This window comes from Vibrio sp. 1751, assembly GCF_033339895.1.
Classification (GTDB): Bacteria; Pseudomonadota; Gammaproteobacteria; order Enterobacterales; family Vibrionaceae; genus Vibrio; species Vibrio alginolyticus.
In genome coordinates this window covers 57,672-115,342 of record NZ_JAWOVM010000001.1, presented here as the reverse complement: position 1 = coordinate 115,342, position 57,671 = coordinate 57,672, and the positions used below count along the sequence as shown (strand labels likewise).

52 protein-coding genes (2 of these 52 cut by a window edge) are annotated in these 57,671 nt (G+C 45.7%); 34 read left to right on the top strand and 18 right to left on the bottom strand.

All coding sequences use genetic code 11. The annotated features are described in order from the left end of the window. Window positions 1–707, top strand: the 3' portion of a protein-coding gene (locus R7041_RS00510) for an NADH:flavin oxidoreductase (protein WP_031781216.1). 400 nt of this gene lie to the left of the window's left edge; 707 of the gene's 1,107 nt are visible here — the last part of the coding sequence; its start codon lies beyond the left edge, outside the window; its stop codon occupies window positions 705–707. Window positions 708–787: 80 nt separating this feature from the next. Here the strand turns inward: R7041_RS00510 and R7041_RS00505 are convergent, their stop codons facing one another. Next, on the bottom strand, window positions 788–1,678 hold the full coding sequence (locus tag R7041_RS00505; RefSeq protein WP_005375788.1) for a LysR family transcriptional regulator: 891 nt from the start codon (window positions 1,676–1,678) through the stop codon (window positions 788–790). Between the two features lie 155 nt (window positions 1,679–1,833). On the opposite strand from R7041_RS00505, the gene R7041_RS00500 reads away from it, so the two are divergent. From R7041_RS00500 to R7041_RS00470, 7 genes are all read left to right on the top strand, one after another. Further along, a complete protein-coding gene (locus R7041_RS00500; RefSeq protein WP_064369194.1) occupies window positions 1,834–2,232 on the top strand; it encodes a RidA family protein in 399 nt (132 codons plus the stop codon). 73 nt (window positions 2,233–2,305) lie between these two features. Then, window positions 2,306–3,766, top strand: coding sequence for an aldehyde dehydrogenase family protein (locus R7041_RS00495; RefSeq protein WP_064369195.1), 1,461 nt, complete (start codon window positions 2,306–2,308; stop codon window positions 3,764–3,766). Window positions 3,767–3,835: 69 nt separating this feature from the next. Then, window positions 3,836–4,825: a dipeptidase gene (locus tag R7041_RS00490; RefSeq protein WP_258512594.1), complete on the top strand. Its 990-nt coding sequence runs from the start codon at window positions 3,836–3,838 to the stop codon at window positions 4,823–4,825. Window positions 4,826–4,933: 108 nt separating this feature from the next. Next, window positions 4,934–6,535, top strand: a complete 1,602-nt coding sequence (locus tag R7041_RS00485; RefSeq protein ID WP_064369197.1) for a BCCT family transporter — start codon at window positions 4,934–4,936, stop codon at window positions 6,533–6,535. 101 nt (window positions 6,536–6,636) lie between these two features. Continuing rightward, window positions 6,637–8,373 carry a hypothetical protein gene (locus R7041_RS00480; protein WP_053303709.1) on the top strand — a complete coding sequence of 579 codons (1,737 nt, stop codon included), beginning with the start codon at window positions 6,637–6,639 and terminating at the stop codon, window positions 8,371–8,373. After that, window positions 8,370–9,101: a DUF3726 domain-containing protein gene (locus R7041_RS00475; RefSeq protein WP_085568963.1), complete on the top strand. Its 732-nt coding sequence runs from the start codon at window positions 8,370–8,372 to the stop codon at window positions 9,099–9,101. The genes R7041_RS00480 and R7041_RS00475 overlap by 4 nt, the downstream gene beginning before the upstream one ends. A 142-nt stretch (window positions 9,102–9,243) precedes the next feature. Continuing rightward, window positions 9,244–9,621: a nuclear transport factor 2 family protein gene (locus tag R7041_RS00470; protein WP_031777276.1), complete on the top strand. Its 378-nt coding sequence runs from the start codon at window positions 9,244–9,246 to the stop codon at window positions 9,619–9,621. Window positions 9,622–9,703: 82 nt separating this feature from the next. Here R7041_RS00470 and R7041_RS00465 read toward each other — a convergent pair whose 3' ends face one another. Both R7041_RS00465 and R7041_RS00460 read right to left on the bottom strand, forming a co-directional pair. Beyond that, window positions 9,704–10,699, bottom strand: a complete 996-nt coding sequence (locus R7041_RS00465; protein WP_206949045.1) for an ABC transporter substrate-binding protein — start codon at window positions 10,697–10,699, stop codon at window positions 9,704–9,706. Between the two features lie 141 nt (window positions 10,700–10,840). Then, a complete protein-coding gene (locus R7041_RS00460; RefSeq protein WP_206949044.1) occupies window positions 10,841–13,075 on the bottom strand; it encodes a hypothetical protein in 2,235 nt (744 codons plus the stop codon). 422 nt (window positions 13,076–13,497) lie between these two features. On the opposite strand from R7041_RS00460, the gene artP reads away from it, so the two are divergent. From artP to R7041_RS00435, 5 genes are all read left to right on the top strand, one after another. Beyond that, window positions 13,498–14,226, top strand: a complete 729-nt coding sequence (gene artP, locus R7041_RS00455) for an arginine ABC transporter ATP-binding protein ArtP (RefSeq protein WP_086013014.1) — start codon at window positions 13,498–13,500, stop codon at window positions 14,224–14,226. Between the two features lie 96 nt (window positions 14,227–14,322). Next, window positions 14,323–15,054 carry a lysine/arginine/ornithine ABC transporter substrate-binding protein gene (locus R7041_RS00450; RefSeq protein ID WP_054576777.1) on the top strand — a complete coding sequence of 244 codons (732 nt, stop codon included), beginning with the start codon at window positions 14,323–14,325 and terminating at the stop codon, window positions 15,052–15,054. 1 nt (window position 15,055) lies between these two features. Beyond that, on the top strand, window positions 15,056–15,745 hold the full coding sequence (gene artQ, locus R7041_RS00445; RefSeq protein ID WP_206949043.1) for an arginine ABC transporter permease ArtQ: 690 nt from the start codon (window positions 15,056–15,058) through the stop codon (window positions 15,743–15,745). Beyond that, window positions 15,742–16,410, top strand: coding sequence for an arginine ABC transporter permease ArtM (gene artM, locus R7041_RS00440; protein WP_009696340.1), 669 nt, complete (start codon window positions 15,742–15,744; stop codon window positions 16,408–16,410). Before artQ ends, artM begins: the two co-directional genes overlap by 4 nt. A gap of 138 nt (window positions 16,411–16,548) precedes the next feature. Then, window positions 16,549–17,121 (top strand): protocatechuate 3,4-dioxygenase, encoded by a 573-nt coding sequence (locus tag R7041_RS00435; RefSeq protein WP_104976564.1) that lies wholly within the window; start codon window positions 16,549–16,551, stop codon window positions 17,119–17,121. Between the two features lie 9 nt (window positions 17,122–17,130). Here R7041_RS00435 and R7041_RS00430 read toward each other — a convergent pair whose 3' ends face one another. Then, the gene (locus R7041_RS00430) at window positions 17,131–17,961 is read right to left on the bottom strand and encodes a LysR family transcriptional regulator (protein ID WP_104976565.1); all 831 of its coding nucleotides are present in this window, start codon (window positions 17,959–17,961) and stop codon (window positions 17,131–17,133) included. A gap of 118 nt (window positions 17,962–18,079) precedes the next feature. Here R7041_RS00430 and R7041_RS00425 point away from each other — a divergent pair, with 118 nt between their 5' ends. After that, on the top strand, window positions 18,080–18,727 hold the full coding sequence (locus tag R7041_RS00425) for a glutathione S-transferase family protein (RefSeq protein WP_017634240.1): 648 nt from the start codon (window positions 18,080–18,082) through the stop codon (window positions 18,725–18,727). Between the two features lie 84 nt (window positions 18,728–18,811). Here the strand turns inward: R7041_RS00425 and R7041_RS00420 are convergent, their stop codons facing one another. After that, on the bottom strand, window positions 18,812–19,483 hold the full coding sequence (locus R7041_RS00420; RefSeq protein WP_206949042.1) for a type 1 glutamine amidotransferase domain-containing protein: 672 nt from the start codon (window positions 19,481–19,483) through the stop codon (window positions 18,812–18,814). Between the two features lie 117 nt (window positions 19,484–19,600). On the opposite strand from R7041_RS00420, the gene R7041_RS00415 reads away from it, so the two are divergent. Next, window positions 19,601–20,485 carry a LysR family transcriptional regulator gene (locus R7041_RS00415; RefSeq protein WP_005388553.1) on the top strand — a complete coding sequence of 295 codons (885 nt, stop codon included), beginning with the start codon at window positions 19,601–19,603 and terminating at the stop codon, window positions 20,483–20,485. Between the two features lie 59 nt (window positions 20,486–20,544). Here R7041_RS00415 and R7041_RS00410 read toward each other — a convergent pair whose 3' ends face one another. After that, the gene (locus R7041_RS00410) at window positions 20,545–22,206 is read right to left on the bottom strand and encodes an electron transfer flavoprotein-ubiquinone oxidoreductase (protein ID WP_206949041.1); all 1,662 of its coding nucleotides are present in this window, start codon (window positions 22,204–22,206) and stop codon (window positions 20,545–20,547) included. Between the two features lie 137 nt (window positions 22,207–22,343). Between R7041_RS00410 and R7041_RS00405 the strand changes: the two genes are divergently transcribed. Beyond that, a complete protein-coding gene (locus R7041_RS00405) occupies window positions 22,344–23,309 on the top strand; it encodes an electron transfer flavoprotein subunit alpha/FixB family protein (protein ID WP_005375829.1) in 966 nt (321 codons plus the stop codon). A gap of 67 nt (window positions 23,310–23,376) precedes the next feature. On the opposite strand, the gene R7041_RS00400 is transcribed toward R7041_RS00405, so the two are convergent. Genes R7041_RS00400 through pdhA form a run of 3 tightly spaced genes read right to left on the bottom strand, consistent with a single transcriptional unit; the run spans window position 23,377 to window position 26,592 of the window. Next, window positions 23,377–24,525, bottom strand: a complete 1,149-nt coding sequence (locus R7041_RS00400) for a dihydrolipoamide acetyltransferase family protein (protein WP_161440803.1) — start codon at window positions 24,523–24,525, stop codon at window positions 23,377–23,379. Continuing rightward, window positions 24,522–25,505, bottom strand: a complete 984-nt coding sequence (locus R7041_RS00395; protein ID WP_017634235.1) for an alpha-ketoacid dehydrogenase subunit beta — start codon at window positions 25,503–25,505, stop codon at window positions 24,522–24,524. The genes R7041_RS00400 and R7041_RS00395 overlap by 4 nt, the downstream gene beginning before the upstream one ends. After that, a complete protein-coding gene (gene pdhA, locus R7041_RS00390; protein ID WP_104980762.1) occupies window positions 25,498–26,592 on the bottom strand; it encodes a pyruvate dehydrogenase (acetyl-transferring) E1 component subunit alpha in 1,095 nt (364 codons plus the stop codon). Before pdhA ends, R7041_RS00395 begins: the two co-directional genes overlap by 8 nt. A gap of 65 nt (window positions 26,593–26,657) precedes the next feature. Between pdhA and R7041_RS00385 the strand changes: the two genes are divergently transcribed. From R7041_RS00385 to yegD, 4 genes are all read left to right on the top strand, one after another. Continuing rightward, window positions 26,658–26,852, top strand: a complete 195-nt coding sequence (locus tag R7041_RS00385) for a hypothetical protein (protein ID WP_127891143.1) — start codon at window positions 26,658–26,660, stop codon at window positions 26,850–26,852. Window positions 26,853–27,248: 396 nt separating this feature from the next. After that, complete coding sequence (locus R7041_RS00380; RefSeq protein ID WP_005375836.1) at window positions 27,249–27,569, top strand: DOPA 4,5-dioxygenase family protein; 321 nt, start codon at window positions 27,249–27,251, stop codon at window positions 27,567–27,569. A gap of 326 nt (window positions 27,570–27,895) precedes the next feature. Further along, window positions 27,896–28,519: a hypothetical protein gene (locus R7041_RS00375; protein ID WP_130545582.1), complete on the top strand. Its 624-nt coding sequence runs from the start codon at window positions 27,896–27,898 to the stop codon at window positions 28,517–28,519. A 122-nt stretch (window positions 28,520–28,641) separates the two neighbouring features. Then, complete coding sequence (gene yegD / locus R7041_RS00370; RefSeq protein WP_206949040.1) at window positions 28,642–29,991, top strand: molecular chaperone; 1,350 nt, start codon at window positions 28,642–28,644, stop codon at window positions 29,989–29,991. A gap of 342 nt (window positions 29,992–30,333) precedes the next feature. Here the strand turns inward: yegD and R7041_RS00365 are convergent, their stop codons facing one another. Beyond that, entirely contained in the window at window positions 30,334–30,807 is a 474-nt protein-coding gene (locus R7041_RS00365) for a copper chaperone PCu(A)C (RefSeq protein WP_005375841.1), read from the bottom strand. Window positions 30,808–30,900: 93 nt separating this feature from the next. After that, window positions 30,901–31,362 (bottom strand): hypothetical protein, encoded by a 462-nt coding sequence (locus R7041_RS00360; RefSeq protein WP_005388493.1) that lies wholly within the window; start codon window positions 31,360–31,362, stop codon window positions 30,901–30,903. A gap of 439 nt (window positions 31,363–31,801) precedes the next feature. Here R7041_RS00360 and R7041_RS00355 point away from each other — a divergent pair, with 439 nt between their 5' ends. Next, window positions 31,802–32,851: a Preprotein translocase subunit SecY gene (locus R7041_RS00355; protein WP_206949039.1), complete on the top strand. Its 1,050-nt coding sequence runs from the start codon at window positions 31,802–31,804 to the stop codon at window positions 32,849–32,851. A gap of 96 nt (window positions 32,852–32,947) precedes the next feature. Here the strand turns inward: R7041_RS00355 and R7041_RS00350 are convergent, their stop codons facing one another. Together R7041_RS00350 and R7041_RS00345 are read right to left on the bottom strand one after the other, a co-directional pair. Next, complete coding sequence (locus tag R7041_RS00350) at window positions 32,948–33,244, bottom strand: hypothetical protein (RefSeq protein WP_206949038.1); 297 nt, start codon at window positions 33,242–33,244, stop codon at window positions 32,948–32,950. A 149-nt stretch (window positions 33,245–33,393) separates the two neighbouring features. Further along, complete coding sequence (locus R7041_RS00345) at window positions 33,394–34,593, bottom strand: DUF5666 domain-containing protein (protein ID WP_064369210.1); 1,200 nt, start codon at window positions 34,591–34,593, stop codon at window positions 33,394–33,396. Between the two features lie 89 nt (window positions 34,594–34,682). On the opposite strand from R7041_RS00345, the gene R7041_RS00340 reads away from it, so the two are divergent. The 3 genes from R7041_RS00340 to R7041_RS00330 all read left to right on the top strand — a co-directional run bounded on the left by R7041_RS00340 (window position 34,683) and on the right by R7041_RS00330 (window position 37,631). Then, window positions 34,683–35,351, top strand: a complete 669-nt coding sequence (locus R7041_RS00340) for a response regulator transcription factor (RefSeq protein WP_064369211.1) — start codon at window positions 34,683–34,685, stop codon at window positions 35,349–35,351. Then, entirely contained in the window at window positions 35,323–36,564 is a 1,242-nt protein-coding gene (locus R7041_RS00335) for a sensor histidine kinase (protein ID WP_025767687.1), read from the top strand. The genes R7041_RS00340 and R7041_RS00335 overlap by 29 nt, the downstream gene beginning before the upstream one ends. A 137-nt stretch (window positions 36,565–36,701) precedes the next feature. Beyond that, a complete protein-coding gene (locus R7041_RS00330; RefSeq protein WP_064369212.1) occupies window positions 36,702–37,631 on the top strand; it encodes an SRPBCC family protein in 930 nt (309 codons plus the stop codon). 146 nt (window positions 37,632–37,777) lie between these two features. On the opposite strand, the gene R7041_RS00325 is transcribed toward R7041_RS00330, so the two are convergent. From R7041_RS00325 to R7041_RS00305, 5 genes are all read right to left on the bottom strand, one after another. Further along, entirely contained in the window at window positions 37,778–38,233 is a 456-nt protein-coding gene (locus R7041_RS00325) for a hypothetical protein (RefSeq protein ID WP_064369213.1), read from the bottom strand. A gap of 12 nt (window positions 38,234–38,245) precedes the next feature. Continuing rightward, window positions 38,246–40,024, bottom strand: a complete 1,779-nt coding sequence (locus R7041_RS00320) for a S8 family peptidase (protein WP_064369214.1) — start codon at window positions 40,022–40,024, stop codon at window positions 38,246–38,248. 291 nt (window positions 40,025–40,315) lie between these two features. Next, window positions 40,316–40,657: a hypothetical protein gene (locus tag R7041_RS00315; protein ID WP_025767691.1), complete on the bottom strand. Its 342-nt coding sequence runs from the start codon at window positions 40,655–40,657 to the stop codon at window positions 40,316–40,318. 10 nt (window positions 40,658–40,667) lie between these two features. Further along, window positions 40,668–42,581, bottom strand: a complete 1,914-nt coding sequence (locus R7041_RS00310) for a tetratricopeptide repeat-containing diguanylate cyclase (protein ID WP_025767692.1) — start codon at window positions 42,579–42,581, stop codon at window positions 40,668–40,670. Window positions 42,582–43,191: 610 nt separating this feature from the next. Next, window positions 43,192–44,448: an aromatic amino acid transport family protein gene (locus R7041_RS00305; RefSeq protein WP_017820237.1), complete on the bottom strand. Its 1,257-nt coding sequence runs from the start codon at window positions 44,446–44,448 to the stop codon at window positions 43,192–43,194. Window positions 44,449–44,827: 379 nt separating this feature from the next. On the opposite strand from R7041_RS00305, the gene R7041_RS00300 reads away from it, so the two are divergent. From R7041_RS00300 to nirB, 10 genes are all read left to right on the top strand, one after another. Then, window positions 44,828–45,262, top strand: a complete 435-nt coding sequence (locus R7041_RS00300) for a GNAT family N-acetyltransferase (protein ID WP_064369215.1) — start codon at window positions 44,828–44,830, stop codon at window positions 45,260–45,262. 292 nt (window positions 45,263–45,554) lie between these two features. Beyond that, a complete protein-coding gene (locus tag R7041_RS00295; RefSeq protein WP_206949037.1) occupies window positions 45,555–48,218 on the top strand; it encodes a nitrate reductase in 2,664 nt (887 codons plus the stop codon). A gap of 20 nt (window positions 48,219–48,238) precedes the next feature. After that, the gene (gene cobA / locus R7041_RS00290; RefSeq protein WP_206949036.1) at window positions 48,239–49,144 is read left to right on the top strand and encodes a uroporphyrinogen-III C-methyltransferase; all 906 of its coding nucleotides are present in this window, start codon (window positions 48,239–48,241) and stop codon (window positions 49,142–49,144) included. Beyond that, window positions 49,141–50,094, top strand: coding sequence for a glycosyl transferase family protein (locus R7041_RS00285; RefSeq protein ID WP_206949035.1), 954 nt, complete (start codon window positions 49,141–49,143; stop codon window positions 50,092–50,094). The genes cobA and R7041_RS00285 overlap by 4 nt, the downstream gene beginning before the upstream one ends. A 229-nt stretch (window positions 50,095–50,323) precedes the next feature. Further along, window positions 50,324–51,241, top strand: coding sequence for a dienelactone hydrolase family protein (locus tag R7041_RS00280; protein ID WP_005375880.1), 918 nt, complete (start codon window positions 50,324–50,326; stop codon window positions 51,239–51,241). 73 nt (window positions 51,242–51,314) lie between these two features. Next, window positions 51,315–51,896 (top strand): ANTAR domain-containing response regulator, encoded by a 582-nt coding sequence (locus tag R7041_RS00275; protein WP_025767697.1) that lies wholly within the window; start codon window positions 51,315–51,317, stop codon window positions 51,894–51,896. 265 nt (window positions 51,897–52,161) lie between these two features. After that, complete coding sequence (locus tag R7041_RS00270) at window positions 52,162–53,526, top strand: CmpA/NrtA family ABC transporter substrate-binding protein (protein WP_017818739.1); 1,365 nt, start codon at window positions 52,162–52,164, stop codon at window positions 53,524–53,526. A 72-nt stretch (window positions 53,527–53,598) separates the two neighbouring features. Next, window positions 53,599–54,564 (top strand): ABC transporter permease, encoded by a 966-nt coding sequence (locus tag R7041_RS00265; RefSeq protein WP_079401738.1) that lies wholly within the window; start codon window positions 53,599–53,601, stop codon window positions 54,562–54,564. Between the two features lie 11 nt (window positions 54,565–54,575). After that, window positions 54,576–55,412, top strand: a complete 837-nt coding sequence (locus tag R7041_RS00260; protein WP_206949034.1) for an ABC transporter ATP-binding protein — start codon at window positions 54,576–54,578, stop codon at window positions 55,410–55,412. 10 nt (window positions 55,413–55,422) lie between these two features. After that, window positions 55,423–57,671, top strand: the 5' portion of a protein-coding gene (gene nirB, locus R7041_RS00255; protein ID WP_206949033.1) for a nitrite reductase large subunit NirB. 271 nt of this gene lie beyond the right edge of the window; 2,249 of the gene's 2,520 nt are visible here — the first part of the coding sequence; its start codon is at window positions 55,423–55,425; its stop codon lies off the right edge, out of view.

The following is a 57,671-nucleotide window of genomic DNA, read 5'->3' as shown; positions in this document are numbered from 1 at the left end:
CGATGACAAAGGACGAAATCGACTACATCGTAAAGGCATTCGCATTGGCGAGCAAACGTGCTCAAGACGCTGGTTTTGACGGCGTAGAGATTCATGCGGCGCACACTTATTTAATTAACCAGTTTTTAAGCCCGTACTATAATCGTCGAGAAGACGAATATGGTGGTGACTTAGAAAATCGCATGCGCTTTCTTTTAGAAATTTATTCTGAAACCAGAAAGCTGGTTGGAAGCGAATTTCCCATCCTCGTTAAACTGACGGCAACAGAGTTCTTTGACGGCGGTTTAACGTTCGATGAAACTCGCGTCGTCTGTAAGAAACTTGAAGAAGTAGGCGTTGATGCGATCGTCGTGTCTGGCAATATTCACGGCAAAGCAAACGAACTTGTTGGTCAAACGTTCGATGGTTACACACTACAAGAAGAAGGTTACTTTCACGAATATGGTCACGTGATCAGTCAGGACGTTAGCATACCGGTGATTACTGTCGGCGGGCTGAGCGACATTGATGCGATTGAGAAAATTGCAGAAAACACAGATATCCAATTTTTTGCTGTGTCACGCCCTTTATTGGCTGAGCCGCAGTTGATCAAACGTTGGAAAGAAGGCAATCGCGCACCAGTAGATTGCGAACGTTGCTCAAAGTGTCGTACCAAGCGTGGTAACTTTTGCGTGGTGTATAAGAACCGAAATCGTCGCAAAAAATAAAACGAAGCGACTACACAAATACAAATTAGCCTCCACTCTGAATATGGAGGCTTTTAATTATCCGCATGTTAATCGAACCATTATTTATCTTCTTTTTGATAGTTTAAATAATGCACACAAAGATCGTGAAATGCTTTAGCTTGAGGCGAGATCGTGCGATCGGTTAACGTAAATATACCAATTTGCCTTTCAAGTGGTGGATCGATAAGCGGAATCCAAACCAAGCGTGTTTCATTGGTTGGGAAAGCAAGCTTCGGTAGGGTCGTGACACCAATCCCAAGTTCTAAGACAGAAAATAGCGAAGTAATATTTTCGACCGAATAGAGCGCTTGCTGACTCAGAGCTCTTGCTGGGGTTGGATCTAGAAGTGTACAAGTGCCGTTACGGATAAAGGGTTGTTCCAACAAAGTTTGCCACTCGATTCCTTCTGGATGACTCGCAATAGGGTTGTCCTTTAAACACACCACGCCTATTGGATCGGCTAACAGCGGCGTAAAGTCAATGCCGCCCTCATCGAGGTGAGAGGGGTTACCGAGCGCTAAGTCGACCTCGCCGGAGAGTAGGCGAGCCTCGACGCCAGCGGCATTATCGTCTATCAAGCTTACTTCTACATTTGGATACTGTTCGCAAAAGGCGCCCAACACGCTAGGAATGAGCTTCGCTGCAACAGAAGGAACGCTCGCAATTCGCACTCTCCCTTGCTGTCCGGCAGCGGCTGCTTTGAGATCGTTGTCTAGTGCACTGTAGATATTGAGAAACTGAACCACTTTGGGAAGACAAATTTCACCAAACGGGGTCAATTTGGTTTTGTTTCCGGGTTCAAACAGCGTTTGCCCTAGAATTTTTTCAAGCTCTTTTATCGATGTTGACAGTGCCGCCTGAGAACGATTTGCACGATGTGAAGCGGCTCGAAAGCCTCCTTCCTCGACTACCATCACAAAATGCATTAATTGTTGAAGCTTAATACTCATCCCTAATGCCTCTTAATCCCTTTATTTACGTTATTTTAAATAGAGTGATAAGTTTAATTTATCAAATGTCAAAAATTTACCGTTAGATTTATCGCCTGTCAATGTGCATCATTTAACCATATTGAAACAAAGCTGTTACAAAGGTTGAAAGGCACGTGAATACTCCTACTAAAAAACACCCAGTTAAAACCAGTCTATTTGCTTCTAAAGCGCCGCTTGAATGGGCGATAGTCAACAACGGAACCCTGTATACGGCTCAAATTCCTATTGATGACACAGGCGCGGTTGTGGAAGGCGGTATCGAATCACAAACACGTCAAACCTTTAACAATCTCATTCACACCCTGGAGTGTGCAGGGGAGTCTTTGGACTCGGTGTTGCAGGTCCTGATTTATGTGACCGACAGAGAATACTTAAAGACCGTTAACCAAGTGTACGCGGAATATTTTGAAGCGCCGTACCCAAATCGCGCCGCCATGGTGGTTGCAGGGTTAGCGCGAGAAGAGATGTTGGTGGAGTTTGTTGTCTACGCGTCGGCAAGCCAACCAGAATAAATCCAATAAGAACAATTAGAGATCAGTGAGTGAGTGGCTTGCCATCACAAATCGGAAGAACAAGGAAAGAACCATGACTTTTATTAACAATGTTCAAGCAGAAAAATCCCTCTATATAGCGGGTGAGTGGCAATCGGGCATGGACACCATCGCCAATATTAACCCTTCTGATATCAGCGAAAACATTGGTGATTTTGCACAAGCGAGCGTGTCGCAAGTAGAGCAAGCGATTCAAGCGGCTAAATCAGCGCAGCCAGAGTGGGAAAAAACACCAATCGAGCGCAAACAAGCAGTGTTACAAGCGATTGGTGATGAGCTCATTGCACGATGTGACGAATTGGGCACCTTGCTTTCGCGTGAAGAAGGTAAGCCATTTGCTGAAGGTCGAGGTGAGATTTACCGTTCTGGCCAATTCTTCCAATACTTTGCTGCTGAGGTTCTGCGTCAAATTGGCGATAACGCTGCTTCCGTCCGTCCAGGTGTCTCCGTTGAAGTTACTCGCGAAGCCGTCGGCGTTATCGCCATTATCTCTCCTTGGAACTTCCCAACAGCAACAGCGGCTTGGAAAATCGCGCCAGCACTTGCGTTTGGCAACAGCGTCGTCTGGAAGCCTGCCAACCTCACCCCAGCAAGTGCCGTTGCGCTGACAGAGATTATCCATCGCCAAGGTTTACCTGCTGGCACGTTTAACCTCGTTTTGGGTAGCGGTTCGCAAGTCGGTAATACCCTTATCAATTCGAAGGATGTGAACGGCGTTAGCTTCACTGGTTCTGTGGACACTGGCAGCAAAGTTGCAGCGGCAACAGCACCAAATTTTGTGCGTTGTCAGCTAGAGATGGGTAGCAAAAATGCGCTCGTAGTGGCAGATGATGCAGACATTCAGATTGCTGTCGAAGCAACAATCGCAGGCTCATTCTCGGGTGCAGGTCAAAAGTGCACCGCGTCTTCTCGTCTTGTGGTTATGGACGGAATTCACGACGCGTATGTTGAAGCGCTAATCAAACGCATGAGCGAACTTAAAGTGGGTCACGCACTGGAAGAGGGCGTGTTCATGGGCCCTGTGGTTGATGGTAACCAGCTGAATGCGAACTTTGAGTGGATCGAAAACGCACGCCAAGCAGGCGCGGAGCTGGCTTTCGGTGGTGAGCGTCTGAGCCTAGAGCATGACGGTTACTACATGTCACCAACTCTGTTTTTAAATACACAGAATGGCTGGGAAGTGAACCAAGAAGAAGTCTTTGCGCCAATGGCGAGCGTGATTCGCGTTTCTGATCTGGATGAGGCAATTGCAGTCGCGAACGATACGCGCTTTGGCCTGACAGGCGGCATTATCACGCAAAGCTTGCGCAATAGCGCGATCTTCAAACAGCAAGTCCAAACGGGCTGCGTCATGGTTAACTTGCCAACTGCGGGTACAGATTATCACGTTCCATTTGGTGGTCGTAAAGAATCTAGCTTTGGTCCTCGTGAGCAAGGTCAGTACGCCAAAGAGTTCTACACCGTAGTGAAAACCGCTTATCAGCGTCCTTACTAAGATCGGCAGGGTAACTGATGGTGTCAGTTGCCCGCACGAAAAGGCTAAGAAATTGTTTAAGGAGTGGTTATGTACCAACAACGGATTGTGATTGACGGATTGCAGTACTGCAATTGGGATCGAGAGTATTTCCAAACGCTTAAGGGGAGTGGCATTACCGCCGTTCATGCCACCATCGTCTACCACGAAACTGCGCGCGAAACCTTAACGCGTTTTGCTGAATGGAACTTGCGCTTCGAGCAAAATGCGGACCTCATCATGCCTATTTATTCAATGGCAGATGTAGAAAAAGCCAAAGCAGAAGGCAAAGTCGGCATCTTCTTCGGCGCGCAAAATTGCTCACCTATCGATGATGAAATTGGCCTGATTGAAGTGATGCGCCGTCAAGGTCTGCTGATCATGCAACTGACCTACAACAACCAAAGCTTACTGGCGACAGGTTGTTACGAACAAAACGATTCCGGCGTAACTCGCTTTGGTAAACAAGCGATTGAAGAGATGAACCGAGTCGGGATGATCATTGATATGTCCCACAGCGCGGAGCGTTCGACGTTGGAAGCTATCGAGCTCTCTTCGCGTCCAATTTGTATCAGCCATGCTAACCCGACGTTTGCGCATGACGCACTGCGCAACAAGTCCAACACCGTGATCAAAGCACTGACGGAGCGCGGTGGTTTGATTGGATTCAGTTTATATCCATTCCATTTGCCAAATGGCAGCCAGTGCACGCTGGATGATTTCTGCCAGATGGTAGCGAAAACCGCAGACATGTTTGGCGTCGACCATTTAGGCATCGGTAGTGATCTGTGCTTAAACCAACCGCAACAAGTATTGGAATGGATGCGCAACGGGCGTTGGTCAAAAGCGATGGATTACGGTGAAGGTTCAGCAAGTAACTCAGGATGGCCAGATGCGCTGCCATGGTTCTGCGGCAGCGCAGGGATGGAGAACATCTACAACGGATTAATGGGTCACGGATTCAGTGAATCTGAGGCAGGAAAAATATTGGGTGAAAACTGGTTTAACTTCCTCAAAGAAGGATTAGAACCTATTTCATAGTACACCCAAAATTAGGAACCGCCTGCCTACATAACAACAATACGGCAGGCGTAAAACTCACATTTGTAGCCAGTCTTGGCAGCTGCAAAGAACCTCTGGAGTCAGAGTATGTCTGATTTAACCAATAGCATGAAAGCTTCCACGATGAGCGTGTCATCGGGCAAGTCAAAAGCAATACACAACACATCAACAACAGAAAACACGACGGACAAATTAGGACTGAATAACCCGGCCTTTTGGTATAGCGGTGGTTTCATCGCGTTGTTCGTTGCTATTGCACTTTATGACGGCGAGCTGTTATCTACGATCGTTAACGCTGGCTTTGGCTGGGCAGTTCAGGTATTTGGTCCATACTGGCAGTTATTGCTGCTTCTCACTTTTCTTATTGGTCTTGGCTTGGCTGCAGGGCGAACAGGCAAGGTGATGTTGGGCGGGATTGCAAAACCAGAAATGGATTCTTTCCGCTGGATGGCGATTATTTTCTGTACCTTATTGGCTGGTGGTGGCGTTTTCTGGGCCGCGGCTGAGCCTATCGCACACTATGTTAGCCCACCCCCTTTATACGGCGCGCAAGATAACCCGCAGCAAGGTGCGGTGAATGCGCTGTCGCAATCCTTTATGCACTGGGGCTTTCTAGCTTGGGCGATTGTAGGTAGCTTAACTTCCATCGTGGTGATGCACCTACATTACGACAAAGGTTTACCACTAAAACCCCGTATTTTGCTTTACCCAGTCTTGGGCGAACGAGCACTTAAAGGCCAACTCGGTGCATTGATTGACGCGTGCTGCATTATCGCGGTAGCCGCGGGCACCATCGGGCCCATTGGGTTTTTAGGCTTGCAGGTTAGCTACGCGTTAAATGCGCTGTTTGATATTCCTGATGGCTTTACCACTCAGCTTATCATCATCTTGTTTGCGATTGCGCTTTACACCTTGTCAGCACTCAGTGGATTAAGCCGAGGCATGCAACTGCTTAGTCGTTACAACGTGATTCTGGCCATGGCATTGATGGTTTACATCCTGTTTTTTGGCCCTACGAATTTTATCTTTAACGGATATATTCAAGGTGTAGGGAGCATGCTGGATAACTTTATCCCAATGGCGACCTATCGCGGTGACGAAGGTTGGCTAAGTTGGTGGACAGTATTTTTCTGGGGCTGGTTCCTGGGTTATGGTCCGATGATGGCAATCTTTATTGCGCGTATTTCCCGTGGTCGAACTATTCGCCAAGTTATTTCCACCATCAGTATTGTGGCTCCGTTAACCACCTGTTTTTGGTTCACGATTGTGGGCGGCTCAGGCCTTGCGTTTGAAATTGCTGAACCGGGTAGCGTGAGTGCGGCGTTTGAGGGCTTTAACTTGCCAGGTGCTTTGCTTGCAGTGACTCAGCAACTACCAATGCCAATGCTGACTTCAATTCTATTTCTGATTTTAACCACGATCTTCATCGTCACGACGGGCGACTCAATGACCTACACAATCAGTGTCGTGATCAGTGGTGAAACGGAGCCGAATGCGATCATCCGTACCTTCTGGGGAGTAATGATGGGTGTGACGGCATTGATCCTAATTTCCCTTGGCTCTGGCGGCATCTCTGCTCTGCAATCTTTCATTGTTATTACCGCGGTTCCGGTTTCGTTGATTCTGTTACCGTCACTTTGGAATGCGCCACAAATTGCAATCAAAATGGCGAAAGAGCAAGGGCTATAACCATTATCTAATTCAAACAACGTGGAGCTTGTGCGGGTGTTTTCCTCCTGCATCCGCACAAACCCTAGTATTCTTACAATAACAAATAGGTGGTGAGCAAAATGGATGCACATCGTTCTACTTATACGGAAGCAACTATGCGCGATGCAGCGATTGTCATGGCAGCCGAAAGGCTTGGCGCAATGCACCAAAACCGAATCAGCTTTGTACGCAGTCTGATTCGTAATATGGCAAGCCAAAACTGGCAAGTAACCAAGCATGAGTGGCAGCTTTGTCCTCGTGGTTATGGTCATGTGATTTACAAATTGACCACGCCAGAGCACGTTTATCATTTGGTGGTATTCTGTGATGAAATTGCCGACGACGAGCGTAATGATCGCGTAATTGCTGAAAAGTGGGACGTCACATTTGCACTGGTTCAAGGCGATGTTGATGTTACTTTGTTGGAAAGATTGCGAGAAAATGTACCGCTGCAAGAAGCGGGACGTAATCCAAACAACGTACTTGTTCTTGCTCGCGCAAACAAAAGTGTGCGCGTGTTTGAGCACATTGTTAGCGCGCTTTCTCAAGGCGAGCAGCCTGAGCCGAAAGAGTTAGCGGAAGTGGGTTACATCCTGCGTACCACAGCTGTTTATGGTAACGGAAAGTTTGGTATCGCCGATTTCAAACTGTTAGAGAATAACTCAGATTTCAGCCAGTCTTTTAGTGCGCAAATGTGTGCCGTATATATGTTGCGTGAATTCAGCCTAGATTGGGTGCACTATCTGGCACTTCAACAAGGTGGCGACAAGGCGGTGGCTTTGCATCGTGGCTTGCAGCGCTACCTTGGTGTCGGCAATGCTACTGGCTTAGGCATGGCTCCATACTTGATTAATCACCCGTGCATCGTTGACCAATGGATGACCTCTCGCGAACGTGCGGTAGCGCGAGTCTTTGCGATGCCATGTGAAGCGTCGTTCCATGCTCCTTTGCAAGGATTACTGCAAAAAGCACAGCGTCATTTAGAGCAAGTCATCACCATCAATGAACATCAAGACAGGCTCAATCATCAAGCGATAGCAGACATCAAACAACTGCTATCGAAGCTAACAACGTTAATGGAATTACATCCGAACTGGGCGAGTTTGGTCGAGCATAAGAAAACAATGAGTGTGGAAGCCCAAGAAATCCTCACCTCTTGCTTGATCGAACTCTACCCATCTTTAGTGGATGAATTTGCTAGCCAAATGAATACGGATGAAACGTTATCTATTCCGGGCGGGAAAAAGATCCAAGATTTACTGGAAGTGTTGCAAAGCAAGTACCGCTGGGCGTTTGATGCGGATTACTCACTAGCCGAGAACAACTACTGGTTCTGGTATCGCTCACAAGATAAAGAAGAGCCAAGGCTTGGTGTTCGCGGGGAAGAGGCTGGAGAAGAAAAAGAACTGCCGCTTGATATCGGCAGACAAGTGAATCGCTTGTACCAGGCCTTGCTTGACTGTGATGTAGAAATGTCCGTCGCAGAGTTTCTATTGCAAAAACCGGCTTATCGTTCGATCACACGTCGCGTATGGACGCTAGGCAACCGTGCGATGGGGGATATTCAAATGAATGTGCTGCGTAAAGATGCGTTACCAATGCACTTACTGCGCTGTAAATTGGCGATCTTTGGCGCGACTAAGTTTGATCCGCGCTCGGATCGTTGGGTTCGAGTAACTTTCTTCCAAGGTGCGCCGTTGTTAGATGAAATTCACGACCCTAAACTGGCAGACACATGGATTTTCCCTAGCATGCCGCCACGTGACGAAATTGCGCAAAGTGATAATCAAAAAATCAGTGGAGGATTTGCATTATGATCGTCTCTCACAACGAATTGGTGGCCGCGGTTAATAAGGCATTTCTTGGCATGCGCCGTCACTGTGGTGAGGCGGATGTCATTGCGAACATGGTGGCGGACTTGCAAATGGTTGGCTTACATGGAGTTCGTCATTTTAATAACGCCAGTCTGTTTCTTGGGTTAGATTCAGACTGCGCCGTATCGGTGACCAACAGTACGCCGTCAAACATAGAGGTAGAACTGCACAACGGGAGTGTAGCGTGTCATTTACCCGCTGTGTTGGATTTCGCACTTGAGAAAATGATTAACCGTAAGTCGATTACTATCACGTTGACGCAGTGCCATAACCGTTGGCTAGGTTTTAGTGAGTTGTTGAAGCTCTCTGCAAAAGGCATTGCGTGCCGTGCACAATGGGTCAATGGCTCTAGTCCCAAGCGAACGCTTTATGTGTTAAACCGTGGACGAATCGCGCCAGAAGTCTTTTTCTCGGATCAGTTTGATGGGCATGATACGGATTTGCATAGTATGGTTATCGAGCTCTCCGTGAACGATTTCGATATCGAGAAAAGTGCACAAGGGTATACCATTCACATTGAAGGTGATGAGTTAAGCCGCACGCAACAAGCTTCTTGGCAAAATGGTATCTTTGTCGAAGACCAAGAATGGGAAACACTGAAACAAACCGCAACCGCGTTGCTGGTGGAGAACAGTGAGCGTTCTATGCTCGGTGCTGGCGGTGTGGTTTAAGCGATGAAAGGCGATGATTCCAAGTAGAAGTGATGAAGGCTGCTCTTTAGCGGCCTTTTTTGTGCGCGAAGTTTGGTCACTTCTGAAGTTCAAAGACTATGATTACCGTTATCCGCAAGATGGAGCAACACAGGTAAGAAAAATGGATCTGCAAGAGAATAAAAGAAATGCCATTGCGTTTTACGAAACCGCCTATAGAGGTAACCCAAGAAAGGCCGTTGAAGACTACGTAGGTGATGAGTACATCCAGCACAATCCATTAGTTGGAAATGGCCCCGAGGCTTTTATCGAGTATTTTGAGCGGATGCAAAACGAGTATCCCGATAAAGATATTACGTTTGTGCGAGCCATTGCTGAAGGGAACTTGGTAGCACTACACACTCACCAAACATGGCCTAATGATATTGAATACGTGACGATGGATTTCTTTCGTTTTGATCACAATGGGAAGATCGTTGAACATTGGGACGCTCTGCAAGAGATACCCAAAGAAACATTGAATGGTCACACCATGTATTAACGAGTCGTTGATTAGCCTCCCATGCCGTTTATTCAAACGGTATGGGAGGTTAAATGATTTGTGGCACTCGAAGTATTAATCATCAAAGCGCTTTTTCGATTCTCACCGCGACGTCTTCAGATACCCAGCCTTTCCACAAGTCAGGGTAGGTATTAAAGAAGTAAAACATCGCTTCTTCACCGTCCGCGTAGTTATCTTCCATCCAGGCCAGCATTTCACTCATTTGCTCGTTGGTAAATCCGCGTTTCTGCAAGTACGCGAATGCTTGGGGTTCTTTGTTCGCAAATGCCTCAGTTGTTACTGTGCGAACTGGAGAAGGTGGGTACATTGTTACTTTGGGAGAAGTACAATCAGGCTGGGTGGTACAGTTGCGATACTCTTCCAGATCCGTTCCGCTACCAAAATCCACTTTGACCATATTATACTTGCCCAATACGGGTGTTGGTGACCAGTAGTAACCAAACCAAGGCATTTTGCGATCATAGGCTTTGGCGATGGTACCAGCTAGTGCAGCGCCAGAGCCTGGGTCAACCATCTCAAAGCCGTGCTCACTTAACCCTAATGCATTAAACAAGTGACCGGAGGTGATTTGGCATGTCCAACCAGCAGGGCAGCTATAAAACGCGAACTTGTCATCATCTTCTGGGTGTTCAAATAGTTTGGCGTGCTTGATGACGCCTTCTATCGTCGCGAGTTCTGGATACTGTTTTACCAGATAGGCGGGAACCCAAAACCCTTCTTCACCACCATTGACAAGCGATTCACTAGCGATGCGCAAGCGTTTATCCGCAATTCCTTTATCAAGTGCTTCTTTAATGCCGTTTGTCCATAACTCTGGCGCAACGTCAGGCTGCCCCTTTTCAATCATAGAGGTGCCCGTAGGAACGCTATCACCAGGGATCAATTCCGCATCGCACTGGTAGCCTTCATTTAAGACAAATTGGTCGATGTGCGCCATTAAGCTGGCCGAATTCCAATTCATATCCGCGATGGTTATTTTTCCACATTCATCCGCATTTGCATGAGTTGATAATGCTGAGAGCAGCATAACAGAGAGCATTGAAGGTGTCGTCTTCATGTGACTGAATTTCCTTGTCGTTGTCATTTACTTCAGTATATACATCGGTTTATAAAGATTCAGTGAACAAGGTTTTTTCAGTGACGTTAAGCATAAAAACGGCGATTTATGAAGCGTTTAGTCAGAGTGGTTGAAAGGGAGTTAATACAGCAAGAACACCCCTTCGTAGCCGCCGATCTCAATGTGATAAACATAGTCGCCGATGTTACCGTCTTGATCTACAGGTCGCATAGGTTCTGGAAGTGCGATAGTTATCTTCGGTGAGGAGAAATAATCGATATTCTTGCCAAAGAAATCAGTTCGATACAGAACTTGGCCTTTGGTGAATTCGCGGGCTAACACCATCTCTGTAGGGCCATGCATCACTACCGTATCGTCTGAGTGATACGCAAAGTACGTATGGGTTGGTAACAAATCGATAGCGCCATTAGGCAAGTCAGGATGAGCCACTTTGCTCATAGAAGCATCTCCAATCACCGTGTAATCGGCGGAATAGGGCGTGCTGGTGGACATCATTAGCGGAGTCGCCTGATACCCATCTGGGATTTGATTGGTTGGCATACCTAAATCGATGGCAAGCAAGGCGCTAGGTTGATAAGCAATATTCTTTGGTACGCCTGCCTTCCAGAAGTTGTCACTTGTTGTGTTATTACTTCCATATAAGTAGCCATTGTTCCACTGATTAAAGTAAATGCGCTCAGGGTGATAGTTTAAGTAGAACACCGCTAGTGCAGAGTATTGGTCCTGTTTCCAATTGTTTTCTGTGTTACCAAAGTATTGAACTCGACCATAACGCGTGGTCGCTTGATAAATCACTTTCTGACCCGCTTTGGCGAGTGCAGAGTTATCCCAAAACTTAGCCAAGCCAGCATAGCCACTAAAGCCGGTAGCAGGGAAAAGGTAGTGCTCGCGCAAGTACAAGGAGCCAGCGTTAACCAAGTGGTTTTGCCCATTACGACCGAATAAGTTTGCCGTACCTATGTTGAGGCCAATTAACGCATCTTCATCCAGCGTTGCCAGTTTATTCAAGAACGCCGAGAATTGCGCTTTGTAAGCATCGTCAGCAGCTTGGCTACCCGCCACCAAACCAAGTTCATCCACTGTGCCTCCGGAATATATGTAGAACTGATTTGCACCGAGTAACTTATTCGTATCGTCGTTGTACGCACCATTTAAACCTTGTTTCGCCCATTCAGCTTGGTAAGAGTGGCGCATTGTATTGGCAAAAAAGGGATTGCCGAGATTGGTCAATGCCCAAGAAGAGGTTTGATTCCACATACGACCAAATGGAATAACGCGTGACTCCCAACGAAATCGTGCGGTTGCATTCTTATTCGAACGGTTTTTGTATTCATGCCAAGAAAGATAATTGTCTTGGTTTCGATCTGCAGATTTGTCGAAGCCACGAATTTTACGCCAGCGTTGAATGGTTTGACCTTCAGGTGTCTCCGTTGGTGCTCCTGAGATATTGACGGCAGGGAAGCTATCTTTGAGTTGAATGTTTTCGAGACGTGGGCGGTTTTCTATGTTGTCGTCATGCCAAGTAATTTTCGCAACGTAAAGGCGGCCGCCGTCGCGTAAAAAGGTGGAGCCAAAGTTCTGACCGCCACCATAAGTTTTTCCGCTACCATCATGCGTTGTAGCGCGAACCCAATCCGAAGGGACAGACCAGTTGACCGTTTGGTTTTTAGTCATGTTCTCAGTTTTGTCTTTTTTAATCGCGAAGCGTTTCCATTCAGTTACCTGACCAAACGAGTCGATGGCAGAAGGGTATTCAATCGTGAAGCTGCCGCCTTGAGCAAACTGAGAGAACGTAAAGGCTAAGCGGTCGAACTTCTCTGAGTGATAGACATAGAGGGCTCCACCATTATTCGCCTGACCAAATACATCAGCATCCCATGGCGGTGGTTGATATAGCCAAAAACCGGCGTGGTTAGCGCTGGCGGTATAGCCAACGATCATCGGTTTTCGATTGAGTAGAGTATTCTCACCATGGCTTGAGTCGACTTCAGCTAGGATAGTGTCTTCAGAAAAGTGGAGAAAGAAATCTTCGTAGTCAACTCCATTCAGTTTTGCTTGGTTACGTATATCGTTTTCCAGCCAACCTGAGTTAAGTTCCAGCTTTTGGTTGTACATGTAACCAAGCGCTTTTACACGCTCGTTATCACTCTTATTTTCGTAAGCTCCAAACACGATATCGGCATTATCCAACTCCCATTCAAGTGCAGCGGCAGCAGAGATAGGCTTATCTTGAAGATCAATACCCTGTTCATGCAACCCAGGTAATACGATTGCTGTTCTACTCCAAACGTTGGGTACAGAAAGTAAGCTCAGAGAAGCAAGTGCAATGAGAGAAAAACAATGCGACTTCAACATGGGGTTATCTCACTCATACTTAGATGACTCGAATTAAGGGCCAGAATACAAAGAGAAATTATAGTCCATTCACAAAGTCCTAATCAGGAACCCGCCGATAGAAGGCTTTACCGGAAATCGAGGGGAGCCCGGCAAAAATGAGAAGGTCTGCGTCGGGTGTAGTACGCTCAAAGACTCAAAATTCCGTCTACACAAGCACAAAAGTAACCAGAATTTTAACCTTGTTTCGATTGCCATCATATTGTTGGATTTTCATCAACAATTTCAGTTAAAACCAACTGATTAAACCAGTCATATTCTCTGTTGTATTGATTGCTTATCATACAAAAATTTAACAAAATTAATTTTTATACATTTTTATTGCATAAAAAATCCTTTTGAGTAATATAAATGCTAAGTGACAATTAATGCGGTATGTCAGCATGACTATTCAGGTAAGCGGAATCAATAAATCCTACGGTGAGACACAAGTGCTTCACGATGTCAGCTTTAAGTGTGAAAGCGGCGAAACACTGGTGTTACTTGGTCCAAGTGGTGCAGGGAAGAGCTCTCTACTACGTGTTCTTAACCTTCTTGAAGGTGCGGATAACGGCAAGCTAAACATCGCAAATGATGTTTTTGATTTCTCTACTGAAATCAAAGAGAAACAAGGTTTAGCGCTTCGTCGTAAAGTAGGCATGGTGTTCCAGCAGTACAACCTATGGCCACACATGACAGTGATGGAGAACCTGATTGAGGCTCCGGTAAAAGTCGCTGGCATGGATAAAGAAGAAGCGAAGAAGCAGGCAATGCAAATTCTTGCGACGCTGCATTTGGCAGACAAAGCGGATGCATGGCCGATGCAACTTTCTGGTGGTCAGCAACAACGTGTGGCGATTGCTCGTGCATTGATGATGAAACCGGAAGTCTTGCTTTTTGATGAACCGACCGCTGCGCTTGATCCGGAAATTACTAACCAAGTCGTTAAGATTATTAAAAATTTAAGCGAAACCGGAATTACACAAGTAGTTGTGACGCACGAAGTGGATTTCGCCAAGAAAATCGCTAGTCACGTACTGTATTTAGAAAAAGGACACATCGTTGAGCACGGCACAAATGATTCGTTTTCTAACCCGCAAACCGCCCAGTTTGCTGACTACTTAAATCACTAAATCACTAAATTACGTTTTTAAAGTTCAGTCTATTTAACAGATAAGCTCGGCTGTCATTGCGAGTGTCAGCCCACTAAGTACACACGGAGTATTGCAATGAAAAAGATTCTACTAGCTTCACTAATCGGACTTGTCTCAGCGAACGCAGCAGCACAAGAAGAGATCAAATTTGCGATGGAAGCGACGTACGCCCCATTCGAATACATGGATGAAAACAACCAAATCCAAGGTTTTGATGTGGATCTGGCGAATGCACTATGTAAAGAAATCGAAGCAAAATGCACCTTCCACAACCAATCTTTCGATAGCTTGATCCCAGCATTAAAATTCAAGCGCTACGATGCGGCAATCTCTGCAATGGACATTACTGAGGCGCGTTTGGAGCAAGTGAATTTCACGAATGCATACTATGACAACTCAGCAGCGTTTGTTTCTATCAAAGAAAAAGTGGCTGATCAAAAAGCACTAGAAGGTAAGCGTGTTGGTGTTCAAAACGGTTCAACACACCAAAGCTACCTGATTGAGCAAATGCCGGGCGTAACCGCGGTTCCTTACTCAAGCTACCAAGACGCGTTCATCGATATGAAAAATGGCCGTATTGATTCTGTATTCGGTGACACAGCAGTCGTAGCAGAATGGTTCAAGAAAGAAGACAACCTAGCTTACGTGGGTGAGCACGTCACTAACCCTAAATACTTCGGTAACGGTTTCGGTATCGCAGTAAATAAAGGTAACGACGAGCTAGTGAACAAGCTGAACACAGCACTGCAAACAGTGAAAGCGAACGGCGAATACGACGTAATCTACAACAAGTACTTCGGTAAGTAATATGGCACTAATGGGTTACTCTTTATCGCTTGTTCAAGCTAGTTGGATGACTGTCCAGCTAGCCTTCACAAGCCTTTTAGTCGGTTTGATTCTGGCAGTGGTATTCGCCAGTGGTGAAATGTCTCGCCGCGTTTTCGTTAAATGGCCAATGACGGCGTTTGTGACGATTGTACGTGGTTTGCCAGAAATCCTTGTCGTGTTGTTCATCTATTTTGGTTCGACGCAGGTTCTGTTTTTAATCACCGGCGACTTTATTGAAGTTAGCCCGTTCTTGTCTGGCGTGGTGGCGTTGTCATTGATCTTCGCTTCCTACGCTTCTCAAACTCTACGTGGCGCATTAAAAGCCGTTGGAAGAGGGCAGAGAGAAGCAGCAAGTGCACTCGGCATCAGTCAAGCACACGCTTTCGTTCGCATTGTTTTACCACAAGCAGTAAGACACGCACTACCAGGTTTAACTAACCAATGGTTGGTTCTGCTGAAAGACACCGCGCTTGTATCACTGATTGGCGTAACGGATTTGTTGAAACAAGCGCAGCTAACATCTGCAGCGACGCATGAAGCGTTTACATGGTACGCAACCGCTGCGGCGATTTACTTAGGCATTACTTTGATTACGCAACGTGCCGTAAAACTGATTGATAAGAAATTCTCAATTCAAGGTATGAGCATGGGACAGGAGGCGACCGCATGAACGAACAACACGTTTGGCAAATGCTGGATGGCTTAGGCACTAGCCTTCAATTGACCGCCGCTTCTTTGGTGGTGGGCTGTCTCTTAGCTTTGATGATGACGCTGACTCTGATCTTACGTACTCCGGGTTTGCATTGGTTAAGTCGTGGCATCATCACCTTGTTTACTGGTACACCTTTGTTGGTGCAGATCTTCTTGGTGTATTACGGTCCAGGTCAGTTTGATGTCGTAAGAGAAAGCGTATTCTGGACATGGTTAAGCCAACCTTGGTTCTGTGCGATGCTAGCACTAGCACTCAATACCGCTGCTTACAGCACTCAGTTGTTCAAAGGAGCGTTTAACGCGATTCCTTCCGGTCAATGGCAAGCGTGTCGTGCATTAGGCATGAACAAAACAGCAACACTGAAAGTGCTTCTACCATACGCTATTCGTCGTGCTGTTCCTGCTTACTCGAACGAAGTGATTTTGGTCTTCAAAGGCACGTCACTAGCAAGCACGATTACGATCATGGATCTGATGGGTTACGCGCAGCGCATTAACGCACAAACTTACGATACGTTGACGGTATTTGGTATTGCGGGCGCATTTTATTTAACGGTAAATGGTGTGCTAACTCTTATTTTCCGTCAGGTAGAGAAGAAAGCATTGGCGTTCGAAGCCGCATAAACCTTCAATCAACACTCATCATCTCGTTCCACAGTGCCTTTGCAAATGACTCTCTTGCAGGGGCATTTTTTATATTCGTTATGGCAAATCCCTCAAGTTCCACCAAACTTAATTCAATGCAATTGTATTGGTGGCACCATGGAAAGAAGACACTTTTTAGCGCTGTGGACATTGTTGTTCGCACCCTCTTTAAAAGCGACGACACCAATGCGGCCGACGCCAGCACAAACAGAAGGGCCATTTTATCCAGTAGTGGATATTCCTCTTCGTCAAAACTTGATTCTGCAATCAGAAGGCTTGGTCGGTGAACCTATCGTGTTGCAAGGCAGAGTAGTAGATACATCGGGAAACCCAGTTTCAGGCATCAAAGTAGAAATCTGGCAATGCGATGGGCAGGGGATTTACGATCATCCTAAGCAACCAAATAACGATAAGTTTGATGCGCACTTTGCTGGCTTTGGTGCAGTTTTAACTCAATCGGATGGTCACTACTTGTTTCAGACCTTGTACCCTGTACCTTATGCTTCTCGCCCACCGCACATTCACGTTAAGTTGTTGCGAGATAATCAAGAACTTCTGACCACTCAGTTGTACTTGAAAGGCAATACTGGCGATGAATGGTGGGGAGGCAAAGCCCGTGATTATCTGCAGTTTGAAACTATACGAATCGACGGGCGGTTAACGGGCCAATTTAACTTTGTGATTGGCTAGCTAATCCGGTTAAGCCATTAACTCAACCAATTGCGCCAAGCATTCTTTATCCAGTATCGGATGAGGCTCGACGCCCGTGACCAGTACAATATCTACGGAAGGCAGCGATGGCATATTGCCTAAGATCTTAAGATCCTCGCTAACGCTAATACTGCCCATCGCACCGATAGCCATGCCCGAACGTACAATCGCTCGTTGTGCGGAGGCCGTATTGCAACACGCCAGTAGTTGATAAGGAGTACCACGTTTGGTTAATCCGTCTACTGCTGCCGCATGGTATTTGCAGTCGGTTTGGAATAGGGCGAGAGGGAGAGGTTGGGCGTTCTCAATGTCAAAATCAGGATGAGCAATCCACACGCCTTTGTCGCTTGCTAGCCAGTAACCTTCCTCACTGTCCGGTGCTCTTGTCACAATAGCTGCGTCTAGCTTTCCTTCATCAAGTTTTTCTCTCAAGGTGATGCTTGGCTCACTGAAGACTTGAATTGAACATGTGGGCTCAGATTGCTGTAATACGCGGATGACTTTAGGCAGGATATTGTCGTTGTAATCCTCAGGGCAACCTAAGCGAAGAGGGCGCTTGTTTTCATAGCGCTTCACTTGTTTCAGTGCTTGATTGTGCAAGTTAACCAATAGTTCGGCGTGAGAGCGCAGTGCCAGTCCCGCTTCACTCAATACTAGGTTGCGACCTTCTTTTTCAAACAAACTGACGCTGAGTTCGTCTTCTAGCTTACGCATTTGAGCACTGAACGCGGATTGGGTGCGATTGATCTGCTTGGCTGCACGAGTGAAACTTCCCGTTTCGACAAAAGCCAGAAAGCTGCGTAACGCATCGATATCCATATCTAAAACTCATCCATCGTTTTTGTTGAAGTGTTCCATCAAAACTATCCGTTAGTCCCCTTAAATACAATCAGATATTGTGAATGGGTACTCAAAACACGAACCGCATGGAGGCGTCATGAAACTGTTTATTGCTAATCAAAACTACTCAAGCTGGTCACTTCGCGCATGGCTGATCTTTTCTCAATTCAAACTGGATGTGAAAGTCACCAAGCTCAAATTATTCACAGAAGATTTTTATAAGACCTTGGAAGATATTACACCAACCGCGAAAGTCCCTACCTTAGTGGATGGTGACGCAACAGTGTGGGATTCATTAGCGATTTTGGAATACGTTAACGAGCAATACTTACAAGGCAAAGCATGGCCAAGTAAGTCTGCAGAACGGGCTAAAGCACGCGCCATCGCATCAGAAATGCATTCGGGTTTCTTTAACTTAAGAAGCGAACTCCCAATGAACATCCGCGCACGCAGAAAAGTCGATCTAACGGAGGGGGCACGTAAAGATATTGCTCGCATTGACGCTATTTGGGCAGAGCAAGCCAAACTGTATCCCAACGGTTGGCTATTTGGAGAATGGTCGATAGCGGATGCTATGTATGCACCTGTGGCATTGCGTTTCCAAACTTACGGTATCGAGTTATCCGAAGGTGCCAAAGCTTACCAACAGAAGGTGCTAGCAAGTGAATCTTTACAGCAATGGTTGGAAGAGGCGAGCCAAGAAACGGATATCGTAGAAGAGGACGAGGCAGGGGAAGAAGTATAAGCGCATCTTGCGATCGCCTGTAGCAAGGGAAAGCATGACAAAGCACGCTTTCCTCTTCTAGGATAGTTGTCGTTTCCGGCGCGTTTAAGCTAGGTGTTCAACAATCGCTCTGCCTACGCCGTGTGCGCTCGTTGGGTTTTGACCTGTGATGACACGATCATCCACAATTACAAGCTCTTGCCATGGTTGCACTTTAGAGTAGCGCGCTGCGCCACGTGCAAGAGATTCTTCCAATAGGAATGGGATATCGTTGATGGTGCCGAAGTCGATCTCTTCTTCGCGAGTGAAACCTGTTACTGATTTAGACGCAAGCAGCTTTTCGCCATTGCTAAGCGTGATAGGAAGAAGAGCGCCCGGACCATGACAAACTGCTGCCACAATACCGCCATCTTCATAGTGTTTTGCGGAAATCTTGGCAAAATCTTCGTTGCTCGCTAGGTCTGAAAGAAGACCAAAACCACCCGGATAGAAGATCGCATCGTAGTTGTCACCGTTGATTTGTGACACTGGAATCGTGTTGTTGATGCGGTTCTGGAAATCATCATCCGCCAAAATTTTCTCGTTCACTGCGTCGCCTTCGATGTCGGTTCCGTACAGTGGTGCTTGCCCGCCTTTGATAGAGGCAATGTCGTAATCGAAGCCTGCATCTAGTAGTTCGCTAAGCGCATGAGTGAGCTCTGGCGCGTAAGTTCCGTTTGCTTGGTCAGTTTCACCAAGGGTCGCATGGTTCGTCACAATGATGAGTACTTTCTTCATGATGGTTTCCTTTTTGGCTTACGTATATTTGTTGAACACCTTCATACTAATTGCTAAACAAATAAGTGATAATATGATTAATTGGCAAAACATTATTGCTATATAGCAAAGGTAAGTATGGACAGTTTTGAAGGCATCAATGAGTTTGTTACGGTTGCTGAGAGCTTAGGGTTTTCTGCAGCGGCAAAACAGTTAGGTTGCAGTACCAGTCACGTCAGTCGCCAAGTCACAAGACTAGAAGAGCGATTAGGTGTCGCTTTGTTAGCACGTTCGACAAGAATGGTGAGTCTAACGGAAGCGGGGCAAGCGTATTATCAACAGTGTAAAGAGTTGGTGATTGGGCTTCAGCAAGCCAATGAGCAACTCACCACGCAGCAAACTCAATTGAGTGGTACGTTACGTGTGAGTGCCGCTGGTGCGTTTTCTGAAAACCATGTAGCGCCTGCCTTGATGGCGTTTGCCAAGCAACATCCTAATCTCACGGTAGAAATCAACTTCAACACCAGCATGGTCAACTTTATTGAAGATGGTTTCGATTTTGCCATTCGTTACGGTAGGTTGAGTGATTCAGGCTTGGTTGCGAGAAAGCTGGTGGATCGTCCCATGGCAGCGGCAGCCAGTCAGCGTTATCTCGATGAACATGGTTTGCCAACGCACCCCGAGCAACTCAAGCGTCATAGCTGCATTATTGCCAACAAAGACGTTTGGTTGTTTGAAAAAGATGGCAAGCCTTTAGATGGCGTAAAAGTGCAGGGCAGATGGAAGAGCAATAACGCACACACGGTCTTGCAAGCCTGTGCAGAAGGATTAGGTGTGGCGTACTTACCGAAGAGCAGTTTCAACGATGCTATTTCGTCTGGTCGTTTGGTGCCAATCCTAGAGCCCTATTGGGGAAGTGGCAACAGCAGCTGGATTGTTTATCAGAATCGTCACTTTCTACCACTACGAGCGCGATTGGCTATCGACTTCTTGCTTGATCATTTTGCCGATTGGCAGGAGTAATGAGGCTCTGCCAATCGGTTTGTTTATCCATTTGTTAGATCGTCAACATACTAACGTATCTACATGTTTTGATAGCTCGGTCCACCGCCACCTTCTGGTGCTTTCCACGTGATGTTTTGCGAAGGATCTTTGATGTCACAGGTTTTGCAATGCACGCAGTTGGCGGCATTTATCTGAAACTTCAACTTATTGTCCACTTCCACCACTTCGTAAACCCCAGCGGGGCAATAGCGCTGACTCGGTTCGTCATACATACCTAAATTCACATCAATTGGAATGTGAGGGTAAGTCAGAACAAGGTGACAAGGTTGATTCTCTTCGTGCTGTGTTCCCGACAAAAATACCGACGAAGGCTTATCAAAACTGATTTCACCATCTGGTTTTGGGTATGCAATTGGGTGGCACTCTTGTTTAGGTTTTAACTGCTCATGATCGTGCGAATAGTCCTTGATAGACCAAGGTAACGGCTTCTTAACCAGTGGTTGCCACAGGTTGTGTTCAAAAGTCGAAAGAGCACCGCCAAGTATGCTGCCCAACTTATGAATGTTCGCGCCAAAGTTACGCGTTTCGGCGAGTTCGTCATACAACCATGATGATTCAAACAACGACTGGTAGTCTGGCTCAGAAGCTCCAGTTTGTCGGGCCGTATGTACCGCTTCTGCTGCAATGATTCCGGATTTCATTGCTGTGTGGCTGCCTTTAATTTTTGCGACGTTCAAAGTCCCCGCATCACAACCAATCAATAAACCGCCAGGGAATTGCTGTCTCGGCAGAGAGGAAAGCCCACCTTTCGCAATGGCTCTTGCGCCGTAAGCGATGCGCTGAGCACCTTTCAAATGTGTTTCAATAGCAGGATGGTGCTTAAAGCGTTGAAATTCGTCAAACGGACTCAAGTAAGGATTGCTGTAATTCAAGTCGACAATAAGCCCGACGGCGATTTGGTTGTTCTCCATGTGATAGAGAAAACCGCCGCCTGTGGTATTTGTTTCACTCAAGGGCCAGCCAGCGGAGTGGATAACACTGCCAGATACATCCTTACTGTCAGTGGGTAACTCCCATATCTCTTTTAGGCCAAGCGCGTAGTGCTGTGGTTGCTTTCCTGCGTCTAGGTCGAACCTTTGAATAAGTTCTTTACCCAGATGTCCGCGACAACCTTCAGCAAAAAGGGTGTATTTTGCCCTTAGCTCGATACCTGGTTCAAAGTTAGGTTTGGCCTGGCCGTTCTTATCTAGTCCCATATCGCTCGTGTTAATGCTTGTCACGGCGCCAGTCTGATCATAATTGATGCTTGCAGCGGCAAAGCCCGGAAAAACTTCCACCCCAAGATTTTCTGCTTGGTTAGCGAGCCAACGGCAAAGGTTGGCAAGGCTAATTACGTAATTATTCTCGCCATTTATCATTGGACGCGGTGTAAGGAAGTGGGGAACGCGAATATGGTTTTGTTCAGTAGTAAGATAAAGGAAATCATCTCGTTGAACTGAGGCTGCTAGCGGGGCGTCCATTTCTTTCCAATTGGGGAAAAGCTCATCTAAGGCACTAGTTTCAAAAACAGCGCCAGATAAAATATGTGCGCCCACTTCTGAGCCTTTTTCTACAACGCAAATTGAAAGTGCGTCACCTTCACTGTCTTGGTTGAGTTGAGCTAGCCGACAAGCGGCGCTTAAGCCTGCAGGTCCGGCCCCCACGATCACGACATCAAACTCCATGCATTCTCGTTCCATCTTTATGCTTCCTTTCTATTATCGTCATCTGCGTGACAGGTTTTGGTTTCTATACAGAAAACTATAGCTCAGTTGACGTTAACGTGAAGTGGACTAAGCTCAAGTAATGGATCTGACGTGTTATATGAGGCATGACCATGGAAGACCGACCATTAGCAACACTTGTGCTCGCAGAGCATGACAACCAATCGTTGGCTGTAGGGACGCTGTGTGCAATTAAAGCGGCATTTGAGATTAAGGATGATGATAAATCGCTTCCTGTTTCTGTGTTGCTTATTGGTTATCAGTGCCAATCAGTTTTGGATGAGTTGAATTGTGTTCAAGGTGTTGCAGAAATTATCTGGGTTGATGCGAAGGGATATGAACATGGATTAGCGGAAAATATCGCACCTTTGATCTCACAAGTAGCCAAAAACTACTCACACATTCTTTCTCCTGCCAGTACATTTGGTAAGAATGTGATGCCTCGTGTGGCGGCGTTGCTTAATGTTGGTCAACTTTCTGACGTGATGACAATCGAGTCTATCGATACGGTGATTCGTCCAATTTATGCTGGAAATGCATTGGCGAGAGTCACGTCGAATGATCCCTATAAAGTGATGACCATAAGAAGTACGGCTTTTGATGCCGCAGAGCTATCTGACACGCCAGTTGTCCCTAAGCTTACTCAAGTCGACACGGTGATTATCAATAAACTTAGTGAGTTTGTTTCGCAACAAACGCCAGAAAGTGAGCGACCAGAATTGCCAGCGGCTAGAGTAGTAGTGTCGGGTGGTCGTGCATTCGGGAGTAAAGAGAAGTTTGTTTTAGTAGAACAATTGGCTGACAAGCTAGGTGGAGCGGTAGGGGCGTCACGAGCGGCGGTCGATGCGGGCTATGTGTCTAATGACCATCAAGTTGGGCAAACCGGCAAAATTGTTGCACCGGAGTTATACATTGCCGTCGGAATTTCTGGCGCGATCCAGCATTTGGCGGGAATGAAAGATTCCAAGGTGATTGTTGCAATTAATAGCGATCCTGATGCGCCTATTTTTGACATTGCAGATTATGGATTGGTCGGCGATTTGTTTGTGGTAATGCCTGAGCTGTTAGAGAAGCTGTAGATATAGTCTTGTTCCCTAAAACAAAAGGCTTCCAAATTGGAAGCCTTTATCATTTGATTTTAATAAGTTACTTTTCGCTCGGACGTTGCAGGTGCTCTGCAAGTACTTTCGTAAACCTTGCAGCTTCACCACCAGTACAAGCGCGATGATCAAACGTTACGGATAGCGGCATTGCTTTCACCGAAATTGCCTGACCATTTCTTATCACAACTCGGTCGAGTATTCGGCCCGCGCCTACAATAGCGACTTGTGGCGGTGTGACGACAGGTGTTGCGTAAATACCGGCAATCGCGCCGAAGTTGGAAAGCGTAATCGTCGCGTGCTGCAATTGCTCACGACCGATTTTTCTCTCTCTGATCCCTTCAACGGTTTGATCGAGCCAACGACGAACATCTTGTGGCTCGTATTCATCTGCGTGGCGCAAGACTGGTACGTACAATCCATGACGGCTATCTACTGCAATTCCTACATTGACCGTTGTGTGTACACAGCGTGTCATGGTTTCGGCATCAAACCAAGCGTTTAAAGCAGGCTCTTCTTGACACGCATGAACAATCGCTTGAACAAGGCGGATACTGATATCTTCGTTTGGCAGCCAATCTTCCAACAACGCTTCTTCCGTAATGGTTACGGCGGCAACATGTTCGTGCGACTCGGTCATAGACGATACCATGGTACGTCGAGCGCCTTTCAAAACTTCGGTGCCTGGACGCTGTTTTCCGGCTTCGTCGTAAATATCGGCATCAACGATAAGTCCGTTCGGGCCACTACCTGACACGAGGTTAAGATCTACCCCAAGTTTTTGTGCCAACAAGCGAGCCGAAGGCAGGGCGGTAACGAGGTTACTTTCTGTCGTGTTGTGGTTGCCACCTATCCAGAAATCATCAACGTTTACATGATGCGCTTGGTGAGAAACGCTGCCGACGACGGTTGCGGCGTCAGCAGTGGCTTTTTTCTCTGTCGTTACTTCTCTCCCGGCACCTGTTTCATCAATCTCTAGCAGTAATGCACCAATATTGACGATTTCACCTTCCTCACCATGACGGCTGACCACACGGCCCGAGTAGGGGGCAGGGACGTCGACCGTCGCTTTTGCTGTCTCTACGGTTAAGATCACTTGATCTAATTTAACCATGTCTCCGACATTAACGTGCCATTTTACAATTTCTGATTCAGCGAGGCCTTCGCCGAGATCGGGTAAGTTAAACGTCTTCATTTCCAATCCTCCACGAGTTCGCGCGCCGCGGTCACAATGTCTTCTTCCTGAACCATGAAATAATCTTCGTTACGGTAATAAGGCATAATGGTGTCCATTCCAGTTACTCGTTTAGGTGGGGCTTTAAGTAAGCACATGGCATGTTCAGCGGTTCGAGCTAATAGCTCAGAGCCCACACCACAAGTTTTACTCGCTTCATGAACAACGAGTAAACGTCCAGTTTTTTCTAGTGAGCTGAAAATCGTCGCGGTATCAATTGGCTTAATACTCGCCAAATCAATCACCTCGACTTCAATCCCCTGACTAGACAAGGTTTGCGCGGCCTGAAGTGACTCTACGACGCATGCGCCCCAAGTAACGAGCGTGATATCTCGCCCCTTACGCAAGGTGAAGCAGGTGTCGAGTGGGAGTGCTTCGCCGTTATCAACGACTTCAGATTTAACTGTGCGATATATGCGCTTCGGTTCGAAGAACATGACGGGATCATTGCTTCTAATTGCAGCGAGAAGTAAGCCGTATGCGCGTTGTGGAGAAGAAGGAATCACTACTTTAAATCCAGCAGTGTGAGCAAATAGCGCTTCCACGCTTTCTGAGTGGTGTTCCGGAGCGTGGATACCGCCGCCAAATGGCGCACGAAAAACCGCGGGACAAGTGAGCCGACCGCGAGTTCTGTTACGCATTCGAGCCGCGTGGCACATTAAGTGCTCCATCGCAGGAAAAACGAAACCTTGAAACTGAAATTCGGCGACAGGTCGTAATCCTTGCGTTGCCATACCGACCGCAACCCCGCCGATTAAGGCTTCAGCGAGTGGCGTATCGATGACTCGTTTAAGACCAAACTCTTGCTTGAGTCCAACAGTGGCACGAAATACACCACCATTATCGCCCACGTCTTCACCTAATACGACAACATTGGGGTCTTGTTGCATTTCGTGGTGCAGGGCAAGGTTTACTGCTTCAACCAACGTTAGCTCAGCCATGTCTGCCTCCCTGCATTCTCATTGCCTTGTTGATGAGTTCATCTCTTTGTGCATGAAGCTCTTGAGGTAGCGATTCATACAAATAATCGAAACCGGTTTCTGGTGCTTGTGGCGGTAAGCTCAGATAGCGTTCAACAGCTAACTCTACTTGCTCTTTACAGTAATCTAGCCATTGCTGTTCTTGTTCGTCGCTCCAAGCGCCTTGATTAAGGAGATACGTTTTAAGACGTGCGATAGGTTCGTATTGCCATGCGGTTTGAACATCATCTTCTTTACGATAACGAGTCGCATCATCGGCCGTAGTGTGGTCACTCAGTCGGTAACTCACCGCTTCGATGAGTGTTGCGCCTTTCCCTTTTCTTGCTCTCTCAAGGGCGGTTTTAGTTGCATCATAAACGGCGACGACATCGTTACCATCGACAGTAATACCCGGTATACCTGCACCTTGCGCTTTTGCTGATAAGAAATCGGCGGCACATTGTAGACTACGCGGCACTGAAATTGCCCACTGGTTATTGTTTACGACGAAAACAAGTGGAATATTCCAAGTACCTGCGCAGTTTATTGACTCAAGAAAGTCCCCTTTGGATGTACCACCATCGCCGCACATGACTAGCGCAGCTTCATGGTTACCTTGAATTTTTAGCGCGGAAGCCACCCCGACAGCATGCGTACATTGCGTCGCTATGGGTACACAGTAGGGAAGGTCTCGGCTAGGAACCGGACTGCCTTCAGGAGCAAAATCACTCCCGCGCTCATCGCCACCCCAGTATTGAAGGTTCTTTTCCATGCCAATGCCACGACACCACATCGCAGGCATATCGCGGTAGTAAGGAACAAACACATCATCGGCTTTAAGTGCTCTGCCGACCGCAATGCCTATGGCTTCCGCGCCTAAGTGTGAGGGATAGGTCCCTAGCTTACCGGTGCGTTGCAAGGCAACTGCTTTGTTGTCGTAAGTGCGAGTTAATACCATATCTCGGTAAAACCCGACCAATGTTTCAGTGTCAGCCCAGTTGGGTAGTTGGCCGACTAGGTCCCCACGATGGTCGATAAACCGATGCATGGGTAATGCCTGAACGTTCATCTCAAGCTCCTTTTGACGCTGCGGGTCTTTTGGACTGCAGCTGTTCATACAAAACCAGAGTTTGTATGGGTACTCAAACTCTGATATCAGCGCAAAGGCCATACCTAAGGTTGCGTGTGCTTTCGATAGCGGTAGGCATCTGTTCGTCCCTTAAACTATTTGTCGATAACATCGCTGCGACTATTTCACCGCAAGATACAGAGAAAGGCTTTTCTGTATCTAACCCTCTAACTAAATCGTGGTATAGCCAGATACAATAAGTGTAAACAAATTGTTAAATTATGCTTCATTTTGACTTTCGATCAGTAGTAAAGTTTTGCTTGCACCCTGATTTTGCAGAGTAATATGCTGATATTTTGTTGGTGGTATTTTTAAACTCGAATTTAATTACTGGTTAATGAAACATATTTGCAACAAAATTTGGCTGTAAAATTTGACAAAGTGAGTCATTATTAATGAATCAACTCAAACAGTTGCTATATGATGAATTGCAAATTTTTGTTGTGCTCGAAGCCTCGACCTTATGAGAATGCATAACTTCTTCCCAACTGAGTGGAATCAAGGTAGGGTGACGGCATTACAAATGTATACCCTCGGCAGTCCTTGAGCTTATCCAAAGTAGGTGGTGCTCAAGCGGAAGTGATTATGGAGAAGTTATGTACCACGCTCATGTTTATTTTCCCCTAAGAGAACAAGATAAAGCGCAAGCCTTGAACGAGATCATCCGTCAAGAGCGTCAAGATGTGCTGCGTGTGTTTCCATTAGTTGGAAGGTTAGTTGGCCCACACAAAATGCCGATGTTTGAAATTCACCTAGAATCATTGAGTGAAGAGTTCTTGGCGTGGCTTGATACGATTCGAGGCGATTTTTCTGTGCTTATTCACCCAGTAAGCGAAGAAGAGTTGCTCGATCACACAGAACGCGCGATTTGGTTGGGCAGAGAGATTGGTGTATTTGAAGAAAAGTTAGAGAAATAGTTGCTCCTCCCGCCCATGCATGGCCGCTTTGAATCCTTCTCTTCTCATTGCGGTCGCAGCTTCTGCTTAACGCCTCATCTTCATTGATGGGTGCGGAATCCCTATCTTACGCTTTGTTGTAGCTATTTTTATGCTAAACCTAAAAGTAGGCTTTCGAACTTCACGCACAAAGCGTGAAAATATCGCTGTTTAGCATGCCATTAAATGAATTTTGGTGGTAATAAAACAATAAGTCTTTGATAAATCAAATAGGTATAGCAGGGAAGTGCAGTTTACGACCCCAACGCCATTGGCAGTGGCGCCGATAATTGCTGAGGGGGAAGGGTATGTTTTCAATACTCTTGGTTATACTTGCACTCTATATATTTTGGCTGTTGTTTCGCAACGGGCCTGAGTTTGCCGGGCGTACCGCCCAAAAAAAACGTGACTGGGTAGGGCCTACCGCCAACAAAGAAGAATGGCGAGGATTTTGTAGGGATGTATTTCAGCCGTTCAGTTCTCAAACGACTTTCTACGCTATTGCTTATTTTGCCAATTACGTAGCAGCAGCGAACGCAATATCTTGGTCAACGATATACGAAGGCGATTATCCGGTCATCATAAGCCGATTTGGTAGCTACTTCATTTTAAGCACGCATGATGCACTGGTCGTAGCTGGGTTTATTGCGCTTGCTTTCTTTATCATTAATTGGCAACTTGCCATGCGCTGCTCCGGTATTCTTAGCCAGTATCTAGTGCGGATTCTTATTATTAATCAAAAGCGCTTTGTCGCGATTAGCTTGGTGTTTTGCAGCTACTTTTCGTACCTACTGACGCTTGGTATATTCTGGCTGTTCCATGATGGGTATTCAATCTGGCATGGATTAATGCTTAGCCCTGTGTTCCTGCTGTTAGCTTTATTGGTAGCGGTTGTTGTGCCATCTGCAAAAAGAGAAAATAGTGTACCTTAGATAGGTTTTCCACGTTAAATTACATTCGATTTTAGGATAGTAATTCTTATGCCATTAAGTTAGCATTGCCAGTTTTTTTAACGGTCAAAAGGCCACTAATCAGTGGGACAGTGGGAGAAACAATGTTTATCGGCTTTGACTATGGTACTGCAAACTGTTCAGTGGCTAAAATGGAACCGGGTGAGCCAGTACTGCTTAATCTAGAAGGAAACAGCCCTTTTATTCCTTCCACCCTTGCTGCACCGAGTCGTGAATCGGTATCCGAGCATTTATTTCGCCATCGAGATATTAAACCATTAGATCAAGTTGGTGAGCAGGTTTTACGCCGGGCAATCAATTTAAACCGAGAAGAAAGTATTGACTTAGAATCCGACGACATTGCGTTTGGTCAGGATGCACTTAACCTCTATTTGGAAGATCCTCGCGATATCTATTATGTGAAATCGCCGAAGTCTTTTCTTGGTGCATCTGGCTTGCGTGATGTGCAATTGGCTTTTTTCGAAGACCTTGTCTGCGCGATGATGGACAATATTAAGTCGGAAGCCGAAAGCGATGCGCAGCAAAGTATTACCGATGCTGTGATCGGCAGACCAATTAACTTTCATGGGCGTGGCGGTGAAACGGCTAACATTCAGGCTGAACGCATTTTGTTGCGGGCAGCGAAACGTGCGGGCTTCCAAAATGTGGAGTTTCAGTTTGAGCCTGTCGCGGCGGGCCTAGAGTATGAAGCGACACTCAGCGAAGATAAAATCATTCTAGTAGTCGATATTGGCGGTGGTACAACGGACTGTTCGTTGATCCAAATGGGACCGTCTTGGCGCGGCAAAGCAGATAGGACCGCAAGCTTGTTAGCTCACAGTGGCCAGCGTGTCGGCGGGAATGATCTTGATATCGCGTTAGCATTTAAGCAGCTCATGTTCCCTTTTGGCATGGGAAGTAAAATGGAGTCAGGTATTGTGATGCCGACTACCCAATTCTGGAACCCGATAGCAATCAATAATGTAGAAGCGCAGAGTGACTTCTATTCGCGAGAGAACCTATCAGCGTTAAAGTTGCTTCAAAAGCAGGCTCAAGAGCCAGAAAAACTTGCTCGTTTGCTAGAGGTGTATCATGAGTCTTTAGGCTACAACATTGTTCGCCGTGCCGAAGAGGCAAAAGTGGCACTTTCAGAACAAGCTTCTTACCGAACTGGCATCAACTTACTATCAGAAACGATTGAAGTTGATGTACAACGTGACGAAATGATCGAAGCGATCCAGTCGCCAAAGAATAAAATGACGGCGTTGGTGACAGAAGCGGTAGAGCAAGCTGGAGTTAACCCCGATGCTATCTTTATGACTGGAGGTTCGGCACGCTCGCCAATCTTGCGCGATGCGGTTCAAACCGTACTGCCAAGTATTCCGGTTGTCAGTGGAAACTATTTTGGCTCAGTAACTGCGGGCTTAGCTCGTTGGGCTGAGGTTTGTTTCTAGTAGAAAGAAATCCGATTAACCGTGGGTCTTTGTTGCCAAACTTATGATTTCATTTAGGCTTGCCAAGTGATGGTTGGATAACTTTGTCGAGAGGTTGAGTTTTAAGCGGGTAGGGAACCTTTTTAGGATCTTAAGTCTTTCAAGGTCATTCTGAATAGCGAGGAACGAGCGTGATTTAGAATCTCTTGCCCGAGCACGCTGTTATGATATATGACGCCGTTTCGCCAAGCGTTATTTATCACCATTATTCTGAAGAGTCGAGTTAGGACCTATTGGATAATGATTTTGACTAAGCTGAGATAAAAATGCCCGCTAAATCAGCGGGCACTTTTGTTTACGTCATTAATGGTGCATGTGTTTTTCCATGTGACCTTGTTTTTCAACCGCCATTTCTACTTCCACTTTACCCGCGTTTTTGAATGTTAACGTCATAGGGAAGCGGTCGCCTTCTTTAAGAGTTTGTGTTGGGTTAAAAATCATTAAATGGAAGCTGCCTGGCTTAAACAACACTGAGTCATTGGCTGGAACGCGCACTTCGTCAATCTTAATCATTTTCATCACACCATCTTCTTTCTTATGCGTGTGAATTTCGACATGCCCTGCGATTGGGCTTTCTGCTGCGATCAATGCATCTTCACTGTCACCGTGGTTGGTTAATTGAAAAAAACCACCGATAACAGGTGCGTTTGGTGGCGCTTCGCGGCTCCATGGATGGTCGATATGAATTTTTCCTGCTTCATAATCGTGCGCTAAACTCAGTGGGCTAGCGATGACAGCAATAAGCGCGATAGCGGCGGTTTTTAATGATTTAAGCATGTGTTTTTCCTTTTGAATTAATAGCTTCTCTGAATGGACAACAAACAGAGTCATCGTTATTTTTGAATAAAGTTGTCAATGATTAGATGCCTGTTAGGCAGGAAAAACACTCGGCGGAGAGTGCTTAGGCGCGATGTGTTTGTAAACGAGCTTATCGCATTTTGAAAAGTGATAAGTCGTCAGTGCATACTTTACTCGGCGCAGCCAATGGATGGTTGTCAGGTAAAGCCCAATCGCAACCAAAAGAAAGAATTGAACAGCTTGAAGAAGCGGGCATTCAAACTGAAAGCCGTCGTGTAAGTTAAGATCTTGGATGAGCTTAGAAGAAGATTGAGCGTTAGCCTCAATCAACGTATTGATATCTACCCATTTGAAACCATCTGCGGTACACAGTAAAACCTTTTCACTTTGGACTTTGTTGAGCCACGTTGTGCTGTGAACTTGTGTAGGGTTAAGAGCGGCTGTGGACGCTAAATACAACTGAAACAACACCGCGATAATAACCGCAATAGCGTGCAAGCGATGGTGTTTGTGCTGTATTAGAGTGTTTTCCATACAATTGAGTGCTTATCTTCTTCGGCGCGGGATACTAACAAATTAACCAAACAATGTAATTATCAGTTTACTAAAAGGTGATGCAAGTGTGCATTATTTGTTTTATTGCCTATTTTTAACGCTTTAATGTCTTGATTCGGCTGACATTCACAACCTCCAATTCAACTTGTCAGTCTTGCCTAGTCGCTTTTGAAGATACCGAATTAATCTCTCTTATATGCCACTGAAGCTTCGGTTAGTGGGTGTCGTGGTGGTGTTTTTACGTGCTAGATTTGGCTGATATCGATTCAAAATGCACACCGAATCTTCACTTGTTTTCCATTAACGGAATTATGACAGTAATTTAATAAAGGATACGGTATTCTGCGCTCCTTTGTACATGCCAGAAACGTCCGTCCTACTTAGTCGGAGGGGCTATTAATCTTAAGAAATTTCTCAAATGAAATACGAACAACAGATTGGATATCGATACCCTAAAGGTCGATTTGCCATGGTGAGTGTATATGCATTCACCGGTGCTGCGATTTTAGCATCGACTATTTTTTCTCTATTGCTGTTTTTGTCGATCGACGAAAACCCGATGATGCAAACCTTATTTGGTGGTTTAGCGATCATTTTTGAAGCGGGTAAATTTTACGCTTGGTATGAATACGGTGAGCGCCGAGCCCATCGCAACTACACAGGAGCTGCAACCGCTCTCGTGTTTTATTTAGTTTTAGCTGCGATTTCCATTGGCGGTAGTATTGGTGGGATTAATAGTGCAACCAATAGTGCACAAAGTCATATTTCGGTAGAGCAGGCGAAAGTGGAAGCGTTTAATCGTCAGATTGCGGCAATCGATAAGCAGATTGAGCTCAACAATATGGCAGCGCAGAAATACATCGAGATGGAGCGTATCGCGACTGGTGTAACTCGCATTCAGGATCAAAACAAAACCTTACGTGAAGAGCAGCAACGCTTGGCTATGGAGCGTGATAGTTTACCGCCGGTCACGCAAGGCTCAGTGATTGGTTTGATTGATAGCCTAGCCAACGCATTTGGTACCACCTCTCAGCAAGCTCAGCTTGGCTTGGTTATATTTCTTTCGATTCTGTTGGACTTCTTTGCTGCATTTTTTGTTGGCTTGATTGGTGAAGAGCAACGGTTCCGATATTTCTATCGCAGAAATGAGGGCATGATATTGAAAACAGTTCGCGATATAGACCCAGCGCCTGCGGGTTATCTTCCTCATATAAAAGAGGAAGAAGAGCAAGAAATACCAGTAGCGCCGGAGCCAGAAGAACCAAAGGAACCGAAAACCTTGTTAGAGCAAGTTAGCGATGCACTTAAAACGCATCAAATTACGTGCACCAAAAAAGCCGTTGCTAAACAGTTTAGGCTGTCTGCGGAAGAGGTAGACAAGGTATTTGAAGAATTGGCAGAGCTCGGTTTAGTGGGGAAAAAAGCCAACCACCATTATCATTGGATAGGTGAAGCAGAGACCGCATAATTGGTTATCTATTAGAGTTCGGAAAGAGCGTCAATCGGCGCTCTTTTTTTTGGGGGGGGAAATTTTCGCTATTAAAGTTAACTACAAGAAAGCGTATCAATCTTTATTGAGCTTTTTGGTTACGTCTTTCACCGTTTTCTTCTCTTTTTCCGGTGTCATTGCATCAATAGCTTTATCCGCCATCCCTTCATCTGGCAATTTGTCTTTTCCTGCATCAACTGCGGTATCTTTCAGTGCCTCTTTAGGCGTACAGCGACCACCAACACCAACCACGGCTTTTGTCGCAGCGGCTTTAGCTGCCTTTTCTGCATCGCAGTCAGGATCCATAACGCTAGCTAAGCTCGTGGCTGAACCAAAAAACAAGATTAACAAAATGAGGTTGCGTTTTTTCATAGTCGTCACCAATGTTGTGAAACATAGGTAAAGTGTAACGGAGAGAAAAGGCTTTGGCTGAGAATTTGTTGGTTTGAGCTTGGGAAGCAAAGTAAGGTAAAAAGAAAAAGTGCCATCGAAGTGACACTTTTTCTTAAGCGTAGAAGGGATTAGTTGTCGTAAACGTCTAACTCCACTTCACGGGCAATATTTTGGTCGTTAATGATCACACCTTCGACTTCGACACGAGCACCATTTAGGTTAAGTTCTTCGATGCCTTGGAAGCGTGTTTGTGCATCAATCACAACGGTCGTGTTGTTTAGCAATTGATCTGCGTCGTTTTCGCAACGCTCGATTTCAAATGTTCTTGCTTCAGCATCGTAGTTTGATACGTATCCTTCACATTCAAATTCTTTACCTTGCCATTGGTTGTTATCGTCAAAGTCTGGTTGCTCAAACTCAATAACGGTAGCGATGCGTTTGCCATTTTTCATGACAGACGTTACTTCCACTTCTTGGCCTTGTTTTAGGTTCGCTTTGCTGCCGTCTTCAAATCGTGTTGCGTTATCGATGAAGAATGCTCCTCGGTAGTTTAGAGAGAACTCACTATAATCCTTGGCAACCCAAGTCACGATACCTTCCACATCGCTGTCATTTTTTAGATCGTCGTAGTCTTCAACTTGTACCTCATGTGCCATGAAGATACCGTTTTGCATTTCACCTTCTACTTCCACCCATTGGCCGATGCTAAGTTGGCTAATGTTGTCGTAAGATACGGTTATATTTGTACCAAGCTCAAACGTGCCAGCATTTTCATCGATACTGGTAATACGGCCTTCCAGTTCGTAGTCGTTATCAAGTACTGGGTAATCGTTATCTACGTCGAGTTCGACCACAGACAACACTCGATAACCCGCATCCGCAGTCGGCAAGGATGACACCATCACCCAGTCGTTGATCTCTATATCATCACTTAAACCGTCAAACTGCAGATCTACGCCGTTTACCGTAAATGTTTTCTTCACATGATCAATCGCTGTGACACGTCCTGTAATGGTTGGTTCAAGTGTGACTCGGACGCCATTGTTCGAAGCTTGCCGAATATCTGACCCCACGCGAACCACCATTTTTGGTTTTACATCGGCCAATTGCACTTGTGTGTCGTCATAAACCACCTCAGACACACGATACGTATGTCCATTGACGGTTAACGTGCTTTCTTCAGCGTTGACCGCTTCAACAGAGCCAATCGCTACACTTGGTTTCACTGCTGGTTGAGTTGGTGTGCTATCGCTATTGCTGCCACCACCTGAACCACCACAACCAGACAATGCCAAACCTACTACAGAAATAAGAGCGAGTTTTTTCATTGTATTAACCTCAATTTACGAGCGAGTTTAGGAAATTGCCTGTATCTTATTGGGCATATCGTGAAGAGATCGTGAAGAAATGTGATTTTATGAAAATTTTAATTGTAGATGACAACCATAACGTCTCGGAGACGATTGCAGACTATCTTGAGCTCGAAGGCATGATAATCGATTGTGCGTTTCATGGAGAGGCTGCGATTAAGTTAATCGAGGAAAATCATTACGATGTAATCATCATGGATATCATGATGCCGAAGCTCGATGGCATCAGTACGGTACAGAAGCTTCGACAAGATAAGTTATGTGGAACGCCAATTCTCTTCCTAACGGCAAAAGATACGCTAGATGACAAAATCGCGGCTTTTAAAGCGGGGGGAGATGACTATTTAATGAAGCCATTTGCGATGGAAGAGCTCAGTTTGCGTGCTCATGCTTTGGCTAATCGTGGTCCAAGACAAGATATCGGAACGCTCAAATTTGCAGATATTTGTTTAGATGCGCGTACAGGAAAAGTAACGAGAAAAGACAAAGAAATTAAGCTGAGTCGAATTCAAACTAAAATTTTAAAATTGCTCCTCCAACGTGCTCCAGCAGCGGTCTCGCGCACAGAAGTGATCGATAGTGTATGGGGAGACGAACCACCCGGAAGTGATGCACTTCGTAGCCATATTTACGGTTTAAGAACCGCGCTAGACAAAGGTTTTGAAGAATCACGATTAGAGACTATTCATGGACAAGGTTACCGACTTAAAGCATAACGAATATCCAAGCATTTATCGCAAGATCCGTTGGGGTTTTGGGGTCATGACGTTTGTGATGTTTACTCTTTTTTGGTCGCTGATTTATGTGGCAGAAAACAAACTGGAAGTGCTGAGTTTACATCACTGGCTAGATACTGAAGCTGCGCTTTATAGTGAGAATTTCGAGAAACAGGGCTGGGATGCGCCATTGCCAAACGTATTGGAATTCAACTCATATTGGAGTGAAGCACCGACACCCGATTGGTTGCTCTCTTTTACTTCACCTGGTTTTTACGAATACCTGCTTGGTGAAGAAGACAAACACTTTGTTGTATTGAACCATCCCTCAGGGAAGGGGCTTATGTACATTGTGTTTCAAGATGACTCAGATGATTACTTGGACGAATACGAAAGCTCGCTGCATCAGTTTACGCTGCTGCTCGGTGGTTTGTTTTCATTTGTCATGGTTGGGTATGGCATTTACATGGTTCGAATATTGTCTCGGCCATTAGCGCAAATTGAAGACAAAATTAGCCAAATGTCACCGGATCAACCCGCTTTCCAAGTTGAAACTAAGTTCAGCGAAACACGCCAGATAGAGCAGACTTTGCTGGACAATAAGAACGATATCGCGGGCTATTTCAAACGAGAGCAAGAATTTAGCCGTTTTGCATCGCATGAGTTGAGAACGCCAATCATGGTGATTAAAGGCTCAACAGACATTCTGACGCGTATTCCTGATCAACCTCGAGTTGCGCAAAAAGCCATCACGAGGATGCAGTCAGCTTGTGACGAAATGCGTGTACTGACAGAAGCGTTTCTCTTACTTGGTAAAGAGAAAATAGAGCCTCAGCATTACGGAGAGCATCAGCTTCTCACTTGTTTACAAAAACAGTTGGAAGAGCTAGCTCCTTTATTTGCCAAGCAAGATTCGAATTACGCTTTGCACGAACAACATAGTGGTGTAGTGAAGGCACCAGAGAGTTTTGTGACCATTGTTATCAACAATCTGATTAAAAACGCCTTTAGCTATAGTGTGGGAGATATTGAAATTGAGTTGAAAGGTCATGCGCTTAAGATCCTAAACCGTCACGATGGCAACGAGACGTACAATGCTGGTTATGGTTGTGGGCTTGTTATCGTACAACGAATATGTGAACGGATGGGGTGGGCGTTAGTACTGGACGATGATGGTGTTCGATTTAGTGCAAAAGTGGAGTTCTGCTCTTAGCTTTGCGCGTATTGATTCAAGTGAGAATTAACGCTCTGGATTTTTCTTGTCGTACGCATCTAACCCGCAGTCAAACAAGAAAAAACTGGAATTTGAATTAGACTGAAGTTAGTGAAGCGGAAACTCGAGGAACCGTTATGCTCTCTTATCTGGTCAGCCGAAGTATTGAAATTAATAAGAATCAAAGTGAAATTATTGGCTATCTCAAGAACTTCAATAACTGGCCCAGCTGGTCACCATGGATCATTCTTGAACCAAGCTGCGAGCTGACATTCAGTGATAATCAGGGCCACGTTGGAGCTGGTTATCAATGGAATGGTCAGCGTATTGGGACTGGCGCGATTGTACTGGAAAGTACTCAAGAGCATCGATTAGATATGGAGCTGCATTTCTTTCGCCCAATCAAGAGCCATGGAAAGGTGACTCTAATCGTGACACCGTCACAAAATGGCTGTTTAGTCGAATGGCAAATGCAATCTCGCGTCCCTTGGTATCTGTTCTTTCTGAAAAGTATGTTTAAGTCGATGATAGAGATGGATTATCAACGTGGGTTACGCATGCTTAAAAGTAAGCTTGAAACCGGACGAGTGCATTCAGACTTAGCCGAAATTGGTAACCGAACGTTGCCTCAAATTCATTACATTGGGATCAAGGGTGTGGCTAGCTTGCAGGAATTAGGTTCGGTAATTGAGAAGCATGTTCAGCAACTAGAACAGTTAATTAGTGACGAAACCCTATCCGTGAATGGTGAATTGTTTTGTTATTACCAGTCGATGGATATGCAGAAAGGTACATTCGAGTTTATCACTTGCTTTCCTCTTCATAACCCAGTACCAGCGCCTCAAGGGGCGGTTACTGGTACCATTCCTGAGAGTGAAACATTTGTCGTTGAACACCGAGGTGAATATCAGTTTTTGGGAAATGCATGGGCTTTAGCGATGAACTTGGTTCGTCAGAGTGGTATGAAAGTCAAAACCAGTCCTTTAGGAATCGAACGCTACCTGAATAGTCCGAAGGAAACCACGGAAGAAGAGCTAAGAACGGAAATTATTTTGTTTAAGAAATGACAGGCGCAGGCGAGTAGGGTGTTTAGGTATCATACTAGTTATGCGAAATGTTACTAAAGAATAATAGCGTATCTGTTCCTACCCATAAAAATGCCTCAGCAATCGCTGAGGCATGGTTTTACAGGCCAACTTCTCTTGTTAGAGAATTATTGTGCACGGTATTTACCGCTGTTTAGTTCAATTTTAGACGCTTTTACCCGGCTGTCTGCATTTAGGTAGTCGCTAATACTTAGCAGATCTTGATCTTGAGATGCTTTTAACACCGCTGATTCCCCCTCTGCGAAGATAACTTCTAATTTTAACTCGTTGGCGACTGCTTTCGCTTCGTTAGGATTGTTTACGGTGATATAAACCAGTCCTGTGGCTTTGGATACATTACTAAACGCATTCTTAAACACCTCATCACCCGCTTGAAGTTTTACGTCTTCAGATAGGGTTCTAACAGTGCCAGTTTGCACTTTTCGATAATCTTGGCCATTAATCTCAACCGCTTCTGATGGCACAAACAGTTCTGGTGCAGGTTGTTGAGAGAGCTGTTGCTCTGCGTATACACTCGACGTCATGATAACGAGAGCCAGCATAGAAAATGATTTGTATTTCATGTTATTGACTCCTTAGTGTCCAAATATGCGCATCGACCAGTTCTTAATAACACCGGGTTGAGCGTTGTTTGCCATCGGAACGTCATAGATGGTGGAAGAGTTGAAATATGCAATGTAAGAATAGGCTTCATCGCCGTTCGTATCTATTGCTCGCAACGTCCATTCGCCTTTTGCATCTTCGCCATAAAATTGGTTAGACAACATTAATTGATCTTTGTAGCCAGTAATCGTTGGATCAAGAGATTGACCAACAAGACCATTGCGCGGTGTTTGCAAAACAGAACGAGTCCCTGATGGCGAAATGAGCTCGATAGCTAAGTCGGGCAGACGAGCGTGGTCCAATGTCAATGTCACTTGAACGGATTCTACTGTCAGCTCATCGGCAATGGCGATACTTGAAGAACCACCAACTAGACTTGCATCGGGTACACTTACTTCTGTAGCGTTATTAACCCATGGCGTAATGACCTGAGCTGGTAAAACACGATTCGTCATGCGAGCACGTTGCATCGCGTCATCTAAATCTACAGCGCCGAAGCCATAAAAAGTATGGAAATCTACGCCTGCTGCGTTTTTTTGCCAAGGGGCAATGGCCTCGTAGCTAACCTGTTCACCTTTATGGTTAGTAAATTCAAGCTGTACGCCTGGATGCGCTTTATCCGTTACTTTTGCTGTCTCCGCTAGTAAAGCACGTACATCACGAGCAGAAAGTGCGTGGTTGGTTGACATGATTGCCGCGATGGCACCCGATGTGTTTGGCGCAGCCGATGAGGTTCCGTTCATCGTACTGGTATAGTTACAGTTCGGATCGAGCTCCGTTCCGCCGTGTAACCCATTAATGCCAAGGCCTTCACTGGTATTTTGCCCTTCTTCACAACCCATTAAATCAGTGGTGACCATAGCAGGGAAATCTTGCCCATATTCACCTGCTGGTGCTGCAACCCACACGTTCGAACCCACCGATGAGTAACTCGCTCTCGTACCATCCGCTCGCAGTGCACTAGTGACTAAATTGAAGTAATTGGCGTTATCATAAGACTGAGCAGAGTTGTGCATCGGTAAGCCTTGATTGTCTCCACCAGCAAAGAAGTTACTTGGCAATACGAAGAATCGCCCTGCATTGAAATAACGGTAACCATTACCTGCTGACTTTACAAATACAGCACCTCGACCCCAGGCGTTACTCTCGCTGACGTTTTTCATCACGTCCATTTCAAGTTTTAGTTGAGGGTCGCTCTCATCAAAAGTAATCGGGTTTATAGGGCTGAAACCGTAACTTTGGTTAAATACGCGAACATCACGTGTTGCTGGGTCCATGCCATGGGAGATTAACCAACCTTCTAATGTCTGGTTGGCTAACCAGTTAAAACCAATGAGGGAAGAGTGAGAAGCGACACCGCGTCCGCCTTCACCGTTGTTGCCGACGGCGCTAATCAAACCGGCTACAGCAGTGCCATGACCATTAGTATCAACCGGATAACTTGGTGGGAATGAAGAGTCTTCGACGAAGTTTCTGCTACCTGTAACTATATTACCTGCAAGGTCGGGGTGATCGATCTGCACTCCAGAATCAATGACGGCAACTTTCACACCAACACCTGCAATCCCCATTGCCTGAGTGAGCTTAGTGTTTAAGTCGTTCCCAGCAACAGCAGGATTAGCCGCAAACGCAGTTTGCCCCGTGTTGTCTAAGTGCCATTGTTCAGAATAGAGTGGATCAAACGCCGAGACGGCAGGTGCAATGCCTACTGCCAACATAGCTGCAAATAGGCGATTAATGCGTATTTCCATTTTTGACCTCATGTCTTTGTTTGGAATTTTTTAGTTCCTGTTTCATATTCCGCTAACAGGAACAAACAAAGCTAACGACAAAGAATAAGGACGAAAACCATTTACAACTTGTTTACATTAAAAGTTCGATGGACAACATAAGTCTTTGTTAATTTACTGAAACCATGAGGTTTTTATATGTCGCATCGAACATGCATGAAAAATGAAAAATGAAAAATGAAAAATGAAAAATGAAAAATGAAAAATGAAAAGCAGAAAATACGAGTGTACCGTCTGCTTCAAGATGGTGGGTTATTTAGTTGAAGCGGGTTGAATAGTTGCGATTGGTTTCTTGGGTTCGGCTTTTTCCTTAGGCAGCACGTTATCAATCCACTTTTTAATGTACAACTTATCGAATTCTTTATCACACCACTTTTTGTTTAATCCACGTCGATTGAACTCAGCACCAATCGCCACTTTGGTTTGGTTAGTTGCACGGTTGTAGTAGAGAGTTTCACATAGTTGAGTGTTACTCATTTGCTGGGCATATACATTGACACTGCTGCTGCGCATTCCCAGTTGAGATGCTTGCTGATTACTACACGCCATAAGAAATAGAGGCGCAAAAGTAATAATGATTAGATTTTTTTTCATGTGTGCTTTTTTATGATGTAGGATGAATGATGAACTGGTTTCTACCAGCTTGCTTCGCATCATACAAAGCTTGGTCTGCCAAGAAAAACCACTGATCCCATTCTTGTTTAATTGTTTGTGCCGACAGTTTGTCCACTGCTCCAAGGGAAATTGTCGCGCTTAATGGTTTAGAGTCAACCACCAATGGCGTGTTTTCAACAGTATATCTCAATCGCTCCAAAAACTTAGTGCAATCTTCGGCTCGCTGTACTTCGAATAATAGGACAAACTCTTCTCCACCCCAACGAATGAGTAGGTCACCAGAGCGGGTGGATTCGTTAAATAGCGTGGCAATATGAGTCAGCATTTTATCGCCAATATCGTGTCCATATTGATCATTAAAGGTTTTGAAATGATCGACATCTAAAACGGCTAAGGCAAATGTTCTATCTGGGCTTCTACGAGCCATTTTGTCCAACCAAATGTGAAGATAGCGACGGTTATGCAATTGAGTTAATGGATCGGTAGTATTTTCTTGAGTGAGTGCTTTATTAATACGTCTAACGCGCAGTACGTAACGAAAACCAACGACTCCAATTGCCGCAATAGCGATAAAGTAGAACATTTCTCGATAGCGCTGTGAACGCAGTTCAGAGGCTTGTAGCGCATTTTTTGTTTCTAGCAATTTGAGTTCTTTCTGGGCTAACTTAGCTTCGAGGTCAAACTTAATGTTAATCATCTCTTCACCATGAATATGATGAGAAAACTCAGCCTCTAGCTCTCTTAATTGGGTTAAATAATGAAAAGCCGCTTCATAGTCATTAAGAATTTGATGAGCGTTTACCAGTACCGAAAGCATATCAATACGCTGACGCAGCTCTAATTCACTGGTTGATTTGGTTTGTTCTAGAACGTTAAGTGCTGTTGTAATAGCTTTATCGTATTGTTTGTTTGCGAGGTAAGCCTCTGCAAATGCCTCGTAACAAGACGTTTTTAGCATTTCTAGATTTTTTGGAATGGGCAGGTCTACGCAACGCTGTGCGACCATTAATGCATCATCAATTTTTCCTACCGAGCTCAACATTTGTGAAAAGCTGGATAAAGAGTGGTGCTTGACTGTGTCCGACCCCGTTTGCATTGAAAGTCGAATGGCTTCATTGAAATAATATTCCGCTTTTTTGTTATCTCCGAGGCTCGAGTGAACGATGCTAAGGTTTGCGTAGATAACCCCCATAAAAAAGCTATTATCGTATTGATATTCGCTCTCTAGGTAAGTGTCGAGAGCTTGCGTTAGGTAACTGTTGGCCCGAGCCCAATCTGATGCATCGATGTAGACCGTCCCAATGTTGTTCAGTGTCATCGCGACTTGTATTTCAAATACTGTTTTTTCTAATAACTCATAGGCATTGCGATAATATTTTAGGCCACTGCGTAGTTGATTTCGAGATACTTCTAGATTGCCTAACCAGCGGTAAGCACGGCCTTCTAATGCTAGATAACCAAGATCACGGGCTGTAGAAACAACGTCATGGAGTAACAATTCTGCGTTCCAGTTATCGTCTTGCTCAATCATTGTTACAGCCTTATTGAGCTGTGCTTCAGCGACGACCCATTCCAAATGGTGCTTTTTACCGAATTCGATTAAATCGGGCATATCTTTCGGTAATGGAACGCCTTCGTAACGCTTAAGGTACTTTCGTGCAAAGTAATACAGAGCAAGAGACTCCGCTGATGCATTCTGTGGCGCATTTAACTCATCTTTTTGAATTGATCGCGGCTTACCCATCGAGCGAAAGTAGAGTTTTAACATGGGCTTGCTTTCTGCTGAAATGTGTTCTTCCAGATAAGCTTGCTTTTCGGTACTCGCCAGTACGTTGGTGGGATGCAAGAAAAGTCCAAGTGCAGTACAAAGTGCGCAAGCCAGTGTTTTAATTGAGAAGTGCATGAGCGTATTAATAAAATGTGATCTCTTAACCGAATACCAGTTAAGTCTACCATTTCTTGTTGGTTAAGTGCGGATGGATTCCCAGTGGCAAAGTGTTTTAGGAGTGAGATACGAGAAGGATCTCTATAATATTATGATTTATAAAACAAAATCTATTGAAAACTTATGCAATGATTAGGCGATGGTATAGACAAGGTAACGATGACGGGTAGGCGAGCATATTCGGCGGACTCAATCTAATGATTTAAGCCGCGGATTCATCGCTCAAAATCAGGGCGAAGTGTAAAAAATTACGTTTCTGTCATAAATATTTAATGCTTGTATGGGTTGTTAAAAAACTGGATATTAGACATAGTGTTATTAAGCCAATAAAAAATGGCTTTTATAATAAATAGGAGATTAACTATGCATAATGAAATGATTCAACCTTCGCACTTCGGCATTATCGGCCGTACCTGCATCGCTTCAGTACTTATGATTGCGGGTGTTTTCGCTCTTATTTAAGAGTCAAGGGTAACGATGATTACCTTTTAAAGAGTAAGAAAATTCAGGGAATCACCTTAACCTTGTGTAAGGTATTCCCCTGAAAATCCAAGATAGTCTTTAGTTATTAGCTGAAGAAGCTAAAAATCAATGCACTTACCGCCACAATGCCTGCTGCTAGAACAAAGTAAGTAGAGACATTTCCTCGATATTGTTTCATCGCCTCGATTTTATACACCGCTAACATTGGCATAATAAATAAGATCATTGCAATAACAGGCCCTGACAATGCTTCCATCATACCAAGAATACTTGGGTTCATGATCGCCGCCGCCCAGATTGAGAAGAACAGTGCTGCCACGCTGATACGATCAACACGCTTCTCAGATAGGTTAAAATGCTTGTTAATTAAACCATTTAAGCTTTCACGCGCACCTAAAAAATGCCCAAGGAAAGATGAAGTGATAGCAACAAACGCTACTAAAGGACCAAGTGTTGCAATAAATGGATTATCGGTTGCGTTCGCTAAGTAAGACAATACAGATACGTTTTGTTCTTTTGCTTGAGCCAATTGTTCAGGTGACAGTGTTAGCACACAGGAAAATACAAAAATAAGAACAAAGGCAATCAGCATGATGCTAGTGCGGCGAAGAATAACTTCGGATTTGGCATCTGCCTGCTTACCGTAATGGCGACGTTGTACATTTGCAAAGCTTGAAATTGCAGCTGCGTGACTAAACGAAAAAATCACTACAGGAACTGCTAACCACATAGTGCTAGCAAAAGCTGACGCTTCTGGCACATCCATGACAGGCATGGTCCAGTTCGGTATTAAGTAAAATGATAGAAAGGCAAGAATGGCAACAAGTGGGAACACCATAATGGCAAAGGCCCGTAGCATTACTTTTTCACCCGCCATCATAATAGCAATTAGTGCAAACACTAGTACGCCAGAAAGCAAAGGTCTAGGTAAAGAAGCCATATCAGCCTGATTTACCATGAAGCTATCTACTGTGTTTGTTATTCCAACCCCATATATCAACAGGATCGGGAAGATCGAAAGAAAATACAGCAGTGAAATAGAACGGCCTGCTTTTGCGCCGAAGTGCTCTTCCACTACATCAGTGAAGTCTGCGTTTTTGATCTTAGAAGATAGTACAAAACGAGCTAAGCCACGGTGCGCAAGATAGGTCATTGGAAAAGCAAGTACTGCCATCGCGACTAAAGGCCAAAAACCACCAATCCCAAGGTTAATTGGCAGAAACAGGATGCCTGCGCCAACGGCTGTTCCAAATAGGCTAAGAACCCAATGTGTATCATGTTTTGACCAAGCTGTGGTTGTGTTTATTTCACTAGGATTTAAGGCATTTCGAGATTCTTTCACTTTAAAACTCGCTTTTATAAAAATAATAATGCTGAAAATGGTAAAGGTTTTAGTGTTTATTATCACATGCGAAGCTTGGTGAATAATGCTGTGGACTTGGGGTGGTTGTAAATTATCCAACTATGAATTTTTCAATAAACCAGAATAAAGTTCTTATTTTTAATGCATTTAATGGTTGTATGTATTGAAATTTTCATCTTGTGTGGTTTTTGATTTTGCGGTTAAAACTTAATCACGGATGTATGTTCTAAGTGAGTTAGGCCTAATTTTCAGGAAGAATATTACATTTCTTAAGCACTTAATTGAGATGTTTGTGTCCCGTCATTTAGATGAGATTTAGGTATACTGCTGCCATTCATGTTAAAGAAGGAGTCATTGAATGGACATCTTGTCTGCGCAAAAAGAGGACTTATTTGCCATATATAAGCTCGAAAATACTTTATTTGGAGAACACGCCTATCCTCAATTTTTCTTTCGGCAAGCTTTTGATTGTTGGGGAGAGAGCTTACTGGTAGCAAAAGAGGGAAAGCAGGTCGCAGGGTATATATTGCTAACGACTAGCACAAATGCACATCAATATTGGATCATGTCATTGGCCGTCGATATTCAACATAGAGGTAAAGGTATTGCGCGTTCCCTCCTAGAAAACGTTATTGCGCCGTTGAAGTTAGGCTCAAGCGTGAAATTGACTGTCGATCCTAAGAACCAACCTGCATTGTCTTTATACCTCTCCCTTGGCTTTAAAACGTTAGAAGAAGAAGCGCATTATTTTGGTGACGAAGAATCCAGGTTAGTCATGGAATTAGTAAAGTAATTCTGCACGATAATGACCGAAATTTGCACACAATCAGTGCGTAGCATTACGTTGCTATAATTGGTTTTAAGCTAACCTTTTGTATAGTAAAGGTTTTTAATCTTGGCACCTCACTTGCTTTACATAAACGTTCATCGATAACTCGATGCGCCGCTCTCAATAGCAGGCGAGAGCGGTATAGGGTATTACTTTTTGAAAATGTACTAACAGCGTTAAAGGCATTGCTGCCTCTCTCGATTCGGGAGAGGCTTTTTTTTGCTAGTAAGTTGGGCTGAATCGCACTGGAGGTGTTATGTCGCAAGGATGCAAAAAAACCACTTGTCCCTATTGTGGTGTTGGATGTGGTGTCGAGGTCAATGCGAAAGGAATCGTTGGGGATGCGTGTCATCCTGCAAATGCGGGCTCACTGTGCGTAAAGGGTGTCGCGTTGGCAGAGAGCTTGAATATGCCTTCGCGCTTGCTGTATCCAAAGCTTGTCACCAAGCAGCGACCTCAAGGGCAAGAAGTACAATGGCAACAAGCCACGGATCTGATTGCAGAAAAGATTCATCAAGCGAAAGCAGAGTTTGGACCGGATTCCGTCGCGATGTACGTGTCAGGCCAGTTGTTGACGGAAGACTATTACGTCGCCAACAAACTCATGAAAGGCTATGTTGGCAGCGCTAACATCGATACGAACTCCCGTTTGTGCATGTCTTCGGCGGTTGCGGCTCATGTACGAGCATTTGGTGAAGATGTCGTTCCTGTCAATTACGACGACATTGATAATACCGAGTTGTTGGTTATCTGCGGTGCGAATACCGCTTGGACGCACCCTGTTTTATTTCGACGTATTCAACAAGCGAGAGAGAACAATCCTAACCTCAAGCTGGTGGTCATTGACCCGCGTGAAACGGTGACAGCACAGCAAGCGGATTTGCATCTACCGATTAAAAACGATGGGGATGTGTCACTTTTTAATGGGCTGCTCAAGTTTCTTATCGAGCAGCAGTATATTGATTCTAAATACATAAATTCCTATACCGACGGGTTTGATGCGCTTGCAGAAGAAGTCTCTGATTTACGTTACGATGTCACTAACCTATCGTCTTCCATTGGTATTTCAGAAGAAAAACTCAAGACATTCTTCCAATGGTTCGCGCAAAGCCCAACCGCAATCACGCTGTTTTGCCAAGGGGTTAACCAAGCGGAAAATGGTGTCGATAAAGGCAATGCCATTATTAATGCACATTTGGCTACAGGTAAAATTGCTAAGTCAGGTTGTGGTCCGTTTTCTATTACAGGTCAGCCGAATGCGATGGGTGGGCGAGAAGTCGGTGGATTGGCCAATCAATTAGCGGTTCATCGTGCTTTTGACGCAGAGTCTATCAAGCAAGTGCAGGCGTTCTGGGATTCACCAGAAATTGCCACTCAGCCCGGTTTAAAAGCCGTTGAGCTGTTTGAGGCGGTAGAACGTGGTGAGATTAAAGTTCTGTGGATCATGGCAACCAATCCCGTTGTCTCATTACCAGATAACCAATTGGTAAAACGTGCATTAGAGATTTGTCCGTTTGTGATTGTTTCCGATATCACAGCGGATTCGGATGTAGCGCATTACGCAGACCTGTTGCTACCCGCTGCTGGCTGGGGGGAGAAACAAGGCATGGTGACCAACTCTGAGCGTCGACTTTCAAGGCAGCGTCAGTTTCAAATGCCTCCGGGTGAAGCAAAATCAGATTGGTGGGCGATAAGCCAAGTTGGACAAGCTCTGTGTGCATTGGAAAAGACACAAAATGGCTTTGCGTTTACTTCTGAGCGGGCGGTATTCAGGGAATATGCCGCGATGACAGGCATGAATGCAGATTCGCCATTGAAGCTAGATCTTTCTCAATACGCCAACTTAACCGAGCAAGATTACGAAGAGTGGGTGCCGACACAATGGGGAGGAGAGCGTCCTTTTGCTGATGGAATCTATTCGCACCAAGATGGAAAAGCGCGCTTTGTCGTGACCAGTGAATCTCCAACGCGTTTAGAGAGAACAAAAGGCTGGTGGCTCAATACGGGCAGGCAACGCGATCAATGGCATACCATGACGCGCACAGGTCATATCGCACACCTTGCCGCCTCCGAGTTAGAACCAACCGTGTACATGAACACACTCTCTGCTACTCAAAATCGCTTAAAAGCAGGACAACTCACCAAGCTGTTTCAGCCTACTTCAAACACCAGTATTTATGCCAAAGTTGCCATTGATGAAGGTTTGGGTTTTCAAGAGCTATTTATGTCAATGCACTGGGCGGGTCGATATGGCGGTGAAAGCAGTGTTAACGCGATAGTAAACAGCGCAAAAGACCCTATTTCCGGGCAGCCTGCGTTTAAGTCGTCTTATGTTGAAGTGCAAGAGGCGGCGGTAAAAACTTACGGTATGTTCATTGGTACACAGTTTGATTCCGGCAAGTTTCTCTACAGCGCATTTCAAGCAGAAAGTAATTTAGGCATCTGGCGCTTTGCACACGACAAACGACCAAAGAAGCAGAGTTTTTGTCGAACGGAAAAGAGCCGCAGAATTACGATAGATATTGCCCAAGGTTGGCTAGCAGTGGATTACGACCTTGTTGGAGACGTGCGTATCATTCGTTCTGTTTTAGTGGTGTCTAGTGAACCGATTCAAACCGACTACACCAACTTTACCGGCTTGATTGGCAAACCGATGGAGCTATCGCAACTGCTTACCATCACTCAATCGCAAAGCAGTGCCAAACTGGTTTGTAGTTGTTTCCGCGTCACCGATAAACAAATACATGACGCGATGGAGAAACAAGACTGCACGTCAGTGACCCAACTTCAAAACAAGCTCAAATGCGGTACTAACTGTGGCTCGTGCGTCTCTCAAATCAAACAAATGGTCGACAGCCATCAGCATCAAAAGGGCAAACAGCAAGCGAACCAGCAAAGTCTGGCGATTCAAATAAAGTAAGTCATAAAGAGGATAAGCACATGGAAGCGCCTTATCAAAAGTCTTGGTTTAAGAAAGGACAAGCGAGTCAGAAACAAGAACGCTCGTCTCGCTTTTCTAAGCATGACCAAGCAAGCAAACTGAACCAACTTTTAGAAGACCATTCAATAGACCTCGACGCGAACCACAAAGGTTTTGTCTCGATTGTCGGAGCAGGGCCGCACGATCCTGACTTGTTAACGGTAAAGGCTGTAAAAGCGATTATGTCGGCAGAGGTTCTGCTGTACGACCGTTTGGTTAACAAAGATATTTTGGAGTTGGCTTCGCCACAAGCCGATTGGATTTACGTGGGCAAACGATGCGGACAACCTAGTATTGGTCAGGAAGAAATTTGTGACTTGATGGTATCGCTCGCTCAACAAGGAAAGCGAGTTGTACGCTTAAAAGGGGGAGATCCTTTTGTATTTGGCCGTGGAGGCGAAGAAGCATTAGCGCTCGTCAAACACTCAATCGCTTACGAAGTCATCCCCGGTATTACTGCTGCGATTGGATGTTCAGCAAACAGCTTGATTCCGCTGACTCATCGTGGCGTTGCTCGTAGCGTTACCTTTGTGACGGGGCAAGTGGTAACAGGCGCATTTGAAGCGTGGAGCCAACTGATGCAAAGCGGACAAACGTTAGTCTTCTATATGGGGTTAGAAAAGTCATCGCAAATACAAACGGGTTTATTAGGCTCCGGTTTGAGAGCAGATTTCCCTGTCGCGATCATCACTCATGGTTGCAGCCCTCAACAACAAGTGCACGTTACACAACTCAATCAGCTCAATGATTTATCGATTACACTTAAAGGCGTGAGCCCAGCATTGATTGTGATGGGAGAAGTTGTCAAACTGCGCGAACAACTAATAGAAACCGTACAGTCAGTGACGGAATACGAGGGAATATGAGCAGCATTTTGGAATGTATTAGAACAGTCGGTCGTGGCGAACGTGGTAGAAAACCACTGAACTTTGACCAAGCGTTTCGAGTTATGGATGAATACCTAAACGGTGAGTGCGACGACGATCAGATGGCAATGCTATTGATGCTGATCCGTGTACAGAACGAGACTCAACAAGAAATCGCTGGCTTTGTGAAAGCATTCCAATCCCGCATGCCTGCTATTGGTGCAGACATCGACTGGCCATGTTATGCAGGTAAACGTGAAGCGGCAGGTCAACCTTGGCACCTGTTGGCAGCGAAGATCCTCGCCGATAATGGCCATAAAGTGCTGATGCACGGCTATCACGACCGTCAATCTGGTCGTTTACACGCTGAAGACTACCTCGACAAATTTGCTATTACGAAAGCGGAATCAGCAGAAGACGCAAAGCGTGTGTTAGAAACACAAAACATTGTGTATCTACCGCTGAGTTCGTTTGCTCCTCAAGCAGAAACCATGATCGGTTGGAAGAATCGTTATGGGCTTAGAACGCCGATTAATACCGTGGTTCGAGCATTGAATCCGGGGCAGGCGACGGTTGGTATTCGTGGTAGCTTTCATCCCGGGTTCCAACAACTTCATGCTGAAGTCGAATTCGAGATTGGCAAAACCGCTCATGCCGTTGTGTCATTCAAAGGACAATCGGGTGAGTCCGAATACAACCCGAAAGTAAGCCAAACAGTATGGTTAAGCCAAACAAGCGGCGTGACATCGCATTACTGGACGGAACAAATGCTGTCTGAGGTGCCAATGCCTGTAAACTGCCCGTTTGGAACGTCAGAAGACGACATGAACCAAATGGCAAATACGGTTCTTGCCACAATGACGGTGGTGCTATTTGCACAAATGCACGACAGAGAAAAAGCATTCGAACGTGCCTTCTCTTACTGGCAAGCCTATTGCGGCCAACAATAACGCACTATTGTCAATTAATGTAAAACCAACGACGCAAAGTTGTTGAATCTGAATCCATTATCTATTGTTTGAAGAAGGTAAAAGATCCTAGCTCGCCAATGATGTGTTTCACCACCTTGCTCCGTATCAGAGTGGTGAAACCGCAGTTTTAGCCTCAATCGCGTTCGTTTCTCGCTTCGCTTTTGAGAATGAGAAATTCCCATATGGTAAGACACAGAGGACATGGATAATGGTTCTAAAGCATACCACTCCTAGTGAAAAGGCTTCTCACCCAATCCCGCAAGAAGCCTTCGATTGGTACGACGAATACGCCCACGGAAAAATCACGCGCCGTGAGTTTCTTAACAGGCTGGGTGGCCTTGCGGTGCTTGGCTTTAGCATGACAGCACTGGTCGATGCGTTAACCCCGAATTACGCTCTCGCAGAACAAGTTTCATTTAACGATCCTGACATCAAAGCAACTTACGAAACCTTTCCATCTCCAAATGGGCATGGAGAAGGGCGTGGTTATTTGGTGATGCCACAGAAGAAGACCTTAAAATCGCCGACCGTGTTGGTGATTCATGAAAATCGAGGTCTGAACCCTTATATCAAAGATGTCGCAAGACGACTTGCAAAAGACGGCTTTATTGCTTTCGCTCCAGACGCGCTTTATCCACTCGGCGGCTATCCGGGGAACGACGATGAAGGTCGCGCGATGCAGAAAGAGATGGACAGAGCCAAGATCGAACAAGACTTTATTGCAGCCGCTAACTTCCTCAAACAATACGAGGGTGGCAACGGTAAATTGGGCGCGGTTGGATTCTGCTTCGGTGGATACATTGTCAATATGCTTGCAGCGGTAATGCCTGAAGAGCTCGATGCAGGTGTGCCTTTTTATGGAACACCAGCTGCGCAAGAGATCCAAAAGCAAGTCAAAGGGCCGTTGATGATTCACTTTGCAGGGCTCGATAAGCGTGTTAACGACACATGGCCTGCTTATGAGCAGCAGTTAATTGCAACCGACGCTCAGTATCAAGCGCTAATGTATGAAAACGTCAACCACGGCTTCCATAACGACTCAACGGCACGCTACGCACCGGAAGAAGCAGCGCTCGCTTGGGAACGTACACTCGGCTTCTTCAAAGAACATCTCGCCTCTAGTTAAAACGCTTCAGCTTTAGTTGGCACATTCCTTGTTATGTCTCTCTTAGTGAGTGAGATATAAACAAGGAATGTGCATGACTCAATCAACGTCAAAAACACCCATCATAGTATGCTGTGATAGCCTCCAAGAGCAGGCTCGATTGTCCGGCTTATTGAGCAAAGATTACGACAACATCATCGGCTGCCAATTGGCACAACTAGAAACGTTGATGCAACGAGAACCGTCGGCAAGCGTTGTGGTTGGATGGCAGCAACCAACCGCGGAACTGCGTTTGATCGTCGATTTCTGCCGCAGAAAATCGGCACCACTTCTTATCGTCTTAAAGCAATTATCATCCAATGATATCAATCGGTTATCAGAAAAAATGGACTATGTTCTTATGCCGCACGATAGTGAGTTTGCACTTCAACCTTGGATTGAACATGCGACATTAGTGAGAGCGAAATTCGAAAGTATGCAATCGGAAATTGAATTACTGACCAATAAGATTGAAGAGCGCAAGCTGGTGGAAAAAGCGAAAGGTCTTCTGATGAAGATGCACAGCGTTGATGAAGATCAGGCTTATAAAGCGCTAAGAAATTCAGCCATGCAATCGAGCCAAACGCTCGCACAAGTTGCCAAGAATTTGATAACTACTTTGGAGGTGCTTGATTAGTCGTTCTACCACTTTGGGGTTATAGTGCGTTTTCTAACGTGGTGCGTGTTGCACTATCAGCAAGCAATAACAGGGAATAACAAACGGCAAGATATACTAATCTATTGTATTTACTGTGAAAAATAAGTTGGCACAGTAATTGGATTAGAAGAATTGGGTTTATTGTTGAATCGCTTATCTCAATTATCAACGGCGGTAATTGTAGACTTAGCAACGGCGCTACTGCTCTTCGGAGTAGTGGCGCTTTTTTTATGGGAGCAAACCAATGAAATGGAGTTCGATGCTGAAAGTGTCAGCAATTTCGTTATCGGTATTCACCGCGGTCAGTGTAAAGGCAGAGTTGGGTGAGCCAGAAATTGAAGATCTGAAGTTTGGTTTTATTAAGTTAACCGATATGGCACCGCTGGCGGTTGCTTATGAGAAAGGCTTTTTTGAAGACGAAGGCTTGTACGTCACTTTAGAAGCACAAGCAAACTGGAAGGTGCTATTAGACCGAGTCATCGACGGTGAGCTTGCTGGCGCGCACATGCTTGCTGGTCAGCCATTGGGCGCAACGATTGGTGTCGGCACAAAAGCGGAAGTGATTACCGCGTTCAGTATGGATTTGAACGGCAACGCAATCACGGTTTCCAATGATACTTGGGAACAGATGAAGCAATACATTCCAAAGCAACCAGATGGCAAGCCAGTTCACCCAATCAAAGCGGATGCACTGAAGCCTGTGGTCGACAGCTATCTGGATAAAGGCAAACCGTTCAACATGGGGATGGTGTTCCCTGTATCGACGCACAACTATGAGTTGCGATACTGGTTAGCGGCAGGTGGGATTCATCCAGGTTTTTACGCACCAGACTCAGGCGATAACAGTGGCCAGTTGGATGCTGACGTTCTTTTGAGTGTTACACCGCCACCACAAATGCCAGCAACAATGGAAGCGGGCACGATCAAAGGGTACTGCGTAGGCGAACCATGGAACCAACAAGCCGTATTCAAAGGCATTGGTACGCCAGTCGTGACCGACTACGAGATCTGGAAGAACAACCCAGAGAAAGTATTTGGTGTTTCCAAAGCTTGGGCTGAGAAATATCCAAACACGCACATTCGCGTAGTGAAAGCCTTGATTCGAGCGGCACATTGGTTGGATGAAAACGACAATGCCAACCGCCAAGAAGCAGTGAAGATGCTATCAAAAAGCGAGTACGTCGGAGCCGATGCCGAAGTTATCGCCAACTCAATGACCGGCACATTTGAATATGAGAAAGGCGACAAACGAGACGTGCCAGACTTCAACGTGTTCTTCCGTCATAACGCCACGTATCCGTATTACAGCGATGCGATTTGGTATCTAACTCAAATGCGCCGTTGGGGACAAATCTCAAGCGAGAAATCCGATGATTGGTACATGGATGTGGCAAAAGAGGTTTACCGTCCAGATATCTACCAACAAGCGGCTCAAGCGCTAATTGAAGATGGTGTGTTGAGCAAAAAAGACTTCCCAGATTTTAGTGCTGAAGATGGTTTCCGTGCGCCACAAACACACTTTATCGACAACATCGTTTATGACGGTCGCGAGCCAAACAAATATCTAGAGAAGTTCTCTATCGGGCTTAAAGGAAAAGACAAGGTTTAACCATAACGATAAACGCCACAGGCGAGGGAATTCACTTGTGGCAACAAGGATGTAAATTTCTTAGGAGTGAGTATGTCTAGTAATGTCATTTCCCTTTTTCCTGCTAAGCAGGTAGTGAACCGAAGTCGGTTGGTACTTTTGCCCGTCATTGGTTTGCTGATCTTTTTGGCAATGTGGCACTTAGCAGCGAGAGAAGTGCAAACCTCATTAGGTACGCTACCGGGGCCTGTGCAAACTTTTCAGCAGTTCAGCAACCTTGTCGATGACCATTGGCAAGAGCGAGAAAAGGAACAAGCGTTTATCGAACGTCAGGAAAAACGCAATGCTGCGAAGTTAGTCAAGAATCCGGACGCGGAAGTGAAGATTCGTCCCTACACAGGTAAACCGACGTTCTTCGACCAAATCATAACAAGCTTAGTGACCGTAACTGCGGGCTTTTTGCTGGCGACGGTTATCGCGATTCCGCTTGGCATCGTGCTTGGTCTGAATCAAGGGCTGTATCAAGCGTTCAACCCAATCATTCAACTGCTCAAGCCCGTATCACCTTTGGCATGGTTGCCTATCGTCACTATGGTGGTGAGTGCCACTTATGTGAGTGATGACCCAATGTTTGCTAAGTCGTTCATCAACTCTCTGATCACTGTAGCGCTGTGTAGCTTATGGCCGACGCTGATTAATACCGCAGTGGGTGTAACGAGCGTTGATAAAGACTTAATCAACGTGAGTAAAGTGCTTCAACTTTCGTGGTGGCAGCACATTCGTACCATCGTTTTACCTTCTGCCATTCCAATGATCTTCACAGGTTTGCGTCTCTCTTTAGGTATCGCTTGGATGGTGTTGATTGCGGCAGAAATGCTCGCTCAGAACCCGGGGTTAGGCAAGTTCGTTTGGGATGAATTCCAGAACGGCAGCTCGGCATCATTGGGGCGCATTATGGTGGCAGTCATCACCATTGGTTTTATCGGTTTGATGCTCGATAGAGGCATGCTGCAACTTCAAAAGTGGTTGTCTTGGAATAAACAACAAGCGTTGAGATAAGGGAAAAGATCATGGAAAAAGCATTATTAGATCTAACGCGTTTAGGGATGCGATTCCCAACGCCAGATGGCGAGTTCATCGCGCTTAAGAACGTTGATTTACAAATCAATAAAGGTGAGTTTGTATCGCTGATTGGCCACTCTGGCTGCGGTAAATCAACGGTATTGAACTTAGTCGCAGGGCTGCACATGCCAACAGACGGCGGCGTGATCGTCGATGGACGAGAAGTAGCTGGACCGGGACCTGACCGCGCGGTGGTGTTCCAAAACCATTCATTGTTACCTTGGCTCACCGTATATCAAAACGTTGAGCTAGCTGTAAAACAAATTGCCGGCAAAAAGGGCAAAGCGTGGATTCAGGAGCAAGTGAATCACTATTTGGAGTTGATTCAAATGCAGCATGCTGCGCACAAAAAGCCGGATGAAATCTCGGGCGGTATGAAGCAGCGAGTCGGCATCGCGAGAGCACTGGCACTTCAACCAAAGGTTTTATTGATGGATGAACCATTTGGCGCGTTGGATGCGTTAACTCGTGCGCATTTGCAGGATGCACTGATGAGGATTCAAGCCGAGCTAAACAACACCGTGATCATGATTACTCACGATGTGGATGAAGCGGTGCTGCTATCCGACAAAATCGTGATGATGACCAACGGACCGGCAGCGACCATTGGTGAAGTGTTGGAAGTGAATCTACCTCGCCCTCGCGAGCGTGTCGCACTGGCGGATGATGCGCAGTATCAGAAGTGTCGACAAGCAGTGCTGAAGTTCCTTTACGAGAAGCAATCCAAAGTCGAGATTCCTGCTTCGAAAGAAGACAAACCCAAAACCGCAGCGCAAACGGCATAAGGAGGCAGCGATGAACAGTCCTTTAACGATTCCAGTAAAGAACACATTAAGCCACATCGTTGTGGTAGGCAACGGTATGGTCGGGCAACATCTCGTCGAGCAATTAGTGCAGAAAAACGCGCATTTGGAGCACCGAATTACCGTGATTGGTGCAGAGCGTTTTATCGCGTATGACCGTGTACAGTTGTCTTCTTTGTTTGCGGGTAAGTCTCATGATGATTTGATGCTGAGTAACCAAGAATGGTACGACATGCATGGCATCCAACTCGTACTTGGCAGCCAAGTAACAGGCATCGACAGAGAGCAAAAGCGCATTCTGCTTGATGGTGAAGATGTGCTGGGTTACGACCAACTCGTGCTCGCGACCGGCTCGTACCCATTTGTGCCGCCAATTGAAGGTAAAGACCGCGACAACGTGTTTGTCTACCGCACGCTTGATGATCTTTCACAAATCAAAAAGGCATGTGAAGGTGCAAGAACAGGCGCAGTGATTGGCGGCGGCTTGTTGGGTTTAGAAGCGGCAAACGCACTCAAACTGTTGGGGCTAGAAACTCACGTCATTGAGTTTGCACCTCGCCTGATGCCCGTACAGTTAGATGATGGTGCTGGCTTAGTGCTAAAAGAGAAGATTGAGGCGCTAGGGCTAACCGTTCACACCTCAACGGGTACGGAACGAATCTGCGATGGCGAAACGGCTAAGCATCGCATGGTGTTTAAAGACAAAGATCCTCTCGAAGTGGATGTGATTGTCTTTTCCGCAGGGATTCGCCCTCAAGATGAGCTGGCAAAAATGGCTGAGCTAGAAGTAGGCGAGCGAGGCGGTATTGTGATTAACAACCAATGCCAAACCAGCGATGAGAATATTTATGCGATTGGCGAATGTGCTCTTTGGGAGCAGAAGATCTTTGGTTTAGTCGCACCCGGTTACACCATGGCGAGAACCACTGCCGATGTCCTGACTGGAATGCCAAGCGAAGGTTTTAAAGGTGCAGACATGAGCACCAAACTCAAGCTACTTGGGGTGGATGTGGCGTCTATCGGCGATGCACAAATGCAAACCGAAGGCGCACAGGAGATGGTATTGCAAGATGCGGTTGCAGGCATCTACAAAAAGCTGGTGGTTGATGCGAGCGGTACCCAATTACTAGGTGCGATTCTCGTCGGTGACAATAGCGACTACGATGCGCTCTTACAGTGTTATTTGAACAAAACGGTCCTGCCAGACCACGCTGCGAACCTGCTATTTGATACCGAAATGCTGGACGGAGAGATGCCAGACAGCGCCATCATCTGTTCTTGTCACAACGTCACAAAAGGTGACTTAGTTGCCGAGATTCAAGCTGGCACCACCAACCTGACGGACCTCAAAGCCAACACCAAAGCCGGTACTGGCTGTGGTGGCTGTAGCAATATGGTCAAGTCGGTATTGGATACTCAACTGGCAGCCATGGGGGTAGAGGTTAACAACCACCTTTGTGAGCACTTTGAGCTCAGTCGCCAAGAGATGTTCCATATTTGCCAAGTGGAACAAATCAAAGACTTCGATACCTTAATTGCACTGCATGGCAAAGGGCATGGGTGTGATATTTGTAAGCCGACAGCGGCATCTGTGTTCGCTTCTTTGTGGAATGAGCACATCATGGAGCCTCAACATCAATCTCTGCAAGATTCTAACGATGCTTTCATGGCAAACCTGCAAAAAGATGGTTCTTACTCGATTGTACCTCGTGTTCCGGGCGGTGAAATTACACCAGACAAACTCATCGTGCTAGGCGAAGTTGCTCAGCAATACGATCTGTACACCAAGATCACTGGCGGTCAGCGCGTGGATTTATTTGGTGCGCAGTTAGAACAGCTTCCTGAAATCTGGCAAACCTTAATTGATGCTGGTTTTGAAACAGGGCACGCCTACGGAAAATCGGTCCGCACCGTGAAATCTTGCGTCGGTTCTACTTGGTGTCGCTATGGTGTTGATGACTCGGTCGGATTAGCTATTGAGTTAGAGAACCGCTACAAAGGATTGCGAGCGCCCCATAAGCTTAAGTTTGCCGTATCGGGCTGTACTCGCGAGTGTGCAGAAGCGCAAAGTAAAGACATTGGGGTGATCGCCACTGAAAACGGCTGGAATCTATATGTGTGTGGTAATGGCGGCATGAGACCAAGACACGCTGATTTGTTTGCATCCGACTTATCCAAATCAGAGTTGATCGCCATGATCGACCGAGTATTGATGTTCTACGTCAGCACAGCAGATCGCTT

Bases quoted from the DNA above. Each gene is read 5' to 3' on its own strand.
- cobA (WP_206949036.1), top strand. From the start codon at position 48,239: ATGGAAGCGCCTTATCAAAAGTCTTGGTTTAAGAAAGGACAAGCGAGT.
- R7041_RS00270 (WP_017818739.1), top strand. From the start codon at position 52,162: ATGAAATGGAGTTCGATGCTGAAAGTGTCAGCAATTTCGTTATCGGTA.
- R7041_RS00430 (WP_104976565.1), bottom strand. From the start codon at position 17,961: ATGGATATCGATGCGTTACGCAGCTTTCTGGCTTTTGTCGAAACGGGA.
- R7041_RS00320 (WP_064369214.1), bottom strand. From the start codon at position 40,024: ATGGAAATACGCATTAATCGCCTATTTGCAGCTATGTTGGCAGTAGGC.
- R7041_RS00405 (WP_005375829.1), top strand. From the start codon at position 22,344: ATGGAAGACCGACCATTAGCAACACTTGTGCTCGCAGAGCATGACAAC.
- R7041_RS00475 (WP_085568963.1), top strand. From the start codon at position 8,370: ATGATCGTCTCTCACAACGAATTGGTGGCCGCGGTTAATAAGGCATTT.
- R7041_RS00435 (WP_104976564.1), top strand. From the start codon at position 16,549: ATGGAAAGAAGACACTTTTTAGCGCTGTGGACATTGTTGTTCGCACCC.
- R7041_RS00410 (WP_206949041.1), bottom strand. From the start codon at position 22,206: ATGGAACGAGAATGCATGGAGTTTGATGTCGTGATCGTGGGGGCCGGA.
- R7041_RS00400 (WP_161440803.1), bottom strand. From the start codon at position 24,525: ATGAAGACGTTTAACTTACCCGATCTCGGCGAAGGCCTCGCTGAATCA.
- R7041_RS00330 (WP_064369212.1), top strand. From the start codon at position 36,702: ATGCTCTCTTATCTGGTCAGCCGAAGTATTGAAATTAATAAGAATCAA.
- artP (WP_086013014.1), top strand. From the start codon at position 13,498: ATGACTATTCAGGTAAGCGGAATCAATAAATCCTACGGTGAGACACAA.
- R7041_RS00450 (WP_054576777.1), top strand. From the start codon at position 14,323: ATGAAAAAGATTCTACTAGCTTCACTAATCGGACTTGTCTCAGCGAAC.
- R7041_RS00285 (WP_206949035.1), top strand. From the start codon at position 49,141: ATGAGCAGCATTTTGGAATGTATTAGAACAGTCGGTCGTGGCGAACGT.
- R7041_RS00485 (WP_064369197.1), top strand. From the start codon at position 4,934: ATGTCTGATTTAACCAATAGCATGAAAGCTTCCACGATGAGCGTGTCA.
- R7041_RS00360 (WP_005388493.1), bottom strand. From the start codon at position 31,362: ATGGAAAACACTCTAATACAGCACAAACACCATCGCTTGCACGCTATT.
- R7041_RS00260 (WP_206949034.1), top strand. From the start codon at position 54,576: ATGGAAAAAGCATTATTAGATCTAACGCGTTTAGGGATGCGATTCCCA.
- R7041_RS00335 (WP_025767687.1), top strand. From the start codon at position 35,323: ATGGACAAGGTTACCGACTTAAAGCATAACGAATATCCAAGCATTTAT.
- R7041_RS00420 (WP_206949042.1), bottom strand. From the start codon at position 19,483: ATGAAGAAAGTACTCATCATTGTGACGAACCATGCGACCCTTGGTGAA.
- R7041_RS00325 (WP_064369213.1), bottom strand. From the start codon at position 38,233: ATGAAATACAAATCATTTTCTATGCTGGCTCTCGTTATCATGACGTCG.
- R7041_RS00355 (WP_206949039.1), top strand. From the start codon at position 31,802: ATGAAATACGAACAACAGATTGGATATCGATACCCTAAAGGTCGATTT.
- R7041_RS00425 (WP_017634240.1), top strand. From the start codon at position 18,080: ATGAAACTGTTTATTGCTAATCAAAACTACTCAAGCTGGTCACTTCGC.
- R7041_RS00495 (WP_064369195.1), top strand. From the start codon at position 2,306: ATGACTTTTATTAACAATGTTCAAGCAGAAAAATCCCTCTATATAGCG.
- R7041_RS00385 (WP_127891143.1), top strand. From the start codon at position 26,658: ATGGGTACTCAAACTCTGATATCAGCGCAAAGGCCATACCTAAGGTTG.
- R7041_RS00505 (WP_005375788.1), bottom strand. From the start codon at position 1,678: ATGAGTATTAAGCTTCAACAATTAATGCATTTTGTGATGGTAGTCGAG.
- R7041_RS00300 (WP_064369215.1), top strand. From the start codon at position 44,828: ATGGACATCTTGTCTGCGCAAAAAGAGGACTTATTTGCCATATATAAG.
- pdhA (WP_104980762.1), bottom strand. From the start codon at position 26,592: ATGAACGTTCAGGCATTACCCATGCATCGGTTTATCGACCATCGTGGG.
- R7041_RS00415 (WP_005388553.1), top strand. From the start codon at position 19,601: ATGGACAGTTTTGAAGGCATCAATGAGTTTGTTACGGTTGCTGAGAGC.
- R7041_RS00280 (WP_005375880.1), top strand. From the start codon at position 50,324: ATGGTTCTAAAGCATACCACTCCTAGTGAAAAGGCTTCTCACCCAATC.
- R7041_RS00365 (WP_005375841.1), bottom strand. From the start codon at position 30,807: ATGCTTAAATCATTAAAAACCGCCGCTATCGCGCTTATTGCTGTCATC.
- R7041_RS00350 (WP_206949038.1), bottom strand. From the start codon at position 33,244: ATGAAAAAACGCAACCTCATTTTGTTAATCTTGTTTTTTGGTTCAGCC.
- R7041_RS00490 (WP_258512594.1), top strand. From the start codon at position 3,836: ATGTACCAACAACGGATTGTGATTGACGGATTGCAGTACTGCAATTGG.
- R7041_RS00340 (WP_064369211.1), top strand. From the start codon at position 34,683: ATGAAAATTTTAATTGTAGATGACAACCATAACGTCTCGGAGACGATT.
- R7041_RS00380 (WP_005375836.1), top strand. From the start codon at position 27,249: ATGTACCACGCTCATGTTTATTTTCCCCTAAGAGAACAAGATAAAGCG.
- R7041_RS00315 (WP_025767691.1), bottom strand. From the start codon at position 40,657: ATGAAAAAAAATCTAATCATTATTACTTTTGCGCCTCTATTTCTTATG.
- R7041_RS00310 (WP_025767692.1), bottom strand. From the start codon at position 42,581: ATGCACTTCTCAATTAAAACACTGGCTTGCGCACTTTGTACTGCACTT.
- R7041_RS00470 (WP_031777276.1), top strand. From the start codon at position 9,244: ATGGATCTGCAAGAGAATAAAAGAAATGCCATTGCGTTTTACGAAACC.
- R7041_RS00275 (WP_025767697.1), top strand. From the start codon at position 51,315: ATGACTCAATCAACGTCAAAAACACCCATCATAGTATGCTGTGATAGC.
- R7041_RS00395 (WP_017634235.1), bottom strand. From the start codon at position 25,505: ATGGCTGAGCTAACGTTGGTTGAAGCAGTAAACCTTGCCCTGCACCAC.
- yegD (WP_206949040.1), top strand. From the start codon at position 28,642: ATGTTTATCGGCTTTGACTATGGTACTGCAAACTGTTCAGTGGCTAAA.
- artQ (WP_206949043.1), top strand. From the start codon at position 15,056: ATGGCACTAATGGGTTACTCTTTATCGCTTGTTCAAGCTAGTTGGATG.
- R7041_RS00480 (WP_053303709.1), top strand. From the start codon at position 6,637: ATGGATGCACATCGTTCTACTTATACGGAAGCAACTATGCGCGATGCA.
- artM (WP_009696340.1), top strand. From the start codon at position 15,742: ATGAACGAACAACACGTTTGGCAAATGCTGGATGGCTTAGGCACTAGC.
- R7041_RS00375 (WP_130545582.1), top strand. From the start codon at position 27,896: ATGTTTTCAATACTCTTGGTTATACTTGCACTCTATATATTTTGGCTG.
- R7041_RS00345 (WP_064369210.1), bottom strand. From the start codon at position 34,593: ATGAAAAAACTCGCTCTTATTTCTGTAGTAGGTTTGGCATTGTCTGGT.
- R7041_RS00265 (WP_079401738.1), top strand. From the start codon at position 53,599: ATGTCTAGTAATGTCATTTCCCTTTTTCCTGCTAAGCAGGTAGTGAAC.
- R7041_RS00460 (WP_206949044.1), bottom strand. From the start codon at position 13,075: ATGTTGAAGTCGCATTGTTTTTCTCTCATTGCACTTGCTTCTCTGAGC.
- R7041_RS00295 (WP_206949037.1), top strand. From the start codon at position 45,555: ATGTCGCAAGGATGCAAAAAAACCACTTGTCCCTATTGTGGTGTTGGA.
- R7041_RS00465 (WP_206949045.1), bottom strand. From the start codon at position 10,699: ATGAAGACGACACCTTCAATGCTCTCTGTTATGCTGCTCTCAGCATTA.